This is a genomic window from Actinomadura violacea (genome assembly GCF_017573465.1).
GTDB classification, from domain to species: Bacteria; Actinomycetota; Actinomycetes; order Streptosporangiales; family Streptosporangiaceae; genus Spirillospora; species Spirillospora violacea.
Window position 1 is genome coordinate 1 of the sequence record NZ_JAGEPF010000042.1, and the last position, 57,671, is coordinate 57,671.

Genomic DNA, 57,671 nt, shown 5'->3' on the forward strand with positions numbered 1-57,671 from the left:
CAGGGGGCGGGGTGGTCAGGGCACTTTGGGAACTCGTTCGGTTCTGCTGGTGGGGGTCGCGTGGGCGGGGTGGGGTCGGGGGGTGCTGTGGCTGGTCGGGTGCGGGGGGTGGGACGTGTAGGGCGTAGTCCACGGCGTCGTCGGGGGGCATCGCGCGACCCTCGCCCCAGAACTGGGCGACGAGGGGCTCGCCGAGGCGGCGGCGGATCGGTTCCAGCATGCGTTCGCGGCGGGCGCCGGCGCCCGGGTTGCGGCCGGTGGCCTCGCGGAGCGCGGACGCCGCGCCGGCGAGCGTCACGGCGCCGCGCGCGTCGCCTTCGACGGCCGTCAGTTCGGCGAAGGCCTCCAGGGCGCGGGCGATGTCCAGGCGGATGCCGGACGAGCGGCTCAGCGACAGGCTCTGCGCCAGCGCCTCCCGCGCGGACGCGGTGTCCCGCTGCTCCAATGCGACGCGGCCGATCCCGGCGAGCGCCCGTGCCATCTCCGGGCGCGCCCCGATCTCCTCCAGGATCGGCAGCACTTCGGCGTAGTGGGCGCGGGCGGCACCGGGGTCGCCGCGGAGCTCGGCCAGCCGGCCGAGGCCGATGATGGCGTGCGCAGCGCCCCACAACTGCCCGATCTCCCGCATGACGGTCGCGCCGGCGTCCAGGTGTTCGCGGGCCTCGCGGAGGCGTCCGCGGCGGATCAGCAGGTATCCGCGGGCTATCCGGGCGTAGGCGCGCACCCATTCGCGGCCGGGAGGGTCGGCGATCGCGTCGGCCTCGTCCAGCCGCTGCGCCGCGTCCTCGAACCGGCCCGCGCGGGCCAGCGACTCGGCCAGCGCGACCAGGGTGGACGCGGTGGTGAGCGGGTCCTCGGCGGCGCGGCACGGGCCGAGCGCCTCCTCGGCGTAGCGGGCGGCCTGGGCGAAGTCGCGGCCGCCGCCGGCCAGCTGCGCTCGGCCCGCCAGCGCCGCGCCGAGCGTGCGCGGGCCGACGCCGTGCGAGCGGGCCAGGAACCGGTCCGTCCAGTCGGCCCATTCGGCGACGCGCCCCCGGACGATCCAGAAGGTGCGCAGTGCGGTGCACAGCCGCAGGCCCTTGTCGATGTCACCGCGGTCCAGCGACCAGGTGAGCGCGGCCTGGACGTTGCCCAGTTCGGCGTCGTATCTGGGAAACAGCGCAACCCGGTCGGCCCATGCCCCGGGGACCTCCGCGACGGCGAGCCTTCCGTCGTGCTCGGCCGCCTCCAGCACCGTGTCGCGGTGCCGCATCCGGAATTCGGCGTCCTCGCCCGCCTCCGCAAGGCGTTCCGCGGCGTACTCCCGGATGCTGTCGAGCTGGTGGAACCGGACGTGCCCGGCCATCTCCCCGGTGACGGCCACCAGACTCTTGTCGACCAGCGCGGTCAGCAGGTCCAGGACCTCCTCGGCGGGGAGCGCGGCGTCCGCGCAGACGTGCTCGGCCTGCTCGAGGGTCCAGCCCGCGAACACCGACAGCCGGCGCAGCAGCGTCCGCTCCCGGTCGTCGAGCAGCTCGTGGCTCCAGTCGATCGCCGCGCGCAGCGTGCGCTGCCGGGGCGGCGCGGTCCGGTCGCCGGCGCTGAGCAGCCGGAACCGGTCGGCGAGGCGGCCGGCGATCTGCTCGACCGACAGCACCCGGACGCGGGCCGCCGCCAGTTCCAGGGCCAGCGGCATCCCGTCCAGCGCGCGGGTGACCTCCTCGACGCCGCCGGTGACGTCGAAGCCGGGGCGGGCCGCGCGGGCCCGGTCGGCGAACAGCCGCACCGCCTCGTGCGGCTCCAGCGGCGGGACCCGCCAGATGTTCTCGCCCGCCATCCGCAGCGGCTCGCGGCTGGTCGCGAGCACCCGCATCCGGGGGCAGCGGGCCAGCAGCAGGCCGGTCAGCTCCGCGCACTCCTCGATGACGTGCTCGCAGTTGTCCAGGACGATCAGCACCGACGGCCCGCGCAGCGCGTCGGCGAGGGTGTCGGCCGTCCGGCGGCCCTCCTCCTCCGCTACGTCCAGCACCGCGGCGACGCGCCGCGCGACGGGTTCCGGGGTGCCGTCGGGGCGGACGCCGGCCAGTTCCACGAACCACACGCCGTCGGGGTGCGCGTCGAGCATCGTCCGCGCGACGTGCAGGGCCAGCCGGGTCTTGCCGATGCCGCCCGCGCCGCACAGCGTGACCGCCCGCATTCCCTCCAGGAGGCGGCGCAGGTCGGCGACGTCGCGTTCGCGGCCGACGAAGGCGTTGGGTTCGGCGGGGAGGTTCGTCCTCATGGGTGAGCTCGGCTCGGTCATGCCCCTCCTGCCGTGTCCGAAGCGTCCGGCGCCTTGCGTTCCGTGCCCTGGTGCGGCGCGCGGCCCGCGAAGTCCGGATCGCTCTGTGAGTGTGTCATCGCTGTACGTGCTCCGTCTGCGCTTTCGGAGTCCCTGTTCTGCGGGCCTTCCCGCCGCCGATTCCACCTTGGGCGTCGCGGGGCCGTACCGTAGTGCGCCGTGTCCATCACCTCGGAGAACGCGGTCGCCAGCCTCGACGACGTGCTGGTCGGCGAGGCCGTGCTGGGCGTGTACCGGCAGATGTTCGCGGCCTTGGCCCGCGACAGCGGCGCCGTGGTGGACGACCCCGAGCTGGTCGACGTCGCCGAGACGCTGCTCGCCGCGTTCGCCGACGCGGGCGAGGACGGGCTGAGCCGCGAGCAGATGCGGTACGTGTGCCGCCGGTACCCGTCCGAGGTGTTCGACAACCGGCTGCGGGTGCTGAAGGGGCTCGGCGCCGTCCGCGAGGTGTTCCCCAAGCCGAACCAGCTGCGTTACCGGGCCTCGTTCACCAGCGTGGTCGGGCTGATGTTCGTGCGCCGGATGATGCTGGACGGCGGGCAGAGCGAGATGCACCGCCTCCTCGCGCTCGAGCAGCTCAACGTCGCCGACCCGCGGATGACGCCGGAGCAGGCGCGGGACGGCGCGGAGGGCCTGGCCCGCGCGTTCCGGCTGTGGAGCGTCGAACTCGTCACCCTCACCAACGGGACGATCGAGGAGCTGCGCGAGCAGGCCCCGAAGCTGTGGGGGACGGAGGAGATCCTGCTGCGCGCCGAGCGGCTGCACGGGGCGATCCTGCGGCGGTGGCCGCAGCTCGACCGCACCTGCACGGACCTGCGCGCCGCCATCTACGCCTACGGTGACGCGTCGCGCCGCGCGGCCGCGCGGCTGACGGACTCCGCGGGCACGACCCGCAACCTCACCCTCCTTCCGCCCGAGACGTGGCGCACCTTCGCGCGCACCGCCGGCCGCGAGGATCTCGCGGCCGTCCTGGACGGTTTCGTGTTCGACGCCGCCGCGCCCTGGCACGAGCCGTCCGCGGTGGTGACCGCCGTGGAGGACGGGCCGCGCGCGACCCCGCCGCGGCCGGCCCCGCCGCGGCCGTCCGTCCCCGACACGGGGCTGTCGTCGGAGACCGGGTCGGACGCGACGGTGATGGAGCGGCTGCGCGTCATGGCCGAGGAGGTGCTCCGCGGCCGCGACCGGGTGGCCGTGCAGGACGTCCTCGCGGAGGACTGGGTGACCGCGCGCCGCACTCTCGCCGACCTGTCGTCGGCGCACCTGCACCCCGAACTGCCCTACCGGCTCGTCTGGTCGGACGGGATGGACGTCCGCGCGGACGGCGCGCCCACCTGGGTGACGCCAGGATGGTTCGAGAGGACGTGACCGTGGACCCGCAGGTTCTCGCGCGGGCCCGCGCCCGCGTGCTCGGCGTTCCGTCGGTCGCGGCGGCCGATCCGGTTCCGGCGGGGACGGCCGCCGCGACCGACGGCGACAGGGTGTGGCTGCTGCCGGTCTGGCCGGACGGGGCCACGCCCGCGCTCCTCGATGAGTACCAGACCGCGCCGATGCCACTGGACCGCGCAGGTCAGGCGCGCCGCGTCCTCGCGGCGGCGCTCCGCTGCTGCTGGACCCGGCTGGACGACGCCCCGTGGCCGGGAACGAGGGCGACGGTCGCCGCCGTCCTGGACGTCTACGCGGGCATGTCCCGAGGGGACGCGGACCTCGCGCGCCGCTGGGCCACCGGCGAACTGCGCCGCCTGGCCGACACCGGGTGGCTGCTGCTGGACGAGAAGGCGGGCGGCGTCCGCCTGGGTCCGCGGGTCTCCCTCTGGGCCGAGCACACGCTGTCGTCCCTGCGAGCCCTTCTGCACCGGCTCCCCGAGCCGCCGCCCTCCGCGCCGGAGTCGCATACGCAGGATCCGCTCGACGCGTCCCCGGCCGTCCCGTCCCCTCGTCCCGCCGAACCAGCGGTTCCGGCTCAGCCCGGCCCGGCCCGCGCCGGCTCGTCCACGGACGACGTAGACGAATCGGCTCGGTCTGAGCCCGTTCTCTCGCGGCCGGCCGGGGGCGAGGCGGCCGCAGAGGTGTCTTCTGAGGCGGGTGACGACGAGTCGGAGCGGCCCGCGGCGGACGCGGATCGGGCCGGAGCCGGGGCTTCGGGGGTGGGGGAAGAACGTGCGGCATCCGCGCCTCCTGTGGTGTTCAGATCACCTTCCGTGATCGAGCCTGCCGCAGCCCCGCCCCCGGTGGCGGAAAGATCTTCATCTGTGGATAACTCACCGCGCGATGGGGGCGCAGCCGGTGAGTGAGCTGTTCGAGGGGCTGCTGCGGGGTTATGACGAGCGGCGGCGGGCGGAGCTCGTCGCGGCGTACATGGCGGTGGAGCATGCGGCGGCGCCGGTGCCGGAGGTGCGGTTCCCCGCGCTGCGGGAGCCGGCGCTGCGGCGGACCGTCGAGGGGATGCTGGCGCTGAGCGGCCGGACGCTGGTCCGGTCGGAGCAGACGTCGTGGATCTCGGGGTACCGCGACGACGTCGCGGCGGAGCTGGCGCAGGACGAGGAGTGCGTGCCGCTCCCGCAGGAGCGGGCGGTGCTGACGCTTGTGCTGATCCATTCGGTGGCGATCCCGCGGGCGGCGGGGCTGCTGGAGGACGACTCGTGGCTGTCGCCGTATCCGACGCCGGTGGAGGAGCTGAGGCGGCGGACGCAGTTGCCCGTCGGGGAGCTGGACGCGGCGCTGCGGCGGCTGCGGCTGGCGGGGCTGGTGGCGCAGGTGAAGGCGGCCGCCGACCCGGCCGACCCAGCGCAGGCGGGCGGGTTCGTGCCGGGGCCGCAGTTCCACCGGCTGACGCCGGGGGCGCGGCGGCGGCTGCAGGAGGAGCTGATCCTGGCCGCGGGCCCGGACTCGCCGCTGGCGGCGGCGATCCGGGCGCGGCGGCGGGGTCGGGAACGAGATCAGGGGGAGAGCGAATGACGGCCGTGCTGGAGCCGCTGGTGCCGGGGCCCGTCCGGGACGCGGAGAACCTCGTCGGCGACCGGACGCTGGTGGCGGTGCAGGCGGTGAACATCTCGCGGCTGTCGACGCATCCGGTGCCGACGGTGCCGGGGACGCTGATCGTGGTGGCGGGGCAGGGCCCGAAGGACTCCAACGGCGCGGGCAAATCGTCGTTCATCGCGGCGATCACGGCGCTGCTCGGCGACGAGCAGTGGCGGTTCGCGTCGGGTGCGCGGGCGGTGGCGGAGCTGCTGTTCAACGCGGAGCTGGCGGCGCAGGGCGACAGCCAGTGGGCGAGCGCCGACCACGGGTACATCATCGGCGTCTTCGACTACGCCGATGCCGGCGGTGAAGAAGAGGACGAGGACGCCGAGACCGCGCTGACCGTGTGGCTGCGGGTGAACGTGGACGCGCCGCATCTGGAGATCCGCTGGCAGGAGGGCGTGTACCTGGCGTCCGCGCCGTCGGAGGCGGGGCGGGTGGCGCTGGCGGACCGGCTGTGGGCGAGCCTGCCGCGCAGCGCGGGCCGCCGCGACCTGGTGGCGAAGGACCTGAGCCGCGTCCTGTACGGCGGGCAGGTGCGGTGCGTGTCGTTCCTGTCGACGTCGGTGCGGTCGAAGGTCGCGACGAACCTGCTGTCGCAGCCGCTGAACGAGATCGGCCCGGAGCGGATCTTCAGCGCGATCGCGGCGCTGACGGGGCTGGACCGGGAGCTGGAGGCCGAGCGCAAGTCGCGGGCCGAGGAGCATCGCGAGCGGGCGAAGGCGGCGGAGGCGGCGGACCGGCTGGCGGAGTGGGAGCGGGAGGCGGCGGCGCTGCTGAAGACGTTCGACCGGCGCGACCGGGCCCGCGAGGAGGTGGCGGCGGCGCTGCGCCACTGGCGGACGCGGCAGGCGCGGCTGCTCGGGGACGCGGCGGAGGCGGACGCGGCGCACGCCGCCGAGCAGGAGGCGCTGCGCGCCGAGGCGGTGGAGCTGGGCGCCGCGGCGAAGGCGGCGGAGCGGGAGATCGAGCAGCTCACCGGGGGTGCGCTGGACGCGCGGCTCGCCGAGGCGGGCGCGGCGCTCGCGGAGCTGAAGGGGCAGGCCGACAAGCTCGGCGCGGACAAGGCGGTCGCGCGCAACCGGCTGGACGAGCTGCGCCGGCAGGTGTCGGCGCTGGAGGAGCGGCGGCGGGAGGCCGACGGCCGGGACGGCGCCGCGGCAAGGGCGGAGCTGGCCGAGGCGGAGGCGCGCCGCGACGAGGCGCAGCAGGAGTTCGGGATGGCGCGCGGCGCGGTCGCGCGGGCGGAGCGCTCCCTGGCGGAGGCGGAGGCGGGCGAGAGCAGCGCGCCCGCACAGATCAGGGCGCTGGCGGGGGCGGAAGTCGCGGCGGTCGGGCTGCTGGACGCGGTGGAGCTGGCGGAGGACGTCCGGGACCGGTGGGAGGCCGCGCTGTGGCCGTACCGGGAGGCCGTGGTGGTCGGAACGTCCGATCTCGGGGCGGCGGCGGACGCGCTGAAGGGGCTGCCCGGTTCGATGATCGTCCCGGCGGACGGGGAGCTGAACCCGGGCGGCGAGCCGGTGGCCGGCCATCCCGAGGGCGTGCGCTGCGCGCTGCCGCTGGCGCGTTTCTTCGGTTCTTTCGACGGCGACGAGCGCGGAGTCGTCATCGTCGGCGGATTCCCGGAACCGGTGACGGGACGGGTGGCGCGCGTACAGGCGGCGCACGCCGCGCTAGAGGCGGCGAAGGATGCGCTAGAGCGTGCGCGGCAGGCCACGTCCGACGCGGCCGCCGATGTGGCGCGGGCAGGGCGGCGCCTTGCGGGCGCGCAGGCGGCGGACGAGCTGGACGCCGTGCACGAGCGGATGGCGGAGCTTCGCGCGCAGCTGGAGGAGCTGGCGAGCAGCGAGTCGAAGCTGGGTCCGCGGCTGGGGTCGGCGGAGCAGGCCGTCCGGCGGCTCCAGGCGAAGGCCGACACGCGCGCGCTGGAGGTGGACCGGCTGCGCGGCCGCAAGGAGGCGCGCGACCAGGAGCGCGACCAGGTGCGGCGCAAGGCGTCGGAGCTGGCGGACAAGCGCGCGGCGCTCGGCCTGGAGGAGCTGGAGAAGGGGTGGGGCGGGTCCCGGGAGGGCGCCGCCGAGTGGCTGTCCGGCCTCGACGACGACGAGGCGACGTGGACGCCGGCGGAGTGGTGGCACACGGCGGAGAAGCACCTGTCGGAGGCGCTGCGGCGCGTGTTCCCGGACGGGCCGTCCGATGAGGACATGCCGGAGGAGACGCGGTTCCTGCTGCGGGAGCGCGCCGAGGGCGAGGGCCGCCGCACCGACCGGGAGCAGGCGACGTTCCTGCGCCTGGCGAAGTCGCTGGAGGGCTATCTGCGCCGCCAGGAGGACTACGAGAAGCACCAGCGCCGGCAGATCGAGGTGCAGCTGTCGGGGCGGCACGCCGATCTGGAGAAGGCGCGCAAGGGCGCGACGGAGGCGGCGGGTGCCGCGGAGGCGCACCGGACCGCGCTGACGGCGGCGATCCGGGCGCGGCTCCAGCGGGTGTCGGAGGAGTTCGAGAAGCTGGACGTGACGTACGGCGGGTACGGCGCGACGCTGGAGTTCCCGACGCCGGAGCAGCCGGGCGATCCGGAGCAGGAGTGGCGCTGGCGGGTGACGCCGAAGTGGCGGCGTTCGGACGGGCAGCGGTACGTCCCCTACAACCGGCGTGCGAACACGGCGCTGATGGACGAGAAGGCGGTCAAGCTGGTGTGCGCGGCGGCGCTGGCCAGTTCCGGCGGCGGGCGGCTGTGCCTGGTGCTGGACGAGCTGGGCCGCAACCTCGGCAAGGAGCACCGCAAGGAGGCCGTCGCGCTGTTCCGCAAGATCGGTGAGACGCACGGCATCACGGTGATCGGCGCGCTGCAGGACGACATGGAGCCCTATGCGATCGACGCGTGCGGGCAGTACGTGAAGCTGCGCCGGTCGTCGGACACGATGCCGTACAACGAGCCGCCGGTCGTCGTCGGCTACGACGAGCATGAGCCGCGCGTCCGCAAGCTGGCGGAGGCGATGAGCCGGTCGAGGCCCGCGCAAGCGGGGTAAATCATGTGAAGGCGGGCGGCGGATCCGGCAGGATGCCCGGCATGCGCGCTGACGAGTTGCTGGCCGAGGTCGAACCGCTGCCGTTCGGGGAGCGCTGCCGCCGGCTGGCGGACCTGCGCCGCGACGCGGGCACGCCGGAGCTCGCGGAGCTGCTCGGCGAGCTGGCGGACGGCGGCCACTACGAGCGGTCGCTGGCGCTGTTCGTCGCGTCGGCCGTGCGGGACGAGGCGTCGCTCGCGCACATCGCCCGGGCCATGGGCGACGCCGACGCGGAGCTGGCGTGCTCGGCGATCCGGCTGGCCGTGCGGTACGCGGAGGACCCGGAGCCGTTCCGCACCGTCCTCACCGACGCGCCCGCCGCGATCAGGGCGGCGGTGTACGACGCGGTCCGCAGGTGGCGGCGCACGGACCTGGCGGACGCGATCGTGGGTCCGGTCGCCGACCGCTGGGGCGCCGAGGAGGCCGCCGCATTGCTGCCCGCCTGCAGCACCGGCGTCGCGGCGGACCGGATCGAGGGGTTCGCGCGCACCGTCCCGAACTGGACGTCCCTCGGCCGCGCGCATCCCGGCGTCGTGCTGGACGAGCTGGAGCGGCGGCTCGCGGAGGCGTCCGACCGGCTGCGCGTCGGCTTGTGGGCCCGGTACGGGCCCGGCGTGGCCGCGGCCGTGGACCACGACCCGGGGCGGGTCGTCGGGCTGCTGGAGCGGTACCGGTCCGACCGGGAGCTGCCGATCGCGCTGGAGCCGAAGACCGGCGTGCTGCTGGACGCCGAGCCGGCCGGGATGATCCGACTGCTGACCTCTGAGCCTTACGAACGCTCGCTGGGGCGGGTGCTGCAGCGCAGGTCCGTCCGGGACCGGCTGGCGGCCCTCGACGAGGGCGACGTTGCGCGGGTCGCGCACGCCGTCCGTGAGAACGGCCATACGCTCCGACTGCTGCTGAAGGCGTTCCCACCGTCCCGCCGCGCGCGCGTGTTCGACGTGGCTATGGCGGGAGTGGACCTGTCGACCGCCGAACTCGACGAGTCGCTTCTCGACGTTCTCCCGCGCGCGCTTCGGGTCACGGAGGCGCGCCGTATGCTGCGGCTGCGCCGGGTCGCCGAGACCCCGGCGCGGTACTGGGGCGTCACCGCGTTCCTGCCGTACGAGGAGGCGCTGCCGGTCCTGGAGGCGTTGACCCGCCGTCCCGACGCCGACGAACGCGCGACCGGATACGCGCTGCTCATCGCGTGCGCGGGCCGCAGCCGCGAGCCGGACACGCTCACCGCGATGCTGGAGTCGCTCGTCCGGCTGCGCAACGAGCAGGATCCCGTCCGGTACGCGGCGCTGGACGCGTTCGCGAAGGTCCCGGAGGGCCTGCTGCGCGGCGAGCACGCGGCGGCGGTGGAGCGGTTCGCCGACGACGCGCTCGCCGCCCGCGACTGCTCCCTCATGACCCGGCAGGCGCTCGGGCGGATCGCCGCCGCGTTCTGCCGGCAGGGCGCGATCCGCGACGACGCCGAGCTGGTCGTGTTCGGCCTGGACCTGGTCGAGCGGCTCGTCGGCCAGGCCGGCGCGGTCTTCCTCGGCCGCCTCGACCACGTGCTGCGGCACGGCCAGGAGTTCCGGCTCGCCGGCACGCTCGCGCCGCACCTCGACGCGGCCGCGCGCCGCGACGACCACCGGCTCGCGCTCCTGCTCGTGCGGGCGCTGGGCCGCCGCGCGCACCACGTCCCGCGGCTCCAGGACGCGCTGGAGGCGGCCCTCGACGCGCGCGGCGACGGCGTCCTCAAGGAGGCGATCCGGCTGTGGCTCGCTCCCCCGCGCACGCGCGCGGAACGCGTCGGACGGGTCGTCGCGAAGGACGCGTCGGCCATCGCGGTCCCGGCCGTCCTCGCCGCGATCGCCCGCGAGCGCACCGACCTGCTGCACCTCGTCCTCGGCGGGCCGACGCCGGCCGGACGGTTCCAGCGCGCGGACGTCGCCTACGTCCCGCACATGGCCACGGCGTGGATGCGGCGGTGGACGGGCCGGCAGCGCGCGGCCTACCTCGACCTGCTCGCGCGCGTGGCCGGCGGCGAGGACCAGCCGGACGACGCGCGGGCGAGCGCGATCCGGGACATCGGCAGGGTCCCCGGCGTGGACGCGGCGCGGCTGCGCCCCTACCTCGACTCCGGCGACGACCGCGTCCGCCGCACCGCGCTGACGGCGGCGTCGTGGACGGCGTCGCCGCAGGCCGTCCTGCCGGATCTGCTCGCGCACACCGCCACGGACCACGCGCACGTCGCCATGTACGCGATGACCCGCGCGGCCCGTTTCGTCCGCCCGTCGGAGCTGGCGGCGATCCTCGGCCCGGCGCTCCGCGAAGGCAAGATCACCGCGCGCAAGGAGGCGCTGCGGATCCTGCTGCACAACCGGGTGCCGGGCGCCCTGGACCTGGTCGCGGCGGCGTGGGACGACCCGGGCCAGCACCGGGACGTCCGCGTCGCGATCGCCTCGGCGGTCCGCCCGTACCTGGCGGAGCCGGTCGCGCGGCGCATCCTGGGCGAGGCGGCGGAGGGCCCGCGCGACCTGGCGCGGCAGGTGCTCGGCACGCCGCCGGTGTCGGTCGACGAGCGGTTCCGCGAGTTCTACGCCTCGCTGGTGCTGCGGGTGGCGGGCTCCGCCGACGTCGAGGCGCGCAATGCCGCGTTGCCGTACGTGCCGCTGTGGGCGCAGTGGGCGCCGGACGCCCCGGCGCTGCTGGCCGCCCTCGCCACCGATCTCGGCGCGACCCGGGGCTGGCGTCCGGCCATGGACGCGCTGGTCGGCTGCGTCGTGGCGGGTTACGGCGCCGCGGAGCTCGGCGAAGCCGCGGCCGGCCTGGCCGCCGCCCCGGACGAGCCGAGCGCCGGTACCGAACGGGATCTGCCCGCGTTCCAGCGGCTGTCGGCGCTGGTCGACGCGGTGCGCGCCGCCGCGCAGCGCAACCGCGGCACGGCGCAGCGCGCCATCGCCGCGCTGGACGGCCGCCTCCCGGCCGGCCTCGCCTGCGAGCTGGCCGCCGCGACGCTCCGCTGGGCCGGGCCCGATGTGGGCGGTGCCCTCGACGCGCTGGCGGACAGGTGCGGCGGCGGGGCCCTCGCGACCCGGCAGGTCGCCGAAGCGCTCGTGCCCTGGGCGGACGACACGTGGGCCGAGTACCGGGAGTACATCAGGGTGCCCGCAGGGACGCCTGACCCCGGAGCGGCCCTCCCCCATGCCGAACGGCTGGCCGGACGCGGCGACCTCGCGGGCGGCCTGTTCGCCGCCGCGCTCACCGGCGGCCACGCCCCCCGCGCGGGCTGGCCCGCCCCTTGGCGCTCCCTCCTGCGGACGCTGCGCACCCACCCGGACCCGGACGTGGCGTACACCGCGAAGGGCATCCTCACCGCGCTGGAGTGACCGGCCCTCCGGTGGTCCATCGCGTCGCATTCGTGGATGATCGGGACGAACCGAGAGGTGGCCGATGGCGCAGTGGCGGGTCCCGGAGTTCGACGAGGTGCGCGAGCTGGGGAGCGGCGCGCAGGGCCGCGTCGTGCTGGCGCGGCACGCGGTCCACGGCGCACCGGTCGCGATCAAGTACCTCACGGCGGACGCCGACTCGCAGGCGCGCGCGCGGTTCCGGGACGAGGCGCGGATGCTCGGCCGCGTCGACGACCCCCACGTCGCCCGGCTGTACCGGCTCGTCGAGCACGGCGACGACCTCGCCATCGTGATGGAGGCGGTGGACGGCGTCCCGTTCAAGGAGATCCTGCACAGGTACGGGGCGCTCGAACCGGAGGCGGCGCTCACCGTGCTGAAGGGGTCGCTGCTCGGGCTCGCCGCCGCGCACGCCGCCGGGGTCGTCCACCGCGACTACAAGCCCGCGAACGTCATCGTCCCGGCCGACGGCCGCAGCAGGCTCATCGACTTCGGCATCGCCGTCGTGGCGGGCGAGTCGTCCGCCGCCGGAACGCCCCTCTACATGGCGCCGGAGCAGTGGCGCGGGGAGCCCGCCACGCCCGCGACCGACGTGTACGCGGCGACGTGCGTGTTCTATGAGGCCCTCACCGGCCGCCGCCCGTACGGGAACGGGGACCGCGCGTCGATCAGGGCGGGGCACCTCGACGGCGACGTGCCCGCCGCGCACGTCCCGGAGCCGCTGCGGCCGCTCGTCGCGCGCGGCATGGCCAAGGCCCCGGCGGACCGCCCGGCCAGTGCGTCGGCGTTCGTCGGCTACCTCGACGAGGTGGCGGGCGGCGCCTACGGGCCTGACTGGGAGTCGCGGGGCGTCCGGGTCCTGGCGGGCGCCGCCGTCGCGCTCGCCGCACTGTTCCCGCTGGCCGCCGCCGGTCTCGCCCCCGCCGGTGCCGCGGGCGCGGCGGCGGGCGCGGCGGGTGGAGCGGCGGGCGCGGCGGGGTCGGGCGGGGTGCTCGCCGCCGTCGGCACGAAGGCGGCGGTGGCCGTCGCCGCGACCGCCGTCGCGGGCACCGCCGTCGGCGGAGCCGCCGCCTACCGCGCCGCGGAGCCCGACCGCTCGTCCCGCCCCGTCACCGCCGCGACCACGGCCCGCCCGACGCCGTCCGGAGTGCCGCTGTCGATCGGCCGGCTGACACTCAGGGTGCCGGCAAGCTGGCGCTCCAGGCGGCTGGGCCTCGAGAAGCCGGAGGAGAACTACAACCTCACCCCACCTGGCGCCTGCCGGACTCCGAAAGCCGGACTGCGGGGAGACCCCCTCTGGAGGTACTGCCCCACGGTCCTCGCCATCACCACACCGTGGTCGAACGACGGGAGGACCGGCTGGCAGACCTTCCAGCGTGACCAGCCCTGGGCCCCCGAAACGGACGTGTCGCACATCTGCCCGCCCGACACCGACCTGTACTACGGCGGCGGCGACTTCACGCTCGTCCGCAAAGGGCTGCGGCCCATCGGCGGCCGGAACGCCGAGTACCGCGAATGGCGCCTGAGCTGCATCCGCCTGACCTCCGGCCCCGAGATGGTCGCGAAGACCGGCGTGTCGTTCGTCCAGCGGTGGTGGTACCTGCCGCAGTCGAAGGTCCTCATCGTCGACGAGTGGAACACCCCGAACCTGGACGAGATCCTCGCGAACGCGACCTGGACGTAGCGGCGCGACGATCGTGTCAGCGGCGGCCCGCGTGGCGGCGGACGACGCCGGCGGCGAGTTCGGCGCCCGCGAACGCGCCCGAGCGGACGCGTTCGCCGAACGTGCGGGCGACGATCCGGTCGGTCAGTGCGGGCAGGTGCCGGGCGAGGAAGAACTCGACGGCGCCGCGCCGGGTCGTCGTCACGTCGCGGCGGGGACGGCGAGACAGGGCGGCGTACAGCACCGCGTCCACCACGCCGTCCAGCGGCTCGTACTGGCTCACGCCCTCCAGGGAGAGCCCCGCGGCGGCGGTCGAGTCGTGGATCGGGCTCCGCACCGCGGACGGGTACACGCACGTCACGCCGACGTGGGTGCCGATCTCCAGGCGGAGCGCGTCCGCGTACGCGACGAGCGCCCGCTTGGACGCGCCATAGGCGGCGGCCAGGGGAAGCTGCATGACGGCCATACGGGACGACAGCATGACGACCCGTCCCCGCGACGCGACCAGGGTGTCCACGCACGCCGACGTGACCCGCCAGGCGCCGAGCAGGTTGACGTCGAGCTGGCGGCGCACCTCGTCGCCGGGCGGGAGCTCGGCCGGGGCGGGGCCGCCGATGCCGGCGTTGTTGATCAGCAGGTCGAGGCCGCCGAGCCGTTCGATCGCCGCGGCGACGGCGGCGGGGACGGCGTCGTCGTCGGTGAGGTCGCAGGCGAGGACGTCGATCGGGTCGTCCGGCCGGGGCGCCGCGTCGAGGCCGACGACGCGGGCGCCGAGGGCGGTCAGCCGGGCGCCGAACGCGCGGCCGAACGTGCCGGACGCGCCGGTGACGATGACCCGCAGGCCGCGCGGGTCGCGGCCGCCGGCCGGGCGGGATGTGCTCATGCGGGGGTCTCCTCGCGGTGCGTCGGGGTGAACGGCGGGGCGGCGCCCCGCGCGAGCCGGGCGCGGCCCGCCTTGGACTCGCGGGGCAGGTCCGCCACGTACTGGTCGAAGTCGACGCGCATCATCGGGCGGCGGTCGCCCCACCGCGCGGTGGCGGCGCGCAGGGCGCGGGCGACGGCGCGCCGCCGCTGCGCCGGGGACGGCAGCGCGTAGGCGCCGGAGAAGTAGGCCGCCGCCAGCTTGGCCTGGGCCTCCACGACCGGCAGCGCGGCGCCGGTGGACTGCATCAGGCCGGCGAACGCCAGGCTCGGGTCGTCCAGGTGGAAGACGCGCTTGAACAGCGGGAGCCGCTCGGGGTCGTCGCCGATCAGGTCGCGGGGCAGGAACGGGATGCCGACCCGGTAGCCGGTCGCCCACACGATGACGTCGACGGGGTCGGCGGCGCCGCCGATGAAGACGACGCCGTCCCCGTCGAGGCGGTCGATGCCGGGCCGCGCCTCGACCTCGCCGTGGGTGAGCCGGTGCAGGATGGTGTCGCTGATCGTCGGGTGGTTCTGGAACAGGCCGCCGGACGGCGCGGGCAGGCCGTAGTCCTGCGGGCGGCCGACGGCGAGGCGCAGCATCGTCTCGGCGACGCGCTGCCTGGTCCGCCACGGCAGCGCGGCGAGGGCGCCGCCGGTCGCGTCCGCCGGCCGTCCGAACAGGTATTTCGGGACGATGTGGACGCCGCGCCGCGCCGAGAGCAGCACCGGGCCCCGGGCGACGTGCGAGGCGTCCACGGCGATGTCCATGGCGGAGTTCCCCATGCCGACGACGAGGACGCGCCGGTCGCGGAACACCTCGGCGTCGCGGTAGGAGTGGGCGTGCATCTGGACGCCGGTGAAGTCGCCGGGCGGGGCCGGGTCGGGCCATCGCGGGTCCCGGTTGTGCCCGTTGGCGACCACGACGGCGTCGTACCGTTCGGTGTCGCCGGACTCGGTGGTGACCGTCCAGGGGCCGCCGGTCCCGTCGCGCCGGACGGACGCGACGGGGCTGTTGAAGCGGATGTGCGGCAGGACGCCGAAACGCTCCGCGTAGTCGGCCAGGTAGGCGCCGACCATGTCGGCGGACGGATAGTCGGGCCAGTGCCGGGGCATCGGGAAGTCGGCGAACTCGGTGCGCCCCTTGCTGGTGTTGAGGTGCAGGGACGCGTAGGCGGGCGACAGGTCGCCGCGCGCCCACAGCCCGCCGGGCCGGTCGCCCCGCTCGTAGAGGACGGCCTCCACGCCCGCGTCGCGCAGGGCCTTGCCGGCGGCGAGGCCGGCCGGCCCGGCGCCGATCACGGCGACACGACGGGCAGCGGACATGAGAGCACTCCCAAGAGTCTTGTGGTGGTCTCCAACCCTAGGGAGCGAGGCAGCCCGAGAACATGGGCTACGACACCCGGTTGGCGGCCATGCTTGTGGAGCACCACAATCAGGCTCATGAACCAGAGCGAGGCCGACTGGACGCCGGTGATCGACCTCATCGAGCGGATCTCCGGCGAGGAGGACCTGCTGCCGTCCGTGGTCGCGGGCGTCACGTCCGTCGTGCGGGACGTGTCCGTGCTGCCGCCCGCCGACATCGCCGGGCACACCCGCGCGCTGCTCGCCGCCGCGACCCGCGCGATCGCGGCGCGGCGCGGGCCGACCGAGGGGGAGCTGGCGTTCGTCGCGGAACTGGGCGTCGCGCGCGCCCGGCAGGGCGTGCCGGTCGAGGCGGTGCTGACCGCGGTCCACGTCGCCGAGCGCGCGATCTGGTCGCGGGCCCGGGAGATCGCCGCCGCCGAGGGCATCGCGGACGGGCTGCTGCTGGACGCGCGGGAGCTGTACGACGACTGGGCGGAGGCGGTCCGGTCCCGGCTGATCAAGGCGCACCGGGAGGCGCAGCGCGAGGCGCGGGCCGCCGGCGGGCGGGGACCGGACGAGCGGGACGCGGCGCTGCTGCGGCGGCTGCTCGACGGCGGCTCGGCCGCCGCGCTCGTCGCCGCCGAGGCCGGCCTGCCGTCCGGCGGAGCGCTGTGGGTGCTGGCCGCGCGCCCGCCCGGCGGCGCGGACAGGGCGCCGATCGTCCGGCCGCCGGCACTGTCCGCGGTGCTGGACGGCCTGCTGTTCGCGGTGGCGGCCGGGCCACCGTTGGCGTCCGGCATCGAGGTGGCGGGCCTCGCCGGACCGGCCGACGCGGAGAACCTCGCCGCCGCGCGCCGCCTCGCCGTCTCCGCGCTCGGCGCCGCCGAGGCGACCGGCCGGACCGGCGTCGTGCACGTCGCCGACGTGGCCGTCCTGGTGGCGGCGGCGGACCGCACCGACCTCGCCTCGATCCTGCTCGACCGGCACCGGGCGGCCCGCGCCCTGCTCGGCGCGAACGCCGGGCCGGTCGCCCGCGCGGTGTGCGCCTGGCTGGAGACGGGACGCGACGTCACCGCCGCCGCCGGACGCCTGTTCGTGCACCCCAACACGGTGCGGAACAGGGTCCAGCGGTTCGGCGAGGCCACCGGCATCGACGCGGCCGACGCCTTCGGCGGCGTGAACGCGTGGTGGCTGTGCCGCGCCTGGCTCGACCCCGCCTGACGCGGCACGCCCCGTCGGCTAGGTGTCGGCGCCTTCGGCGAGTTCCTTCGCGGCCGCCTTCCCGGACGCCGCGGCGCCCAGCTCGTGGGCGAGCTCCTCCAGTTCCGCGCCGCCCGCCATGAGCGCGGTCAGCTCCTCGCGGGTGATCTCGGCCTTGGCGCGGTAGCCGATCGGGCGGCCGCGGTTGAGGATGAGGAAGCGGTCGCCGACCGGGTAGGCGTGGTGCGGGTTGTGGGTGATGAAGATGACCGCGAGGCCGCGTTCGCGCGCCTGCACGATGTAGCGCAGGACGGTCCCGGCCTGCTTCACGCCGAGCGCGGCCGTCGGCTCGTCCAGGACGAGGGCCTTCGCGCCGAAGTACACGGCGCGGGCGATCGCCACGCACTGCCGCTCGCCGCCGGACAGGGTGCCGATGGGCTGGTCGACGTCGCGCAGGTCGATGCCCATCGCCGCCAGCTCGCGCTTGGCGGTACGGCGCATGAACCCGATGTCCATGCGGCCGAACCCCTTGCGCTTCTCCGAGCCGAGGAAGAAGTTCCGCCACACCGGCATCAGCGGGACGACGGCGAGGTCCTGGTAGACGGTCGCGATGCCGCGGTCGAGCGCGTCGCGCGGCGAGGAGAACGACACCGGCTCGCCCTGCACCGCGTAGGTGCCGAGGTCGTGCCGGTGCAGCCCGGCGACGATCTTGATGAGGGTGGACTTGCCGGCGCCGTTGTCGCCGAGCACGCAGGTCACCTCGCCGGCGGACGCCTCCAGGTCCACGTCACGCAGCGCGATGACGTTGCCGTAGTTCTTGCCGACTCCCTCCAGCCGGACGAGCGGCGCGTCCTTGGGGTCCGTCATGTCGACCGCTCCACTCTGCGCCGCACGATCAGGTTGACGACGGTGGCGATGAGCAGCATCGCGCCGAGGAAGAACCGGAACCAGTCGGGGTTCCACTCGGCGTAGACGATGCCCTTGTTCACCATGCCGAAGATGAACGCGCCGATCGCCGCGCCGATCGCCGACCCGTAGCCGCCGGTCAGCAGGCAGCCGCCGATGACCGCGCAGATGATGTAGTTGAACTCGTTGCCGACGCCCTCGCCCGACTGGACGGTCGCGAACGCGAACACCAGGTGCATCCCGGAGAACCAGCCGCAGAACGCCACGCCCATGAACAGGCCGATCTTCGTGCGGGCGACGGGGACGCCGACCGCGCGGGCGCTGCCCGCCGCGCCGCCCACCGCGAAGATCCAGTTTCCGGCGCGGGTGCGCAGCAGGATCCAGGTGGCGACGGCGACGAACAGCAGCCACCAGAACACGGTGATCTTGACGTTGACGCCGGCGATGTCGACGTCGGACGCGAACACCTTGCGCGCGCTCTCGAAGCCGTCCATGTCCCGCACGGAGTCGGACGCGACGTTCCCGGTGACCGCCTTCGTCACGCCGAGGTTCGCCCCGGCCAGCATGAAGAACGTCGCGAGCGTGACGATGAAGCTCGGCAGGCCCGTCCTGATGTAGAGCAGGCCGTTCAGCGCGCCGATCGCCAGCGTCACGACGAGCGAGATCGCGACGCCGACCCAGAGGTTCAGTGTGAGCTGGTAGGAGACCAGCGTCGCGATCAGCGCGGACGTCGTCACCATGACGCCGGCGGACAGGTCGAACTCGCCGCCGATCATCAGCAGCGACACCCCGACCGCCATGATCCCGAACGTGGAACTGGCGTACAGCACCGTCGAGAACGAGTCGGCCTGCAGGAACGCGTCGGCGACCAGCGAGAAGAACACGAACACCGCGACCGCGCCGAGCAGCGCGCCGAACTCGGGCCGGCGCAGCAGCCGCCGCAGCGGCGACTCGCGGCCCAGCCGCTCGTCCGGCACGGCCGCGGGCGGCCCGGCGACCGCCTGCGTCACCGCGTCCCCCGTGCGGCGAAGCCCTCCAGCGATGCCGCGTTGTCCTTGGTGACGATCGCCGGTCCGGTCAGCACGGGGCGCCCGCCGCCGAGCACGTTGCCGTTGGTCTTGTAGAGCCACAGCTCGTCCACGGCCTCGTAGCCCTGCAGGTAGGGCTGCTGGTCGACGGCGAACTGGATGTCACCGGACTTGATCGAGGCGATCAGGTCCTTGTTCAGGTCGAACGTGGCGACCTTGGCCTTGCTGCTCGTCTCCTTGACCGAGTCGACGGCGGTCGCGGCGAAGGGCGCGCCGAGGGTCAGGATCCCGTCGATGCTCTTGTCCGACTGCAGCTTCGCGGTGATCGACGACTTCACCTGCGGCATGTCGCTGCCCTGCACGTACAGGTTCTGCAGCTGCCCGGAGAAGGTCTTCTTCGCGCCGGCGCAGCGGCTCTCCAGACCGACGTTGCCCTGCTCGTGCACCACGCACAGCGCCTTCTTCACGCCGATCTTCGCCAGCTGCTCGCCGGCCGCCTCGCCCGCGATCGACTCGTCCTGGCCGAAGTGCGCGAGCGCGCCGAGCTTCGCCGAGTCCTCCGCGCCGGAGTTGATGGACACGACGGGGATCTTCGCGGCGGCGGCGCGGGCCAGCGCGTCCTTCATCGCGTCGGGCTTGGCGAGGGTGACGATGATGCCGTCGACCTTCTGGTCGATCGCGGTCTGGACGAGCTGCGCCTGCTTGCCGCCGTCGGGGTCGGCCGAGTACAGGAACTGCACGTTGTCCTTGGCGGCGGCGGCCTTGGCGCCCTTCTGGACGATGTCCCAGAAGGTGTCGCCGGGCGCCGAGTGGGTGACCATCGCGATCTTCAGCCGGGGGCCGCTCCCGCCGGTCGCCTTCTCCTCGCCCTTCTTGCCTCCGGAGCTGCTGCACGCACCGAGCGTCAGCATCCCCGCGACGGCCAGCGCCGCCAGGCTCTTGAACGACGTTCGCGCGAACACGCCTTTCATACGGAAGCTCTCCGTTTCTCCCCCGAGAAAGTGAGCCGGGACAGAGAGTCGATCACAGATGGCGGCGGCGCGACCAGACCTCTTTCTCGTAGCGGGCGCGCGCCTCGCGGGTGGAGTCGAGCGCGGACACCTCGGCGACGGGGACGTCCCACCACGCCTCGCTGTCCGGGGCGTCCGCGTACGGGTCGGTCTCGACGTGCACGACGGTGGTCCGGTCGCTCTCGCGGGCCCGGCGCAGCGCGTCGCGCAGCTCCGCGACGCTCGACGCGCGGAGCACGTCGGCGCCGAGGCTGGCGGCGTTGGCGGCGAGGTCGACGGGGAGCCGCTCGCCGTCGAGCCCCGTGCCGGTGCGGGCGCGGTAGCGGGTGCCGAACCGCTGCGCGCCGACCGACTCCGACAGGTTCCCGATCGAGGCGTAGCCGTGGTTCTGGACGAGGACGACGACGAGCTTGATCCCTTCGGCGACGGCCGTGGTGAGCTCCTGCGCCATCATCAGGTACGAGCCGTCGCCGACCATGACGAACACCTCGCGCGACGGGTCGGCCATCCGGACGCCGAGCCCGCCGGCGATCTCGTAGCCCATGCACGAGTAGCCGTACTCGACGTGGTAGCCCTTGGGGTCGCTCGCCCGCCACAGCTTGTGCAGATCCCCCGGCATCGACCCGGCGGCGCAGACGACGACGTCGCGCGGGCCGCTCATCTCGTTGACCGCGCCGATGACCTCCGACTGGGCGGGCAGGGGACGGTCCTGCGGCGCGTACGCCGCGTCCACTGCGGCGTTCCAGCGGGCCATGAGCGCGGTCGCCTCGTGCTTGTACGCGTTCGGTACGGCATAGCCGTCGAGTGCGGCGTTCAGGCCCCGGACGCCTTCGCGGGCGTCCGCCACGACCATGGTGCCCGCGAGCTTGGCCGCGTCGAACCGCGCCACGTTCACATTGACGAACCGTACGCGCGGGTTGGCGAACAGGCTGTGCGAGGCGGTGGTGAAGTCGCTGTAGCGGGTGCCTATGCCGAGGATGACGTCGGCTTCGCGCGCCAACGCGTTCGCGGCCGTCGTACCGGTCGCGCCTATGGCGCCTACAGAGCACGCGTGGTCCCAGGGCAGTGCGCCCTTGCCCGCCTGCGTCTCCGCCACGGGGATGCCGGTGCGTTCGGCGAACGCGCGCAGGTCGTCGGTGGCGCCTGAGTAGATGACGCCGCCGCCCGCGACGATGAGCGGACGCTCGGCCGCCTGGAGGATCGCGCATGCTTCATCCAGCGCGGCCGGTTCCGGGAGCGCGCGCGGGATGCGCCACACGCGCCGCGCGAACAGCTCCTCAGGCCAGTCGTACGCCTCCGCCTGAACGTCCTGCGGCAACGACAACGTCACCGCGCCCGTCTCCACAGGATCTGTGAGCACCCGCATCGCCGCCATCAACGCACTGGGCAGCTGCTCAGGCCGGTTGATGCGGTCCCAGTACTTCGACACCGGCTTGAAGCAGTCATTGACCGACGCGTCATACGACCGCGCGTCCTCCAACTCCTGCAACACCGGATTGGCCGGACGCGTCGCGAACACATCCCCCGGCAACAGCAGCACCGGCAACCGGTTGATCGTCGCCAGCGCCGCACCCGTCACCATGTTCGTCGCACCCGGCCCGATCGACGTGGTGCACGCCAACGTCGACAACCGGTCGCTCATCCGCGCGAACCCCGACGCCGCATGCACCATCGCCTGCTCGTTACGGGCCATGTAATACGGCAACTCCTCGCCGTACTCCAGCAGCGCCTGCCCGACCCCCGCCACGTTCCCGTGCCCGAAGATCCCGAAGCAGCCAGGGAAGAACCGCCGCTCCTCGCCGTCGCGCTCCGACCACTGCGCCGCCAGGAAGCGCACCAGCGCCTGCCCGACCGTCAACCTCATGACCGTCCCTTCGCCGAGGTGAGCGGCAGCCGCGGATCGACGGGCTGCTCAGGCCAAGTGTCGCGGACCCACGCGTGCGCGGGGTCGTCGCAGATCCGCCACGCGCGCTCCGGCGACGGCCCGGCCATCACGTTCAGGTAGTACAGGTCATGGCCGGGCACCGGCATCGACGGGCCGTGCCAGCCGTGCGGGATCAGCACGACGTCGCCGCCGCGCACCTCCGCCAGCACGTCGATCGGCCGCTCGGGCGTCCCGTAGACGCGCTGGTAGGCCATGCCGCCGTCGCCGGACACCTCGAAGTAGTAGATCTCCTCCAAGACCGCCTCGTCCGGGCCCTCCTCGTCGTGCTTGTGCGGCGGGAACGACGACCAGCAGCCGCCCGGCGTCAGCACCTCGCACGCGATCAGCTTCTCCGCGAACGGAAAGCCCTCGGGCGTGCCGAAGTTGTTGACCTGGCGGCTCGCCGTGCCGGCGCCGCGCAGCTCGACCGGGACGTCCTCGGCCCGCCCGTAGCGGGGTTCGAGGCGCGCGTGGCAGCGGGCTGCGGCCAGCGCGAACCGGCCCCGGCCGCGGACCGTCACCCGCGCGTCGCGCGGCACGTAGGCGAAGTCGCTGACGCGGCTGAAGACGTCGGCGCGGCCGTCCAGCTCGAACCGCTCGCCGTCGGACTCCACCGCGCACGACCCGGCGAGCGGCAGGACGATCACCTCGAAGTCGCCGGTGCCGAACGTGTGCTCGCCGCCGCCGGACAGGTCGAGCACGCGCAGCGCGGTGTGCGCCCAGCCGGCCGACTCCGGCGTCACGACCACCCCGTAGGGGGCCTCCGCGGTACTGCCCGCCGGCAGGTGATGCTTCATCCGACCGCCCTTTCCGCAAGCAGCGCTTCCACTTCGGCCTCGGTCGGCATCGCCGCGGAGCAGGCGATGCGGGACGCGACGATCGCCCCGGCCGCGCCCGCGAACGCGATGATCCGTTCGAGCTCCCATCCGGCGAGCAGGCCGTGGCAGACGGCGCCGCCGAACGCGTCGCCCGCGCCGAGGCCGTTCGCCACGTCCACCTTGACCGGCGGGACGCGCACCGTCCGCTCGCGCGTGGCGGCGAGTACGCCGTCCGGTCCCATCTTCACGATGGCGAGCCCGGGGCCGCGGTCGAGGATCGCGCGGGCGGCCGCCTCCGGCTCCCGCTCCCCCACCGCGACCTCGCACTCCTCCAGGTTGCCGACCGCGACCGTCGCCCGTTCCAGGGCCCGGCCCGCCCACTGCGGCGCCTCGGACGGGTCGTCCCACAGCATCGGCCGGTAGTCGAGGTCGATGACGGCATGGCCCGTGTGCGCGCCGAGCGCGAGGAGCGTCGCCGCGCGGCTGGGCTCCTGCGACAGGCCCGTCACCGTCGCCCACACGATGCGGGCCGACGCGATCGCGTCCAGGTCCAGCTCGTGCGGGTGTATCTCCAGGTCAGGGGCCTTGGGGTAGCGGTAGAAGTAGAGCGGGAAGTCGTCCGGGGGGAAGATCTCGCAGAACGCCAGCGGCGTCGGCAGGCCCGGGACGGACGTGACGAACCGGTCGTCCACCCCGTACTCCTTGAGCGCCTTGTGGACGTACCGGCCGAACGGGTCGTCCCCGGTGCGGGTGATCACGGCGGCGCCGCGCCCGTACCTGGCCGCCGCGACGGCGACGTTCGTGGGGCTGCCGCCGAGGTACTTCCCGAACGACTCCACGTCCTCCAGCGGCCTGCCCACCTGGTCCGGGTAGATGTCGACGCTCACCCGCCCCATCGTGATCAGGTCATGGCTCATCGGGCCGCCTTCGCGAGGAAGTCGAGGCTGCGCCGGACGTCGTCGTAGGGGCCCGCGCCCGCCACCGGCTCCTCGGCCAGGACGGCGTCCTGCTCCATCACGTACCAGCCCGCGTAGCCGGCGCCCTCCAGGGTCGCGATGATCCCGGAGACGTCGACGTCCCCCTCGCCGAGCGGCCGGTAGAGGCCGTCGCGCACCGCGTCGGAGTAGGCGGTCTCGCCGTCGAGCACCCGGGCGGCGAGCGCCGCGTCGACGTCCTTGAGGTGGACGTGCGCGATCCGCGCGGCGGCGAACCGGGTCAGCCACGCCGGGTCGGTGCCGCCGACGAGCAGGTGCCCGGTGTCCAGGCACAGCGGCACGCCGGAGCCGGACAGCACCCGCTCGACGTCCGCGCGGGTCTCCACGACCGTCCCGACGTGCGGGTGCAGCGCCGCCAGCCGGCCGCGCCGCGCCGCCCGCGCGGTGATCGCGTCGAGGTTGGACAGCAGCGTCGACCAGGCCCGGGTGTCGAGGGCCGGCCGCCCGTCGTAGCCGGCCAGGCCGGTCGCGGCGGCCAGCACGAGCACGCCGCCCATGCCGTCGAGCGCCCGCTCGACCTCCGGCATCGGATCGTGGTCCGGGTCGTGCAGGACGACCGGGACGAACGCCCCGACGAGCCCGAGCCCGTAGGACGACAGCAGCGCCTCCCGGTCGTCCCGCCCGGCCGGCAGGAACCCGTCCGGGCCGAGCTCGGTCGCGGCGAGGCCGAGGTCGCGCATCTCCGCCAGCACCCGCGCGGGCGCCATCTGGTGGCCCCAGCCGGGCACCTCGCACACGCCCCACGAGATCGGCGCGCCGGCGACCCTCATCGCCGCACCTCCTCGGCGCCGACGATGCGGCCCTCCCGCATGGACAGCTCGCACGCCTCGGCGAGGTAGAACGCCTCCAGGGCGTCCTCGGGCGGGCACGGGTTGGCGCGGCGCCCGGCGACGACGTCGACGAAGGCGCGCAGCTCGGCGTCGTAGGCGTCGGAGAAGCGTTCGAGGAACCCGGCGTAGGGATCCTTGTGCCCCTCGTCGTGCTCGGGCAGGGCGGTGACGGGCGTCCGGTCGTCCAGGCCCGCGACGATGCTGTCCTTGGACCCGAACAGCTCGAGCCGCGCGTCGTAGCCGGCGGCGTTGTAGCGGGTGGCCGACACCTGCGCGAGCGTCCCGTCGTCGAGGACGAGCATCGCCGACCCGGTGTCGACGTCGCCGCTCTCTCGGAAGAAGTCCTCGCCGCGGTTGGCGCCGGACGCCATCACCCGCACGACGTCGCGGCCGGTGACGAACCGGATCAGGTCGAGGTCGTGGATGACGCAGTCGCGGAACAGCCCGCCGGACGTCGGCACGTACTCGGCGGGCGGCGGCGCGGGGTCGAAGCTGCACGAGCGGACGGTGTGCAGCCACCCGAGCCGCCCGGACGCGAGCGCCTCGCGGGCCGCGGCGTTCCCGGCGTCGAAGCGGCGCTGGAACCCGACCTGCACCGGGACTCCCGCCTTCTTCGCGGACGCCACGATTTGGAACGTTCCATCAATATCGGACGCGAGAGGCTTCTCGCAGAACACGGGCAATCCGGCCGCGAGCGCCCGCTCCACCAGATCGGCGTGCGCGTCCGTCGCCGCGGCCACGACGAGACCGTCCAGCCCGGCGGAGAACAACTCCCCGACCTCCTCGACCGCCCGGACGTCCACGGACCCCGGAGCCGGCTCCCCTGCGGAAGAAGGACCCCCCACAAGCACCGCCCCACGCTCCGCCGGCGCTCCGCTCTGTACTCCGGTGGGGGGACGCCCCCCCACACCCCCGGCAGGAGCCGGCCTGACCGCCGCCTTCCGCTCCGCCGGCGCTCCGCTCCAGGCGTCGGTCAGGCGGGCCGCGAGAGCGCGGGCGCGGGCGGCGTCCGCGTCGGCGATGACCAGCGCCTCCACCTCGGGCAACTCGCACAGGGCCGCGGCGTGGCGCGCACCGATGCGCCCCGCGCCGGCCAGTCCGATCCTCATGGAACCCCTCCCCGGTCGGCGGTCAGGTGAGTCCCGAGTGTGCTGGAGCGTTCCAGAGGCGTCAACGGCCGGGCATGCGCCCCGCCGGTAAATGAAGTGTCCGAAACCCGGCCGACTACCCTGGACGGCGCGGCCCCCGGCCTGTCGGACGGCTCACACCAAGCGCTAGTTTGATGTCCATGCGGGTCCTCGTCACCGGCGCCTCCGGGTTCGTCGGCTCCCACACCGTCCGCGCGCTGCTCGACGCCGGGCACCGTCCGCGCGCGCTCGTCCGCGACCCGGGCAAGGCCGGCAGGGTGCTCCAGCGGATCGGCGTCCGGGCGGAGGACGTCGAGCTGGTCCCGGGCGACATGCTGGACGCCGCCGCCGTGGCCGACGCGCTCGACGGCTGCGACGCCGCGATCCACGCCGCCGCCTCGATCGGCGTCACCGGCCCGCAGGGCGACCTGGTCGAGGTCAACGTCACCGGTACCCGCAACGTCGTCGGCGGCGCGGTCGCCCATGGCCTGAAGTCCATCGTGCACGTGTCCACGATCGGGATCTTCGTGCCGCCGTCCGGGCCCGTCATCACGGCCGGCTCGCCGCTCGCGAGCCCCCGCACCGGGTACGGCAGGTCCAAGCTGGCCGCCGAGCAGTACGTCCGCGGCCTCCAGGACGACGGCGCGCCCGTGACGATCGTGTACCCGGGCGGCGTCTGCGGGCCCGACCAGCCCCATCTCGACGCGCTGAACGAGGGGCTCGCCGCCGCGCTCGGCAAGCTGTGGCCGCTGCCCGGCGGCGGGGTGTCGGTCGTCGACGTCCGCGACCTCGCCACCGCCCTGGCCCGCACCGTGGAGTCGCGCCAGGGCGCGAGCCGCTGGGTGCTCGGCGGCCGCTACCTCACCTGGCCGCAGTACGCCGACCTCTGCGACGCGCTGACCGGCGTGAAGTGCCGCCGCGTCCGGGTGCCGAGCGGCGCGATGCTCGCGCTCGGGTCCGCCCTCGACGCCGCCAAGCGCGTCCGCCCGTTCGACTACCCGCTCACCCGCGACGCCGCCGAGTTCATGGTCACGCTCGTCCCGACCGACGACCGCCCGATCCTGGACGCGCTGGACCTCACCCTGCGGCCCGTCGAGGAGACGGTCGCGGACGGCCTGCGCTGGCTGGCCGAGAGCGGACACCTCAACCCCCGCCGGGCCGGCCGGCTCGTCACCGAGGAGCGCAAGATGGCCCAGCCGACCCTGATCCAGCGCACCCTGGGCCCGGTGTTCCAGCGGATCTCCGGCGCAGGCTGGTTCGCCAAGGTCGGCCCGAAGATCGTCCCGCGCGTCGACCGCGCCCTGCACAAGCTCACCGGCGGACGGGCGATGCTGGGCCAGCTCCTCGTCCCGAGCCTCGTGCTCACCACCACCGGCGCCGTCAGCGGCCTGCGCCGCCAGACGCCGCTGGCGTGCCTGCCGGACGGCGACGGCTGGCTCGTCGTCGGCTCCAACTTCGGCCGCGAGAAGCACCCGGCGTGGACGGGCAACCTCATCAAGAATCCGGACGCCGAGGTCAGCTTCCGAGGGGCGGCCACCGCGGTGACCGCCCACCTCCTGGACGACGCCGAGCGCGCGGAGGCGTGGCCGCGCCTCACCGCCGTCTGGCCCGTCTATGACCGCTATGTCGAGCGCGCCGACCGCCAGCTCCGCGTTTTCCGCCTGACGCCCCGCTGAATCCGGACGCGCCGCCGCACACTTTCGAGAACGGCTCGGAATCACGCGTCGAAATGGACCTTAGGCGTGGATTCTCTGCCCTCCTCAGGAGCCGCGGACCTTTTTAGAGAGGCGGCGGCCGAGGAGGAAATAGGCGATCAGAACACCGGCGACGTTGAGGATGACGTCATCGATGTCGAAAGCGCGGCCCATCACGACGGCGCCCTGGACGGTCTCGATCGCGAGCGAGAAAGCGCCGGTCAGGAGGGCGAGGCGCAGGGGGCCGCGCAGTGACGTCCACACGATCGGCAGCAGCACGCCGAGGGGCGCGAGAAGCGCGAGGTTCCCGCCGATCTGAAGGAACGCCTCCTTCGTCGGCTGGTCCATGTAGAAGCGGAGCGAACGCCCGGGGCGGAGGTTGCCGCCGGCCTGGCCGTGGTCGTTGACGGGCGTCAGCGTGAGCCTGAACGCGAAATAGAAGAAGACGCCGAGAACGGCGAGCGCGATCGTCACGGCGAACGCGCGGAGGACGAGCACGTACCAGGGGGCCTTTTCGCCCGGGGGCGCCGGCTGCCACATTTCCACCAACATCTCGCGCTGGTCCCCGCTCTGCCGCCCGGTATGCGCGCGACGAGATTTCGGGCCCGGTTCCGGCGTCCCAGTGGGGGGTTAACGTGCGTCCGAATCCCGGTGGGACCCGGCCGTTGACAGGACGAACCAAGCAAGCGCATGATTCGCCGTGATCGGAGTCACATCCGATCGCGGGTGGCCGGCGCGAGGCCCCCTCACGGAACGTCATCAGTGAGAGAGGTTGCGTCATGGCCGGTCACGGGCGGCAGCATGCCGTCAATTCGGGGATCACTCGGCGCCGGTTCCTCGCCGGAGCCGGCGTCACGGCGGGGGCGCTGCTCGTGCCGTCGTGGCGGACGGCCGCCGCGGCCGCGCCCGGCAAGGCGCTCGCGGACGGCGACCGGGTCCCGGCGCTGGTCATCGGCAGCGGGTACGGCGGCGCGGTCGCGGCGCTGCGGCTGACCCAGGCGGGCATCGCCACCCACATCGTCGAGATGGGGCAGAGCTGGACGACCCCCGGCTCGGACGGGAAGGTCTTCAGCTCGCTGCTCAAGCCGGACGGGCGGTCCTACTGGTTCCGCGACCGGACCGACCAGCCCGTCGGCTACTTCCTCGGCGTCGACGCCAACAAGAACATCAGCCGGTACGCGGGCGTCCTCGACTCCGAGGCGTTCGCCCACACGCGCGTCTACCAGGGGCGCGGCGTCGGCGGCGGCTCGCTGGTGAACGGCGGCATGGCCGTGACGCCGAGGCGCGCGTACTTCGAGGAGATCCTGCCGTCGGTCGACTCGAACGAGATGTACGGCACGTACTTCCCGCGCGCGAACGCGGCGCTCGGCGTCAACAGCATCGACACGTCCTGGTTCGAGTCGACGAAGTGGTACAAGTTCGCGCGGGTCGGGAGGGACAGCGCCCAGGCGGCCGGATTCGGCACGACGTTCGTCCCCAACGTCTACGACTTCGGCTACATGAAGCAGGAGGACGCCGGCACCAAGCCCAAGTCGGCGCTCGCGCAGGAGGTCATCTACGGCAACAACTACGGCAAGAAGTCGCTGGACAAGACCTACCTGGCCGCGGCGGCGGCCACCGGGCGGCTGACCATCAGCCCGCTGCACACCGTCACCGGCGTGGCGCCCGCCCAGGGCGGCGGCTACACGGTGGAGATGACGCAGATCGACACGGCGGGCAACACCGTCGCGCGCAAGACCGTCACCGCGGACCGGGTGTTCTTCGCGGCGGGCAGCGTCGGCACGCCGAAGCTGCTGGTCGCCATGAAGGCGCAGGGGCGCCTGCCGAACCTGCCCGACGCGGTGGGCGCGGGCTGGGGCAACAACGGGAACGTGATGGTCGCCCGCGCCAACCACATCTGGGACACCACCGGCGCGGACCAGGCCACGATCCCGGCGATGGGCATCGACAACTGGAGCGACCCGAACGGCCCGGTCTTCGCCGAGATCGCCCCCTTCCCGGCCGGCACGGAGCTGTGGGTCAGCCTCTACCTGGCGATCACGAAGAACCCGAACCGGGCGAGGTTCACCTTCAACTCCGGGACCGGCAAGGTCGACCTGTCGTGGCAGTCGTCCTGGACGCAGCCGTCCATCGACGCCGCCAAGCGCGTCTTCGACAAGATCAACAGCAAGGCGGTCACCGTCTACCGGTCGGACATGTTCGGCTCGAGCAAGGTGTGGGGCGACGACTTCGTCTACCACCCGCTCGGCGGCTGCGTCCTCGGCCAGGCGACCGACGCCTACGGGCGGCTGCCCGGCCACCCCGGCCTCTACGTGATCGACGGCTCGCTCGTGCCCGGCAGCACCGGCGTCAACCCGTTCGTCACCATCACCGCGCTGGCCGAGCGGAACATCGAGAAGATCATCAAGACCGACCTGGCCTGACCGCGCGGAAACGCCCGCACCGGGGAGACCCGGTGCGGGCGCTCCCGCGTTCTCCGTCAGACCGCCACGGGCGTGGTGGCCGGCTCCAGCGCCAGGTCCAGCACCTCGCGGACGTCGCTGACGGCGTGGACCGTCATGCTCGCCAGCACCTCGGCCGGGACCTCCTCGAGGTCCGGCTCGTTGCGCTTCGGCACGATCGCGGTGGTGATGCCGAGCCGGGACGCGGCCAGCAGCTTCTGCTTCAGGCCGCCGATCGGCAGCACCCGCCCCGTCAGCGACACCTCACCGGTCATCGCCACGTCCGAGCGGACCGGCCGCCCCGACAGCAGCGACGCCAGCGCCGTCGTCATCGTGATGCCGGCGCTCGGGCCGTCCTTCGGGATCGCGCCGGCGGGCACGTGGACGTGCACGCCGCGGTCCTTCAGGTCGCCGACCGGCAGCTCCAGCTCCGCGCCGCGCGAGCGCAGGTAGCTGAGCGCGATCCGCGCCGACTCCTTCATGACGTCGCCGAGCTGCCCCGTCAGCGTCACGCCGGTGTCGCCGGTCTCCTTGTCGGCCAGCGACGCCTCGATGTACAGCACGTCGCCGCCCGCGCCGGTGACCGCCAGGCCCGTCGCGACGCCCGGCACGCCCGTCCGCCGCTCGGACCTGCTGAGCTCGACCTCCGGGGTGAACCGGGGCCGCCCCAGGTAGTCCTTCAGGTCGCCCGCGCCGATCGCGACCGGCAGCGCCGCCTTCTCCAGCGCGACGTTCGCGGCGACCTTCCGCAGCACCCGCGCGATCGACCGGTCCAGCGACCGGACGCCCGCCTCCCGCGTGTACTCGGCGGCCAGCAGCCGCAGCGCGTCGTCGCCGAACGTCACCTCCGACGGCTCCAGCCCCGCCTTGTCGAGCTGGCGCGGCAGCAGGTGGTCGCGGGCGATCGTGACCTTCTCGTGCTCGGTGTAGCCGTCCAGCCGGAGGAGCTCCATCCGGTCGAGCAGCGGCTCGGGGATCGCCTCCACCACGTTCGCGGTCGCGAGGAACAGCACGTCGCTGAGGTCGAGCTCGACCTCCAGGTAGTGGTCGCGGAACGTGTGGTTCTGCTCGGGGTCGAGGACCTCCAGCAGCGCCGCGGTCGGGTCGCCCCGGTAGTCCGCGCCGACCTTGTCGACCTCGTCCAGCAGCACGACCGGGTTCATCGAACCGGCCTCGCGGATCGCCCGGACGATCCGTCCCGGCAGCGCCCCCACGTAGGTGCGCCGGTGGCCGCGGATCTCCGCCTCGTCCCGCACGCCGCCGAGCGCGACGCGCACGAACTCGCGTCCCATGGCCCGCGCGACCGACTCGCCCAGCGAGGTCTTGCCGACTCCGGGAGGACCGGCGAGCGCCAGGACGGCGCCGCTCCGGCGCCCGCCGACGACGCCCAGGCCGCGGTCCTCGCGGCGCTTGCGCACCGCCAGGTACTCGATGATGCGCTCCTTCACGTCATCGAGGCCGGCGTGGTCGGCGTCCAGGATCTCCCGCGCGCCCGCGATGTCGTAGGCGTCCTCGGTCCGCTCGTTCCACGGGATGTCGAGGACGGTGTCCAGCCACGTGCGGATCCAGCCGCCCTCCGGCGAGGCGTCGGACGACCGCTCCAGCTTGTCGACCTCCTTCAGCGCCGCCTCGCGCACCTTCTCCGGCAGGTTCGCGGCCTCGATCCGGGCCCGGTAGTCGTCCTCCTCGTCCGCCGGGTCGCCGTTCAGCTCGGCCAGCTCCTTGCGGATGGCCTCCTGCTGCTGCCGCAGCAGGAACTCGCGCTGCGTCTTCTCCATCCCCTCCTGGACGTCCTTGCGGATCGTCTCCGCGACGTCCAGCTCGGCGAGGTGGTCGCGCGTCCAGCCGATGACCAGCTCGAGCCGCTCGACGACGTCGACCGTCTCCAGCACCTCGACCTTCTGCTCGGTCGTCAGGTACGGCGCGTACCCGGCGTTGTCGGCCAGCGTCGAGGGGTCGTCGATCTGCTGCACCACGTCCACGACCTGCCACGCGCCGCGCTTCTGCAGGATCGCGCTGACCAGGCCCTTGTACTCCTTGGCCAGCTCCTGCGCCTTCCCGGTCGCGGGCGGCGTCTCGATCGCGGTGCCCTCGACCCACAGCGCCGCGCCGGGCCCGGTCGTCCCGGTCCCGATCCGCACCCGCTGGACGCCGCGGACGACCACGCCGGGCTCGCCGTCCGGCAGCCGCCCCTCCTGCTCGATGACGCCGAGCGTGCCGACGCCCGCGTACTGCCCGTTCACCCGCGGCACCAGCAGCACCCGCGGCTTGCCCGCCGACCGGATGCCGGGCCCCTTGGGCTGCGCCACCGACTTCGCCGCCTCGACGGCCGCCCGCACCTCACCGCTCTCCGACAGGTCGAGGGGCACCACCATGCCCGGCAGAACAACCCCGTCGTCCAGGGGCAGCACCGGCAGCGTCAGGGTCTCGCTCATGCTCAGCTCCAAGTCCTTCGTCGCGGCCCCCCTCGGGAGGGACCGTCCCGGTCTCCCGGGAACCCAACACCAAGTTGAGTCATACACACTCAAGAAAACGGAGCAGCTTTTTGTTTCCTCAGCAACGTTCGCTCTCAGCGATCACCATCCGCCTACCCTCTTGCCATGGCGGGCCCGGACTACCGGGAGCCGGCCACAGGCTGCCGCTTGTAGAAGGACTCCTGCAGGTAGGCGGCCTCGTGCGGCTGGTAGGGCTCCTCCAGGTAGGCGGCCTCGTCGTCGTCGAGTTCGACGTCCACCGCGGCGACCGCGTCGGCCAGCTGGGCCGGCTTGGTGACCCCGACGACGGGCGAGGTCACCACCGGGTTGCGCATGACCCAGGCCAGGGCGACCTGCGCCGGGGACAGACCCCGCTTGCCCGCGATCTCGTGGACGCGCTCGGCCACCGCCTGGTCCTCGTCGCGGTAGAGGATCTTGCCGCCCGGGTCGGTCTCGGTACGCGCCGTGGCGGTGTCCCGGACCCGCGTCAGCCTGCCCCGCGCCAGCGGGCTCCACGGGATCACGCCAATGCCCTGGTCGGCGCAGAGCGGGAACATCTCCCGCTCTGCTTCTCGGTGGATGAGGTTGTAGTGGTCCTGCATCGACACGAACCGGGTCCAGCCGTTCAGGTCAGCCAGGTACAGGGCCTTGGCGAACTGCCAGGCGTACATGGAAGAGGCTCCGATGTAGCGGACCTTCCCGGACTTGACCGCGTCGTGCAGCGCCTCAAGGGTCTCCTCGATCGGGGTGTCGTAGTCCCAGCGGTGGATCTGGTACAGGTCGATGTAGTCGGTCCCCAGTCGCTTCAGGGAGGCGTCGAGCTCGGCGAAGATCGCCTTGCGGGACAGCCCGGCACCGTTCGGGCCGGGGCGCATCCGCATCCAGACCTTGGTGGCGAGAACGACCTCCTCGCGCCGGGCGAAGTCCTTGACCGCCTGGCCGACGATCTCCTCGCTGCTTCCGGCGCTGTACCCATTGGCCGTGTCGAGGAAGTTGACGCCGCTCTCGAGAGCCTGCTTGATGATGTCCCGGCTGGCGTCCGCGCCCAGCGACCAGGGCTCGCCGCCCCGGTCCGGCTCACCGAAGCTCATGCAGCCGAGGGTGATGGCGGAGACTTCCAGTCCGGTCTTTCCGAGTTTGATGTACCGCATGCGTCCGAAACCTAGGAGCTGGAGTGCACTCCAACACAAATCCGGAGGCGTGGCGCAGGCTCACCGGCTCCGATACTGAGGATCATGGAATTGAGCACACCACGGCTATGGCTACGCGAGTTCGGCGCCAGTGACCACGCGGCCGTCCATGCCTTTGCCGGCGACCCCGAGGTGACCCGCTACACCGACTGGGGGCCCAACAGCCCGTCCGACACCACCACATTCCTCGCCGAGGTGACCCAGGACGCCACCAGCACCCCTCGGCACCGGTTCGCGCTCGCCGTGGTCGACCGCCGGCACAACGCGCTCATCGGGTCGATCGAACTTCGGGTCACCAGCACCTTCCACCGACGCGCCGAGATCGGCTACGTCCTGCACCGCGCCTGGTGGGGAAACGGCTATGGCAGCGAAGCCGCCACCGCCCTGCTCCGCTTCGGCTTCGACGAACTCGGCCTGCACAAGATCTCGGCCACCTGCGACCCCGGCAACGCCGCATCGGCCCGGGTCCTCACCAAGATCGGCATGCAACGCGAAGGCCGCCTCCGCGATCACCTTCACATCCGGGGCCGCTGGCAAGACCGCCTGCTCTTCGCGGCACTGTCGCCCTCGCTATCCACCGAAACCGCAAAGTAGAACGGACAATCCGGACGGTCAGTCGGCGTGCAGGACGAGGTACAGGATGGCGAGGAAGCCGGCGGCCGACACCGCCCCCATCAGGGCGAAGCGCGCGCACGCACGGCGCCGCCGCCCGATCGACGCCACCACGAGGCCGGCGACCGGAGCGAGCACGACGCCGCCCAGCCCGATCCACCCCAGCGCCCTGACGACCAGATCCCAGAAGGAATCATGAGCGATGTCGTGATCGGCCTCGCCCTGGACCAGGACCGCCCAGAACATGAGCGGGCTGGTGAGCCACCACCCGGTCAGCCACGCGATGAGCCGGGACGCGCCCCGTCCTCCGGCCGCCGCGGGCGGCCGTTCGGCGGACACGACGCTGGACGAAGCGGAGACATCGGACGCCATGCCGCGATCATAGGCATCCGCCGCCCCGTGACGCCCGACGGCGTCCATCTGACCGGCCATGGACCGAGCACCCTCGCCGCCGCCTGGGACTCGTCCACCGATCCTGACGAGGCGGTGGCGGCCTACACCCTCTACGCCCGCTCTACCGGGTCGGATCCGGAAACCAAGTCTTTGCGGTCCGGGGCGGGCGGGGGCGGTCAGTCGGTATGGTTCGCGGGTCTCCGTCCCCCCGACGAGGAGCCGTCTGATGGCCGGTCAGCGCCGCATGCGTTCCGTCCTTGCCGGCGCCGTCCTGATGGCCGCTTTGCTGAGCGGCTGTTCAGGACAGAAAGCACCCTTTCCGGACGCGGCGTCCAAACGTCCCGCGCCTGCGCCCTCGCCCTCTCCGACCTTCCGGGCCGGTGAAGTGCGGCGCGTCCCGGATCCCCGGACGCTGCTGTCCTCGGGGCTCCGCAAGGATCTGCGGTTCGCGGCCGCCAAGTACTCCGAGTGCAGGCAGGACAAGGCGAGCGGCTCCGTCGACCGCTGGACCTGCTACCTGTGGACGCCTCACCGGCGCACCTGGGACCAGGACATGACGGCGCTGGACGTCGAGCTCCACCATCCGGTGATGACGCAGAACGCGACCGCCTACGCAACCGAGATGTTCCGCGGCGAGAAGAAGTTCAGGGACACCGGCGACTGGGACCCGGTGCCGCTCGGCGACGAGGGCCTGCGCTCGCCCTTGGATCGCTCCTCCCCCGGTCAGAGCGACGTCCTGTTCCGCGTCCGCAACGTGACGGTGCTGGTCTCGACCGCCACCGGCGACAAGGACAGGGCCGACGCCGCCACATTGTCCGCCGAGCAGCGGCGCCGGGCCTTGCGGGTCGCCTCCGAACTCGCCCGTTCGATCGCCCGGCTCGCCGAGTAGCGGCGTCGGCCGGCCCGGCCGATCGGGAGATCGGTCTGCCCGCGGTGGCGGGGGTCCCGGTCCGGCCGGTGGCGCCGAGCGGGTTCCGGGTGCGCGCGGGTCAGGGGGCGAAGGCGGCGAGGAAGGTGGCGACGGCGGCGGTGACCACCGCGCGGACCTCGTCCTCGGGGACGTCGCGGGTGCCGAGCCGGGTGCGCTTGTCGAGGGGCGCGCTGAGCAGCGCGGAGAACTGCTCGGCCGCGGCCACCGGGTCGTTGGCGCGCAGCCGGCCGGCGAGGGTCAGCCGCGCCAGGCGGTCGGCGAGGGCGTCGAGGGCGCGGTCGTTCACCCGGCCCCAGATGACGTCGAGCAGGTCGGGGAACTGGGCGAACTCGGCGATCAGAAGGCGCCGCAGCGTCCAGGAGCGGTCGTCGCAGTAGCAGTGGGCGAGGCTGAGGCCGACGTCCTCCAGCAGCGCGCGCAGGTCGTCCCCCGGGGTGCCGAGGCGCTCGATCGCGGCCAGGTTCTGCTCGAGCGCCTGCTCCGCCAGGTCCGCGATCGTCCGGCGGAGCAGCGTCTCCTTGTCGCCGAAGTGGTTGTAGACGGTGGCCTTGGCGACGCCCGCCTCCGCGGCGATCACGTCCACGCCGGCCTGCGTGTACCCCTCGCGGGCGAAGACCGCGAAGGCGGCGTCGAGAATCGCGCGCCGCTTGTCGATGCGCCCCCGGGAACCGGCCGGATCCACCGCTGTGCCCATGAGCGCCACCCTACCCGAACTGGACTCGCGAGTCTCGTTGAGTGGACCGACTCGATCAAGTCTGATAGGTCTTCTAATCCAGACTCGTGAGTCTAATTCGGGAGATGATGCGATGAACACCGTCCACACCGGCCGGTTCGACGCCGCCCTGCGGCGGCTGATCGCGGCGGTCCTCATCGGCGGGATCATGGGAATCCTGGACGGGACGATGGTCGCCGTCGCCGCCGACATCCTCGCCGGCCGGTTCGGCGCCTCGCTGGGCACGGTCGGCTGGGTGTCCACCGCCTACCTGCTCGCCCTGGTCACGGCGATCCCGGTGACGTCCTGGGCGGTGGGCCGCGCGGGCGGCAGGCGGCTGTGGCTCGGCGGGCTCGCGCTGTTCCTCGCCGGGTCGCTCGCCTCCGCGCTGGCCTGGGACATCGGCAGCCTGATCGTCTTCCGGGTCGTGCAGGGCCTCGGCGCGGGGATCATCGATCCGCTCGTGCTGGTGCTGCTGGCACGCGCCGCGGGCCTGGCCCGCGCGGGGCGCGTGATGGGCCTGATGGGGCTCATCCTGTCCCTCGGGCCGGTCGCGGGCCCGATCGTCGGCGGGATCGTGCTGGACACGCTCGGCTGGCGGTGGATGTTCCTCATCAACCTGCCGGTCGGCCTGGTCGCGCTGCTGCTCGCGCGGCGCGCGCTGCCCGGCGACTCCCCTGGCGAGGACGCGCCGCGGGTCCGCCTGGACGTCGCCGGGCTGGCGCTGCTGGCCCCCGCGTTCGCGGCCGGCATCGTCGGCCTGTCGCGCGCCACCGGGCACGCCGCCTGGCAGGCGCTCGTCCCGCTCGCGGCGGGGGCCGTCCTGATCGCCGGCTACGCCGTGCGCGCCCTGCGGGTCCGGCGGACGGCGCCGATCATCGACGTGCGGATGTTCCGCAGCGCGCCCTTCACCGCCAGCGTCACCGTCATGCTGCTGACCGGCCTCGGCACGTTCGCGGCCATCTTCATGCTGCCGCTCTACTACCAGCAGGCCCTCGGTCACAGCGCGCTCGTCGCCGGGCTGCTGGTCACGCCCGTCGGCCTCGGCGGCGCGGCCGCCATGCCGCTGGCGGGGCGCCTGTCCGACCGCGTCGGGTCCAGGACGCTCGCGCAGGGGGGCGCGGTGCTGGCGCTCGCCGGCATGCTCGGGTTCACGCGGACGACGGCGGGCTCCGGCGAGGCGTGGACGTGCCTCGCCGCGCTGGCCGTCGGGATCGGCCTCGGCTGCGTCGGAGCTCCGACGATGGGTGCGCTGTACCGGACGCTGCCGCCCGAAATGGTCCCGCAGGGCAGCTCGGCCCTCTACATGCTCAACCAGCTCGGCGCCTCGATCGGCATCGCGGTCGTCGCGCTCATCATGCAGGGCGCGGACGGCCCGATGGACGGGTTCCGCGGCGTCGCCTGGTTCGGCGCCGGCACCGTCGCGCTGCTGCTGGCCGGAACCGTCCTGCTGCCCGGACGGCTCCGGCCGGCGCCCGTCGAGGTGCCCGTCGCCGCTAGGCGATGAGGTTGCCGAGGGTGCTCGGCGTGCCGTCCCTGCCGGTGGCGCGGCGGGATTCGTCGGCGGCCCACTTGAAGACGCCGGTGGCCATGAGGGACGGCTCGGACGCGGCGCGGGCGGCGTAGACGTCGGCGCGCGCCTCGTGCAGGGACGCGTCGTCCGGGTCGGCCTGGACGGCCATCTCGGCGAGGTGGGCGGCCAGGCGCAGGTCGCCGTCGCCCGCGGCGCGGCGGGCGGCGTCGGCGATCTTGGCGGCGCCGCCCGCGAGGGACGCGACGGCGCGGGCGATGTCGGCGTCGCGGGCGGGCTTGAGGTGGGCGGGGTTGCCGTCGTACCAGCCGCCGTACATGCGCCACAGGTTGCGGACGATGAACTCGGGCTCGTCGTACTTGGCCTGCAGGTAGACGCGGTCGGCCAGGTGCGCGGGCGGCGTGACGGCGTGCACGATGTCGTCGAGGCGGCGGCCGTCGTTCAGCATGGCGAGGGTCTGGTCGATGATGCTCTCGAGCCATTCGGCGGTCTCGGTGAGGGCCTGCTCGATGCGGTCGGCGCCGAAGAGCGGGGCGCCGTGCGACGGCATCATCACCTCGGCGCCGAGGGCGGCCATGCGGCGCAGGGCGTGCGCCCATTCGCGGGGGTAGCGCTGCACCTTCTGCGGGTTGCCGCAGTTGGGGGTGAGCCAGATGAACAGGTCGCCGGGCAGGAGGAGCTTGTACTCGGGGACGTAGGCGACGGTGGCGTCGTCGGTCTCGCCCTTGGCGTGGAAGAGGTCGAAGGTGAGGCCGGCGCGGGTGACGGTGAGGCCGTCGCGGTAGGTGACGTCGGGGTGCCGGTACTCGGTGGGCCAGCGCAGGCCGGGGGCCTGGAACTGGCGCTGGTTGATGACGGAGTTGTAGCCGGCGGTGAGGACGTACCGGTCGAAGCGGTCGCGGACGAGTTCGTGCGCGACGACCTGGGTGCGCGGCCCGTCCTCGGCGTCGAACGGGCCCATGCCCATGACGTGGTCGATGTGGCCGTGCGAGTAGAACGCGAGGGTGAGCGGGTCGGGCGTCCAGGCGCGGATGCGGTCGTGCAGGCTCTCGGCGGTCATCTGGTTGCCGGTGTCGAACAGCATCAGCTCGCCCTGGCTCCGGAACGCGATGACGTTGCCGAAGCCGGGCTGCCAGCCGAGTCCGTCGGCGATCTCGACGACGCCGGAGCCGCCCATGCCGGTGTGGACGATGCTGTCGTCGGCGGTGCCGCGCCAGACCCTGTCCGCGTAGTCCTTGATGTCCATGGTTGTTCCTCTCAGTGGGCGAGCAGGGCGGGGGCCGGCGCCGCGTCGAGCGAGGCGCGGTCGCGGGCGGGGCGGATCAGCGCGGCGGCGAGCAGCCCGCCGCAGATCATCAGGACGGCGCCGAGGTCGAAGGCGTGCTGGAAGCCGGCGGCGCGGGTGGCCGCGGCGTCGACGACGGCGCCGGTGAGCAGGGGGCCGAACGCGCCGGCGGTGGAGGCGATCGCGGTGACGATGCCGAGCAGCGCGCCGCGCCGGGACGCCGGGACGAGCTCCGACAGGGCGGCCTGCATCAGGCCGAAGAACGCGTTCCCGACGGTGAAGGCGATCATCATGACGAGGATCAGCGCCGCTCCGCCGCCGACGCGGGTGACGAGCAGGGTCGCGAGTCCGGAGGTCACGAGGGCCGCGCCGCCGAGGACGCCGCGCGCGGCCCGGCTGGTCCGTCCGGCGCGCATCATGCGGGTGGAGGCGTAGCCGATGGCGAGCATGAAGCCGATGCCGACGACCTGCGTCCCGGCGGCGATGAGGCTGGCCTTCTCCAGCGCGATGCCGTGCACGCGCTGGAGGTACTGCGGGAGCCAGGTGACGGCGACGGCCATCGTCCAGAACCCGGCGAATCCGGCGGCGAGGCCGCCGAGCACGGTGCCGCGGGTGAGGAGCCGCCGGTAGGGGACGCGCGGCTCGTCCGGCGCGGGTTCGGCGCGGGACGCATAGGGGCCTTCGCCGCCGAGGCCGAGCCAGGCGAGCGTCCACAGGACGCCGAGGACGCCGGTGAGGGCGAAGGCGGCGCGCCAGCCGAACCGGGTGACGACGACCGCGAGCAGCGGCGCGCCGATCGCGACGCCGGCGGCGCCGCCGACGGTGAGCAGGCTGCTCGGCAGCGCGCGCTCGCGGTCGGGGAACCAGCCGAACGCGGTGTGGTTGGCGGTCGCGAACGCGGGGCCCTCGGCCATGCCGAGCGTGACGCGGGTGGCCAGCAGGGCGCCGAGGCCGGCCGCGGGCAGCCCGATGACCAGCTGGGACGCGCTCCACACCACGACGAGGACGGCGAGCAGCCGGCGCGCGGGCACCCGGTCGGCGAGGAACCCGACGACGATGCCGGACACGCTGAACAGCAGGTAGAACGCGCTGCCGATGGAGCCGAACGCGGTGTCGGAAAGCCCGAGGTCGTCGCGGATGTGCTTGCCGGCCAGCCCGAGGACGGTCTTGTCCATGAAGTTGATCATCATGAAGAGGACGAGCAGCACCAGGATCGTGCGGGCGCGGCGGGACGGCTCGGGCGGGTCGGCCATGCGGCGGGGCTCCGTTCGGGCGGCGGGGTGGTACGGATCACTCTCCTGCCGGGCTCCGCACTGCGACAACCGGCGTTTCTCCCGCGTTCACCCGGTTCGGCTGTGACATGTCACAATCGGCGGCAGGGAGGTCGTCATCGAGAAGGACCGGGTGCGGCGGGTCGCGGCGGATCTGGCGGCGCGCTGCGAGGGCCAGGTGAACCGGCTCGCACGGGAGCTGACGCAGCGCCGGCTGGCCGCGCTCCCCGACTACGCGGACCTCCCGGCGGACATGCGGGACGTGGAGATCGCGGCGACCGCCCGGTACGCGATCAGGCAGTTCCTGCGGATGGCCGAGGGTGCGCCGGTGGACGAGGACGACCTGCGGCTGTTCCGCGAGCGGGCCGCGCAGCGCGCCGAGGAGGGCCTTCCGCTGGCGAACCTGCTGGCCTCGTACTACATCGGCGCCGAGGTGATCTGGGACGCGCTGGTCGCCGAGGCCCGCCCGGACGAGCTGGGCGCGCTGCCGATGCTGGCGCGCCTGCAGCTGCGCGGCACCAACCGGGTCGTGGTCGCGGTGACGGAGGCGTACCAGGCGGAGCGGGCGGCGATCCTGGACGAGCGGCGCGAGGCCGTCCGCGAGGTGGCGCGGGCGCTGCTCGCCGGGGAGCCGGCGCGGGCGACGGCGGACCGGTTCGGGATCCCGCTCGCGGACGCCTACCTGGTGCTCCACCTGCGCTTCGCCGGCGCCGCCGCGAGCCCGGGCATCGCCGAGCGCCGCGTGCTGCGGCGGGTCCGCGCGGGGCTGGAGGGGTTCGGCGAGGGGGCGCCGCTGATGCTCCAGGACGAGCGCGGGGTGCACGTCCTGCTGCCGGTGCACGCGGCGGAGCGGCTTCCCGAGCTGGGACGGCTCCTCGCCGGCGCGGGCGCCGCGGCCGGGCCGGTGGTCGCCGGCGCGGCTCGTTCGGCGGGCACGGCGGACGTCCCCGAGGCGTCCGAGCGGGCGGCCCGGATCGCCGGGATCGCGCAGTCCGCCGGACGGCCCGCGGGCGTGTACGAGCTGGACGACGTGCTGCTCGACTACCACCTGGCCGGCGCGGGCGACAGCGGTCCCGCCGTCGCCGCCGCGCTCGACCCGCTCGACGGCCGCCCCGAGCTGCTGGACACGCTCCGCGCGTTCCTCGACGCGGACATGGACCGCCGCCGGGCCGCCGCCGCGCTCGCCGTGCACCCCAACACGGTCGACAACCGGCTCGCCCGCATCGGCCGCCTCACCGGCGCCGACCCGCGCACCACCCGCGGCGTGCTGCTGTGCGCCGCGGCGCTCACTCTCCGTGGCCGGGACGGCCGGGCGTAACGGATCATCCACCTGTCACCGGGCAATGCGCTGGCAAAGTCCGCTTCGCGATCACGATTCTTTGCACACCCCCGGTTTGCGCCCTCATGACGTGCGGGTACTTAACGCAACGTGTTCGTGACACAGGGTGAACGCCAAGCTCCTGGGACGGCAAAGTCCCAGGTCGGATCGAGGAGGCGGGCGATGACAGGCACGCAGCGTGAGCACCGCCCCACCGGTCCCGCGCACCGTTCGCCGCACGGCCCGGCCGGCGCGGCCGAGGGCGTTCCCGTCACCGGCCGGCAGGGCACGCGGCGTCCCCCGACGCGCGCCCTGCCGGCGGGCGACGGCGACACACCTCGGGTCCTCGGCCGCCCCGGACCGGACCGGGCCTCCCGTCGCGACCGCCACCGGGCGCCGGTGCCGTACGCCCCCGCGGCGCCGGCGCCCCTCACCGCCGGGCCGGCGGCCCCGCCGACCTGTGCCGCCGGCCCGGCCCCAACGCCCCCGTTCGTCCGGGCGCCCCTGCGGTGCCCGCCCCCCGAAGCCGGACGGGCCGTCACGCCCTCGTCCGGCCGGGTCCGGAAGGGAGGTGGGAATCAGCCCCGATCCATGCCGGCGCCATGCCGGTGCACCAGGCGGCCGGAACTCCGTCCGACCCCCGTCCCGGCCGCCCCCACGCAGTAAGGGATCGCTGCGGAGCCGAGCCCGTGAAGGCGAGAGCGCCTTCACGGGCCTCGGTTCGTTCGCACGCCCGCCGCGCGGGGGTCAGAGCTTCTTGCGCCAGACCTGGCCGTGCACCACGTCGCCGAACCGCGCGACCGGCGGCTCCTCCTCTTCCAGGACGAACCCGGCGCGCTCGTAGATCCGGTGCGCGGGCCGCTGCAGCGCCGTCGTCCACAGCATGATCTCGCGGTACCCGGCTTCGGTGGCGAACCGGACGCACTCGCCGACCAGCGCCGCGCCGACCCCGAGGCCCCGCGCGCCGGGCTCGACGTGCAGGAGGCGCAGCTGGGCGACGTCGTCCTCGCGCCGGACGCAGAACACCGCGCCGGCCCGCTCGCCGCCGGCCTCGGCGATCCACGCGCTCTCCCGCTCGGGGTCGTGGTCCTCGACGTAGCCGGCGACGACGCGGGCGACGAGCGCCTCGTAGGTGCGGTCCCAGCCGCACTCGTCGGCGTAGAGGGCGCCGTTGCGCTCGACCACCCAGCCGAGGTCGCCTGGGGCCAGTGGCCGCAGGAGGGCGCCGTCCGCGCGGGGGCGGTCGCCGAGGACGCCCTGGACGGTGCGCATCGCGCCGAGCAGCCGGCGGCGGTCGTCGGCGGCGAGCCCGTCCAGCAGCGCGCGGATCTCCGCGCTGGACCGCTCGTCGAGCATCGCGTGGACCTCGCGGCCCCGGTCGGTGAGCCGGGCGACCTGCCGGCGGGCGTCGCCGGGCGCGCGTTCGCGGACGACGAGGCCGTCGTTCTCGAAGCGGGTCAGCATCCGGCTGAGGTAGCCGGGGTCGAGGTCGAGGGCGCGGCGCAGGGCGAGCACCTCGGCGTCGTCCCGCTGCGCCAGCTCGAAGATCACCCTGGCCTCGGTTAGGGAGTAGGGCGAGCGCACCAGGCCCTCGCCGAGCACCCCGATCACGCCGGTGTAGAACCGGTTGAACGCGCGCACCGTGCCGACGTCCGCCGCGGTCGCCTCCATGCCCCGCCTCCTACGTTTGACTCAGTCAAACGTTACTCCGGAAGGGGCCCGCGGATCCAGTCCCAGGAAGAGATCAGGCGCCAAGGGATCCGGCGCGGGAAGGGATCAGGCGCGGGAGGAGTCGGCGCCGGACGGCTCGGGCTCGGCGGCCGCGGCGGGAGGCACCTGGCGCGCCTCGGCGACGACCTTGCGCTCGACCCAGAACGTCATCAGCGGCACGACGCCGCCGAGGACGATCACGACCATCTTGCTCAACGGCCAGTCCGCCCGCCGCCACACGTCGTAGGCGGCGACGAGGTAAACCATGTAGAACAGCCCGTGGACGGGCGCCACGATGCCCGCCATCGCGGGCATGTCGGTCGGACCGTACTTCAGGACCATGCCGACCACCAGCAGCACCAGCAGGCTGCCGACGAGCAGCGCCAGGATCCGGTACCGGGTCACCGCGCCTTCCACAGTTCACACCTTTCCTCGGCCGGCCGCGTCCGGCGGCCCGCACACATCGGACGGCCCGCGGCGGCCGGGGCGCGCGCCCGCAGGGGCGCGGGTCAGCCGCGCCGGTCGGTCTGGGAGTTGAGCCGCGCGAGGTAGCGGTTGTAGGCCGCGAGCGCGGGGTCCTCCTCCTCCTGCTGCCGGATGATCTCGCGCTTGACGGCGGCCTCCGCCGGCTCCTCGATCACCTTGGGCGCCGGGGTGACGCCGGCCTTCTCGTCGCGGATCATCTTGACCCACATCACGATCACGAAGAGCGCGAAGATCGGCCATTCGAAGGTGTACGCCCAGCTGCGGTCGTTGCCGTCCTGGGCGCGGTCGTACTGCCACCAGCCGAAGCCGATGAACGCGCCGCAGAGCACGACCGCGATCGCATGCAGGCCGAGCCAGGCCGGGGTGAGGAACCGTCGCACGTCACCGAGCGTACCCCCGGTCCCGCGCCGTCCGTGCACAACCCCCGGATGGCCGCGGGCACGGCCGCGGTCAGCGCGAACGCCCCGGCCGGCGCGGCGCGGAGGCGGCGTCCGGGAGCGGCGGGCCGGTGTAGACGGCGCGGGGCCGCAGCGGGTGCGCGCCGCCGTACTCCTCGATCGCGTGCGCGAGCCATCCGGCGGTGCGCGCGACCGCGAACACCGCCTCCCCCGCGCCCGGGACGAACCCCGCGACCGCGCCGAGCGCCGCCAAGGCGACGTCGATGTTCGGCGCCGGGAGCCGGCGCCGCTCCGCCTCGTCCAGGACGGCCTCGGCGGCGGCGAGCCGCGGGTGCCCGGGAGCCGCCGCGCGGACGAGGTCGAGCAGCAGCGTCGCGCGCCCGTCGCCCGACTTGTAGACCACATGCCCGAAGCCGGGGATGCGCTCGCCGCCGCGCAGCCGCCCGCCGACGACCCGGGCGGCCGACGCCGGGTCGGCGACCTCCGCGATCAGCCGCTCCGCCCCGTAGGACGCGCCGCCGTGCAGCGGCCCGCTGGCCACGCCGAGCCCGGCCGCGACGACCGCGTACGGGTCGGCCCGCACGGACGCGGCGACCCGCGCGGCCAGCGTCGATGCCGCCAGCTCATGGTCGGCCAGCAGGATCAGCGCCGCCTCCAGCGCGCGCAGCATCCCCGCCTCCGCCGGGTGCGGGCACACCCTCTCCCACAGTCGCTCCGCCACCCCGGCCTCGCCGGCCTGCGGCGAGCCGTCGTCATGAGAGCGGGCGTTCCCTGCTGGCGGGAGGGCCTCGACGAGGCCGGCGATGAGGGAGCGGGCGGTGCCGGTGACGCCGTCGGGGTCCAGGTGGTGGCGGAGCGGGTCGGCGGCGGCGAGCGCGGTCACGATCACTTGGAGGCGGTCGAGCGGCAGCAGCTCCTCGGGCAGTCCCGACTGCGCGGCGACCGCCGCGGCGACGCCCTCGTCCCGCGGCCGCCACGGCGCCTCCCCTTCAGCGTCGCGGCCCGTCCACAGCCAGCCGGCGACGTCCTCGAACCTTCCGTCCTCCGCCAGGCCGAGGACGTCGCGGCCCCGGTAGTACGGGCGGTCGGCGCCGAGCGCGGTGATCGCCGACTCGATCGCCAGCTCGCCCGGCCCGGGCCCGCGGCGGGGTTTGCCGCGCCGGGCCAGCTCCTCCACCTGCGCGGCGTCGAACAGGCTGCGGCGGCCGTCCGGCGCGTGCCGGCGGCGCAGCACGCCGCGGCTGACGTAGGCGTACAACGTGGCGGGCTTCACACCGAGCCGCTCGGCGGCCGCCGCCGCGTCGATCCACCCGCCCACCTGGTCGTCCGTACCCATGCACGCTCCATCAACATTGATTTTGATCAATATTGATACATATGGATCCGGCTGTCAATCTGAGGGCATGCCACAGATTCACTTCCTCGACGTCACCAACCGCGACGGCGTCCAGACCGCCCGGACCGGGCTGTCGAAGTTCGGCAAGACGATGGTGAACTTCTACCTGGGACGGCTCGGCGTCGCGCAGTCCGAGATCGGCTTCCCGTTCCTGTTCCACGAGGTCCCCTACGTCCGGGCGCAGATCGCGCTCGCGGAGGCGGGCGCGTTCGGCGGCCTGCGGCTGTCCGGCTGGTGCCGCGGCGTCGCGCAGGACGTGGAGAAGGCCGTCCAGGTCAGGGCCGGCGGCAAGGGGCTCGCGCACTACAACCTGTCCATCTCCACGTCCGACTACATGCTCGCGAACAAGTTCCGCGGCAAGCTCGACCGCGGCGCCGTCATCCGCGAGATGGCCGCGGCCGTCCGCGCCGCCAAGGTCGGCGGCGCCGAGACCGTCGGCGTCAACGCCGAGGACGGCTCCCGCACCGACGACGGCTTCCTCACCGAGTTCGCGCTCGCCGCCAAGGAGGCCGGCGCCGACCGCGTCCGCTACTGCGACACCATCGGCGGCGACAGCCCCGACCGCATCCGCGAGCGCTTCGCCAGGCTCGCCTCCGCGATCGGCATCCCCGTCGAGACGCACTGCCACAACGACCTCGGCCTCGCCGTCGCCAACTCCATCCACGGCGCGCTCGGCGACCTGCAGGCCGGGCAGGACGCGTGGATCAACACCTGCGTCAACGGGATCGGCGAACGCTCCGGCAACGCCGACCTGCTGTCCACCATCCTCGCCTTCCGGCACGCCTTCGACCCGCAGCTGACCGGCGCCGAGATCGGCGACCCGATCGACCTGTCCTGGGCGCGCCGCTTCTCGCTGTGGGCGAGCTACGCCTTCGGCCAGCCGCTCCCCTACAACCAGGTCGGCGTCGGCCGGAACGCCTTCGCGCACGAGTCCGGCATCCACGCCGACGGCGCCCTGAAGGACCACGGCAACTACGAGCTGTACGACGAGGAGACCCTCGGCCCCTTCCCCGACGACCGGCACGCGCGGCCGGGACGCGTCGTCCTCACCGGCGAGTACGGCGGCAAGGCAGGGTTCCGGCACGTCATGGACGGCCTCGGCGTCGAGCCCGCCGACGAGGAGCTGTCGTTCAAGCTCGTCCAGCTCTGCAACGCCCAGACGGGCCGCCCCCTCACCGACGACGAACTCCGCCTCATCGCCCAGTACCCCCGCGAACTCGCGCTGCTGTTCCCCGGGGCTATCGAGTGATTCGCCTGTTCCAGCGCTTTTGTCGCTGGTGATCTCTACCTTGTGGAGGCATGGCGAGCACCGCGACGGCACAGGCCTACTCCTACACGCGTCCCTCCGGGCTGGACGGCGGCCTCCTCGGGCTGTCGACGTCCGGAGGGACGACGAGCACCGGCCCGCGGGCGCACCCGCACTTCTTCAGCGGGGTGCTCACCCAGGCGGCGCCGGCCGCCGCGGCGCTGATCGGGCTGGCCGACGTCGCGCAGACCCGGTACTTCCAGCCGCGCCCGACCGGCTTCCGCGACCCGGTGGTCACCTGCAACGGCGACCGGCTGCGGATGGAGTCGTTCTCCGCGTGCGGCGGCGTGTACGCGCGGCTGGACGTGCTGGAACCGGCGCTGGACGGGGAGGTGCTCGAGCGCGGCACCACGAACGTCGACGTCAACGGTCCGCTGCGGGAGGCGCTCGCCCGCGTCGGCGGGACGGACCCGCTGCACCTGGCGGTGGGCGCCGACGAGATGGCGGTCACCACGGCGGACGGCGCGGTGGTGGAGAAGAAGGTGCCGCTGCCCGAGCGATGGCTGCGCGGGTTCGCCGAGGTGCAGGTCATCACCGCCGGATTCGATCCGCGGGCCGAGCTGAAGGGCCCGGACGCGGTGCGGTTCCTGCGGTCCCTGCCGGGCCGCTCGCGCGGCGCGCTGTGGGCGGTGCCGGCCGGCCGGACGCTGCGGATCTCGTCGCGTCCGGCGCCCGGAGCGGTCTGCCTGTCCGGGCCCGACCGGCTGCGGACGATGCTGCCGCTGCTCCGGTTCGCCCGCGCGCTGCGCGCGTACGGGCCGCCCGTCACCGCGTCGAGCGGGCCGGTGTCGAGCGTCTGGGAACTGGAGCTTCCCGGCATGCGGTACTTCCTGACACTGTCGCCCGAGGTGTCGCGGGGCTTCTCCGGTGAAGGCGCCGTCCTCGACGCCCTCGCGACGGACGAGGCCGCCGGCGACGCCGACCTGATCGGCGCGCTGCTGTCGTTCGAACCCCGCGTGGATCCCGGCCTGCTCGCCGAACGCTCCGGCCTGCCGCCCGACCGGACGAAGGCGGCGCTGACGCAGCTCGGCACGTCCGGACGCGTCGGCTTCGACACCGCGGAGGCCGCGTTCTTCCATCGCGAACTGCCCTACGACGCGGCGCGCGTGGCGGCGCTGAACCCGCGCCTGCGGTCGGCGCGCGCGCTGGTCGAGAACGGTGCCGTCCGCTTCACCGGCGACGACACCGCGGTCGTGACCACCGACGGCGGCGAGCGCGACGTCCGCTTCGACGGCGACCGCGTCACCTGCACCTGCCCGTGGTGGTTCGACCACCGGGGTGAGCGCGGGCCGTGCAAGCACGTCCTCGCGGCCACGATCGTCCGGCGCGACGGCGCGCTGGTCGCCGGGCTGGAAGCGGAGGCGGCGCGATGAGCTGGGACGCGATCCGCGACGCGATCGACGCCAAGGACCAGGGCCGCGTCATCGGCCTCGTCCGCGGGCTCGACGGGCCGGGACGCAAGGAGGTCGCCGACCGGCTCCCCGGCAAGCTGAAGGAGATGCGCGACGCCACCCGGTTCGGGGACCTGGAGAGGGGCTACCACCGGCCGCTGATGATGGCGGGCGCCGGCACGATCGGCGGCGCCGCCGCCGTCGCGGCCTGGCTGTGCCGCCGCGAGTTCGACACCTGGTGGCTCCGCTCCCAGGGCCGGGAGCTGCGCCGGGACCTGGACGCCGTCACCGCCGACCGCCCGGCCGAATGGCGCGCCGACGTCGCCCGCCGCATCGCCGACCGCCTCCGGATCACCGACTTCGCGGAGTCCGTGCTGCCGCGCTGGCACATGGCGGCGGGGCTCACGCTGTCGGCGGGAGCGGAGCCCCCGGCTGCGGACGGCTTCGTCGTGCTGTGGGCGAGCGGCGGCGCCGACCCGAGCGCCCTCGCCGACGACCCGTTCCTGGACGCCCTCGTCCCGCGCCTGTTCGAGGCCGACGGCGTTGGCACGGCCCTCGCCTTCGACGAGAACACCCTGCAGTACAAGCCGGACGGCGAGAAGTCCTGGGTCGGGGCGCTCGCCGGGCTCTCCGCGTCGGGACGGCTCGACCGCGGGATGCTGCTGGACGGCTGCGTCAGCCGCTTCCTGCGCGGCGGCACGCCCCATGAGCTGCGATGGTTCGTCCGGCTGCACGAAGTCCTCGACCCGACCGCGGAGGAGCTCGCGGCGCGTGCGCGCGACTACGTCCGGCTGCTGCCGGCCGCGCCGCCGAAGGTCGCGGACGTGGCGCTGCAGGCCGTCCGCCAGGCCGACGACCGCGAGCCGATCGAGGAGCCGCTGTTCGAGGAGGCCGCGGGCGCGGTGCTGTTCCGGCCCGAGAAGAAGCTCGTCCGGGCCGGGCTGACCTGGGCGGACCGGACGGCGCGTAAGCACGACCGGGTGGACGCCGCGCTCCGCGCCGTCCTCGCGGTGTTCTCTTCGGACGCCCTCGACCTGCGGGAGCGCGCCGTCAAGGTCGCCGTGAAGCATGCCGGGAAGGCGTCCGCCGAGGCCCGCGAGGGCGTCCGGATCGCCGCCGCCGAACTCCCGGACACCCTGCGCGCCATGATCGCCGAGGCGTTCGGCGAAGTCGGCGCCGCCGCCCCCGAACCCTGGGCGCCGCCCGGTCCGCCGCCGTTCGTCCCGCGCGAGATGCCCGCGCCGATCGGCTCGCCCGCCGAACTCGCCGAGGAGTTCGCCGTCCTCCTGCGCACCGAGCACCCGGACTGGCTCGCGGTCGAACGCTTCGTCGCCGCGCTCGTGGCGTTCGCCTACCAGGACATCGACGGCACGAGGAACGCCCTGCGTCCCGTCGTGGACAAGCGGGCGCCCTGGCTGGCGGACCCCGACCAGCAGATAGGCCACCACGAGAAGGACTGGACGCTGTTCTCCGTCCGCTGCCTGCTCGTCCCCAAGACCCCCGGCCGCCTGGTCGAGGCCCTCGCCTCGCTCGTCAAGGGATGGTCGCGCAAGGGCGAAACGGTCTTCGATCCGCAGCTGGACCGGTTCCTGGCCCTGCGCGGGCGCGAGATCGCCGCCGCCGTCGGACGGGTCCCGGTCCTGCTGGCCACCCCCACCACGGCCGCCGGGCACGTCGATCCCGACGTGCTCGTCGAGCGGCTCGAGAGGCTCGAAGCGGCGGGGGCCGAGCCGGGACGCGCGGAACTGGCGCAGGCGATGCTCCGCGTCCCGCGCGAGATCGACCCGGCCGCCGTCACCCGCGCCAAGGGCCTGGCCTCGCCGGCCGGGCAGGCGATGGCGGCCTGGCTGGCCGCGGGCCCGCAGCCCGACCCGGACGTCCGGTGCGAGGTCCTGGAGGAGCCGACCGCGACGGTCGGCGACCGCACGCTCCGCCTCCCGTCCCGGATCTTCTCCGCCGTCTCCTTCCCCGGCGACTCCGACATCGCGCGTCTGTGCTCCTTCCCGGAGGAGGGCTGGCGGGACTTCGGACGGCCGAAGTTCTCCCACACGTTCGCCTGGTGGCCGGGAATCACGCCGTCCCACCGGGAGATCGCCGCCGCGCAACTCGTCCCCTACCAGGCCGGCCTGACCGACGAGGCCTGGCTGCAGGGCACGACGATGCTGGCCCTCGCGGAGGCGGACGGGCCGTCCGGGGCCGCCACCGGGACGCTGCTCGCCTGCACGCTGGCCAACGCGCACGAACGCCACCGCGCCGACGCCGTCGACGCGCTGCTCACGCTGAGCGCGCGCGGCGTCCTGCCCGCCGCCGAGACCGGCGCCGCGATCGGCCGGCTCGCCGCGTTCGGCCGCATCAAGCTCGGCCGGATCGGGAAGGCCCTGGGCTCCGCCGCCGACGCGGGCGCGCACGCCGACGTCTGGACGATCATCGCCGCCGCGCTGCCCGAGGTCCTCGCCGAGCCGGACGGGCACGCGGTCCGCGGCCTGCCCGACCTGCTCGCCCTCGGCACCCGCACCGCCGAGACGACCCGGGCGCGCGGCGCGATCCCCGCGCTGGAGGCCGTGGCGGGCCGCGGCGGGTCCAGCCGGCCGGTGAAGGAGGCCGCCCGGCTGCACCGGACCCTCACCGCAACCTGACCGGGCCTCGCGGTGTTGAAGCGAGTGACGGACCCGCATGGCAGGCTGGACGGACCGGAAGGGAGCATCCGACGATGACCGACACACTCGCGTTCGGCACGGTCGACACCGTGCTGGGCCGGCTGCTCGTGAGCGAGACCGAGACGGGGATCGTGTCGCTGGACTTCCGCGACACCCCCGCCGCCCGCGAGCGCGCCGCCCGCAAGACGGGGCTGCCCGTCGTGGACGCGCCCGGACGGCTCGACCCGGCGTTGGCGGCGCTGCGCGACTACTTCGCCGGCGACCTGAAGACGTTCGAGCTGCCGATCGACTGGCGGCTGGTGGGCGACGTCCAGCGGCAGGTCCTGGCGACGCTGTACGAGACCGTCCCCTACGGGCGGACGATCACCTACGGCGACCTCGGCGACCGCAGCGGCACCGAGGTCCACGCTCAGGTCATCGGCCAGGTGATGGGGAGCAACCCGATCCCGCTGATCGTCCCGTGCCACCGGGTGGTCGCCTCGAACGGCCTCGGCGGCTACAGCGGCGGCTCGGGCGTCGAGGTCAAGCGCTGGCTGCTCACCCTCGAGGGAGCCCTCCCCGCCACCCTCGACTGGGACATCACCCGGGCCCCCTGATCACCGCCGCCGCGGCCCGACGAGCACGGCCGGGTCGAACGACACCTCGAACGGCTCCGCGATCCGCAGCGTCCGCCCCGCGCAGACGCGGTCGGCCTGCACGTACTCGCCGTCCTTGAGGGCGAGCACCTCCACGCAGGGCGCCCCCTCGCCGATCAGCTCGACGCGCAGGAACACCGGGATGCCCGCCGCCGCGTACATCCGGGGCTTGTCGGTGAAGTCGCGCCGGCGGTTGCTTCGCCCCGGGCTGACCACTTCGGCGACGAGGTGGATGTACTGCGGGTCGAGCGCCACGGTGCCGGCGAGCATGGCCTCGGCGTCACCGACCACGACGTCGGGAATCGCGCCTTCACCTGCGCAGGGAACGTTGGCTCCCTCGGTCACCTCCATGTCGTCCGGCGCGGCGGCAAGGAGCACGTCGCGCAGCCGTCCTGTGCAGATCTGATGATTGGTCGCGGCGAGGGGGCTCACGACGTAACTCCCGTCGATCAGTTCGACGCGCTGCCCGCTCTCCGGCAGCGCCAGCCAGTCCTCGACGGTGAACCCATCACGATCAGGCATCGGTTCGGCGGGCATTGCGAGTGCCACGCCTCATCACCTCCATAGGCCCAGTGTGTCATGGGGGACATCGACGTTCGATCACACTGGGCGTTCACTTGATTACGCCGAGAGGTCGGAAGTTAGCAGCCCGAGGATCGGCGTGTCAGGCGAACGGTGGATGCCGGCTCGCCGGGTGGCGCGGGGCGGGTCAGGCGGGGGCGGGGGCGTAGGTGACGCCGGTGAGGGACTCGGAGATCTGCCACAGGCGCTCGGCCAGGCCGGGCTTGGCGGCCTGCGGCGGGGTGACGACCTTGGCGGGGGCGCCGCGGTACTGCAGGAGGCGGGGGCCGTAGCAGGCGCCGCCCTCGACGTCCGGCGCGGTGGCGGCGTAGAGGGACGGGAGCGCACCGGCGGCGGCGGGCTGCGCCACGACGGTGTTGGCGAGCACCATGGCCTTCTGCATGACCGTGTTGCCGGCCATCTTCGGGCCGGCCTCCTGCAGGTTGGTGGCGGCGTAGCCGGGGTGGGCGGCGACGCTGGTGACCTCGGGGACGCGGCGGTCCAGCTCGCGGGCGAAGACGAGGTTGGCGAGCTTGGCCTGCCCGTAGGCGCCCCACTTGCTGTAGCGGCGCTCGCTCTGCAGGTCGGCGAAGCGGAACCGGCCGCCCCAGGCGGCCCCGGACGTCACCGTGACGACGCGGGCGGACGCGGCGGCGCGCAGCGCGGGCAGCAGCAGGCCGGTGAGCGCGAAGTGGCCGAGGTGGTTGGTGCCGAACTGCATCTCGAAGCCGTCGGCGGTCGTGCGGTGCGGGATCGCCATGACGCCGGCGTTGTTGACCAGGACGTCGAGGGGCGCGTCGCCGTACCGGGACGCGAACGCGCGGACCGACGCCAGGTCGGCGAGGTCGAGCGCGCCGAGGGTGACGTCGGCGCCGGGCGCGGCGGCCCTGATCCGGTCGAAGGCGGCCTGGCCGCGTTCGGCGCTGCGGCAGGCCAGCACGACGGACGCGCCGTGCCGGGCGAGCTGCAGGGCCGTGTGGTAGCCGATGCCGCTGTTGGCCCCGGTGACGATCGCCCGCCTGCCCTGCAGGCCGGGGATGTCGGCCGCCGTCCACCCGCTCATGCGCACCTCCACGTCATAGCGCGACCTCAAAAGTTAGACGTGTCATGCAATAGCGACAACCCGTGTGGCACGATTCACAGACCCGGCCGGGCGATCCGAGGGCGCCCGGCCGGTCTCCCGCCGCTCGGGTCAGGCGGGAAGGTTCTTCTCGATGGCGGCGACGACGTCCGCGGACTCCGGCTCGGACTGCGGCGCGAACCGGGCGGCGACCGCGCCGTCCGGGGCGATCAGGAACTTCTCGAAGTTCCACCGGATGTCGCCGGTGTGGCCCTCGGCGTCGGGAGTGCCGACGAGGCCCCCGTACAGCGCGTGCCGGCCGTCGCCGTTGACCTCGATCTTCTCGGTCATGGGGAAGGTGACCCCGTAGGTCGCCGAGCAGAACTCGGCGATCTCCTCGGCACTGCCGGGCTCCTGGCCCATGAACTGGTTGCAGGGCACGCCGAGAACGGTGAAGCCGCGCTCGGCGAACCGCTCCTGCAGTCGCTCCAGTCCGGAGTACTGCGGGGTCAGGCCGCACTTGGAGGCGACGTTGACGACGAGCACGGCCTTGCCCCGATACTGCCCGAGGTCCGCGGAACCGCCCCGCAGACCCTCGATCTCCACGTCATAGAAGGACATGTGGCCGATCCTAGGCGATCACCTCCGGCCCGCACCGCCGGGACGGCACCACCCGGACGGGCCGGGTCACGGCGACAGGTCCAGGCTGCTCACGAACGAGGCGACCTGATCACCCGCCCTCCCCAGCTGCGTGAACGCGTTGTTGACGAAGCCGGCCGCGTCCCGGGGTGAGCTCAGCAGGTAGAAGATGACGAAGGCGATGGCCACATAGCGGAGGTTCTTCTTCATCCGTACGCCGTCCCTGTTGTAGCGCAGCGACACATTGACCCGATCCAATGATGCCCAGCCGCGTCTGCTCGCAAAGCGGGATTTTACTGTGACGCGGGGGAGAGCGCTTGCTTGCCGCGCGCGAAAAAGCCCCGCACCCACCGCGGGTACGGGGCCTCGGAGCGGCGCCTAGTTGGGAATCGCGCTCATGAACTGCGACAACGACTCGGCCGCGGTCCCCAGCCCGCTCAGGGCGTTGTTGACCAGATTCGCCGCTCCCTCGGGCCTGCTGATGACATACCACGCCACAAAGGCGATAGAGGCCAGCTTCAACTGCTTCTTGTTCACTACAACCACCCTCTGCGGTCGGATGCCTACGGAGTGTAGTTCCCAAGGGTGGCGGCATGGAGAGCAAGGCAGGGCAAAGTCAGGGTCTTGTCCGCTTGGAGCGGACGCGGCTCAGCGGGCGTGCCCGGTGAGGTACTCGATGTAGAAGGGCCGCAGGGCGTCGGCGACCTCGCCCTCCCCCGCGTGCGTGAACTCGCGCAGCAGCGACAGGCCGTGGAAGAGGTCGAACTCGGCGCGGTCGACCTCGCCGGTGGCCGCGGCGGCGGCCGGGATGGCGCGCAGCAGGTCCCACAGGAAGCCCACGTCGTGGCGCTGTTTGGCCAGGTCCATCGCGCGGTCGTGCAGTTCCTTGGACGACAGGTTCGAAAGGTCGTCCTGCTTCGCGCCCTCAGGCGTCACATCCGCCATGCCCCGACTCTATGCCAAGCCCGGCCCGGCCCCACAGGGCCGGGCCGGGCTCGTGCGTCACTTCTGGCCGAGGTCGGACGGGATCGGCTGCCCCTGCTTGAGCGCGCCGAACAGCTCCGACGCCTTCGTCCTGTCCCAGGTGATGTAGGAGCCGGCGCTCGCCGACGACCCGGTGCCGCCGACCGGGACGGTCGTCGTCACGCCCCCGTTGGAGACGCCGCGCATCGCCCACATCATCCGCATCAGGTCGTACAGGTGGTCGCCGTCGTCCACGAGGAAGTTGCTGGTGGAGTTCAGGGCGAGCGGGACGCTGCGGAACGGGTTGAGGAGCGTCGCGGGGCTGGAGGCCTTCTTCATCAGCGCGCCGAAGAACTGCCGCTGGTGCTCGACGCGCTCCAGGTCGGCGCGGGCGTAGTGGCGGCTGCGGACGTAGCCGAGCGCGTCGCTGCCCTTGAGGTTCTGGCAGCCGGCCTTCAGGTCGATGCCGGCCTTCGGGTCCTTGAGGTTCTCCTTGACGCAGATGTTCACGCCGCCGACGGCGTCGACCACGCCCACGAACCCGTTGAACCCGATCTCGGCGTAGTGGTCGATGTGCACGCCGGTCGCCTTCTCGACGGTCTGCGCGAGCAGCTTCGGCCCGCCGAACGCGAAGGCCGCGTTCAGCTTGTTGGAGCCGTGCCCCGGGATCGGGACGTAGGAGTCGCGCGGGAGGCTGACGAGGGACGTGCCGCCGGCGCCGTAGTGCAGCAGCATCATCGAGTCGGTGCGCCGCCCCGCGGCGTAGCCGGTGTGGAGCTTCTTCTGCGCCGCCTTGTCCAGGCCCTTGCGGCTGTCGGAGCCGACGATCAGCCAGTTGGTGCCGGGCGTGTCGGCGACCCGCCCCGGGTAGTCGACCAGGACCGACTCCCGTTCCAGCCGCGAGTCGAGGTAGAAGTAGCCGCCGACGATCAGCAGCACGATGACGACGGCCAGCACACCGAGGACCCGGGGCCAGCGGCGCCGCCTGCGCCGCCGCGGCGGCGGGCCGCCCGCCGGGCCGTCGGGGTAGGAGCGGCCTCCGGCGAGCTGGTCGCCGGAGTACGGGTCCTCGTACGGGTCGCCGTACGCCTCGCGCCCGTAGGCGGCCTGATGGTGCTCCGCGCGTACGGAGTTCTGCCTCTCGCGGACCACGCCGTCGTCCTTCCTGCGTGTCCTGCCCTCGGGCCAGCCGTCGGTCATGCCGTAGACCCTAGACACTCGCACGGCGTGCCGCGTCCATCCGGCGCATGATTGTCCACAACTCCAAATCACTACGTTATGTGACATGTGAAGCGGACAGCGTCCCCCTAAAGGCGCAGACTGCCCTTCGGTGGCACAGACGTGCGGAGGGCGGTCCATGGGCACGAGGCTGCGTATCACCAGAAGGTTCCCGCTGCTCGCGCTCCTGCGGCGCCGCCCGGATCCCGCCGGCGGCGAGCCGGGCGACCCGTTCGAGGCGGAGCTGCCGGAACTGTCGGCGCACGTGTGGCACGCCCGGGACGGCGAGCTCGCCGAGACGGGGATGGGCACCATGGCCCGGCGGCTCCCCGCGGTGATCGCGCAGGCGGCCGGGCTGGCCTGGCGGGCGAACCGCGCCGACACCACCGCGACGATCTCCCTCAACCTCGCGGCCGGGCTGTTCACCGCGTTCGGGCTGCTGGCCACGACCGGCGTGCTCACCGCGCTGTTCAGCGCCGGGCCGACGCCCGGCCGGGTCCGCGACGCGCTGCCGTCGCTGGCGCTCGTCGCCGGGTCGGTGGCGCTGCGGTCCGGGCTGCAGGCCGCCGCCGGCTGGACGCAGGCGCGCCTCGAACCGCAGGTCCAGCGGCTCGTCGAGTTGCGGCTCTACGAGGCGACCACCGCAGCGGACCTGACCGCCCTCGACGACTCCTCGTTCCTGGACGACCTGCAGCGCGCCGAGACCCGCGGGATGAACGCGGCGCCCCAGGTCGTCCAGCACGCCGTGGACGTGCTGACCGGCGCCGTCGGCATGGCCGCCGCCGCCGGGACCCTCGGCGTGCTGCACCCGCTGCTGCTCCCGCTGCTCCTGCTGACCGCCGTCCCGGAGGGATGGGCGTCCGTGCGCAGCGCCCGGCTGCGGTACGCGACGATGCTCGCCCTGGTCGGCGTCGCCCGCCGCAAGTGGATCCTGTCCAGCCTGATGACCGAGCGGCGGCACGCCGCCGAGGTCCGCGCGTTCACCATGCGGCCGTTCCTGCTCGGCGAGTACGACCGCTTCGCCGCCCACCAGCGCCGCGTCGAGCTCGGGCTCGCCCGCCGGCAGACCACCACGAAAATCACCGGGGACGTGCTGAAGGGCCTCGCGACCGCCGGCGTCTACATCGCGCTCGGGCTGCTGCTGTGGCGCGGCTGGGTGCCGCTCGCCGTCGCCGGCACCGCCGTCCTGGCGATCAGGAGCGGGCAGACGTCCCTGGCCAACCTCGTGTTCGCCGTGAACCAGTGCTACGAGGAGGGCCTCTACTTCGGCGACTACCTGGCCTTCTGCGACGCCGCCGAGGCCCGCATCCCGCACCGCGCCCTGCCCGCCCGGCCGACGCTGCCCGACCCGTTCGGCCGGATCCAGGTCCGCGACGTCACCTTCACCTACCCCGGCTCCGACGCGCCCTCCCTCCGCGGCGTCTCGCTGGAACTGCGCCGCGGCGAGGTCGTCGCGCTCGTCGGGGAGAACGGATCCGGCAAGACCACCCTCTCCCGGATCATGGCGGGCCTCTATGACCCCGACGGCGGCGAGGTCCGCTGGGACGAGGTGTCCCTCGCCGACGTCCCGCAGGACGAGGTGTGGAGCCGCGTCGCCGTCATCGCGCAGGAGTACACCCACTGGCCGATGACCGCCCGGCAGAACATCACCATGGGACGCGGGCCCGCGCACCGCGCCGGCGGACCGGAGGACCCCGGCGTGCTCGCCGCCGCCCGCGCGTCCGGCGCCGAGGAGGTCGTCGCCGACCTGGCCCGCGGCTACGACACCCTCCTGGACCGCCGATTCCAGGGCGGCGCCGAACTGTCCGGCGGGCAGTGGCAGCGGCTCGCCGTGGCCCGCGGCTTCTACCGGGACGCGCCGC

At 73.8% G+C, this 57,671-nt stretch carries 47 protein-coding genes (1 of these 47 running past the window's edge); 18 read left to right on the forward strand and 29 right to left on the reverse strand.

Annotated elements, in window-relative coordinates; genetic code table 11:
* A partial coding sequence (locus J4709_RS46795) for an ATP-binding protein (protein ID WP_232385113.1) occupies nt 1–2,260 on the reverse strand: 2,260 nt, incomplete at its 3' end.
* Nucleotides 2,261–2,479: 219 nt separating this feature from the next.
* Between J4709_RS46795 and J4709_RS46800 the strand changes: the two genes are divergently transcribed.
* From J4709_RS46800 to J4709_RS55245, 6 genes are all read left to right on the forward strand, one after another.
* Entirely contained in the window at nt 2,480–3,685 is a 1,206-nt protein-coding gene (locus J4709_RS46800; protein WP_307802106.1) for a hypothetical protein, read from the forward strand.
* A 2-nt stretch (nt 3,686–3,687) separates the two neighbouring features.
* Nucleotides 3,688–4,611 carry a hypothetical protein gene (locus J4709_RS54270; protein ID WP_232385114.1) on the forward strand — a complete coding sequence of 308 codons (924 nt, stop codon included), beginning with the start codon at nt 3,688–3,690 and terminating at the stop codon, nt 4,609–4,611.
* Entirely contained in the window at nt 4,604–5,275 is a 672-nt protein-coding gene (locus J4709_RS46810; RefSeq protein ID WP_208251963.1) for a DprA-like winged helix domain-containing protein, read from the forward strand. The genes J4709_RS54270 and J4709_RS46810 overlap by 8 nt, the downstream gene beginning before the upstream one ends.
* Nucleotides 5,272–8,367 carry a coiled-coil domain-containing protein gene (locus J4709_RS46815; protein ID WP_208251964.1) on the forward strand — a complete coding sequence of 1,032 codons (3,096 nt, stop codon included), beginning with the start codon at nt 5,272–5,274 and terminating at the stop codon, nt 8,365–8,367. The genes J4709_RS46810 and J4709_RS46815 overlap by 4 nt, the downstream gene beginning before the upstream one ends.
* Nucleotides 8,368–8,408: 41 nt before the next feature.
* Entirely contained in the window at nt 8,409–11,768 is a 3,360-nt protein-coding gene (locus J4709_RS46820; protein ID WP_208251965.1) for a hypothetical protein, read from the forward strand.
* Between the two features lie 64 nt (nt 11,769–11,832).
* Complete coding sequence (locus tag J4709_RS55245) at nt 11,833–13,470, forward strand: serine/threonine-protein kinase (RefSeq protein ID WP_208251966.1); 1,638 nt, start codon at nt 11,833–11,835, stop codon at nt 13,468–13,470.
* 16 nt (nt 13,471–13,486) lie between these two features.
* On the opposite strand, the gene J4709_RS46830 is transcribed toward J4709_RS55245, so the two are convergent.
* Together J4709_RS46830 and J4709_RS46835 are read right to left on the reverse strand one after the other, a co-directional pair.
* The gene (locus J4709_RS46830; protein WP_208251967.1) at nt 13,487–14,332 is read right to left on the reverse strand and encodes an SDR family NAD(P)-dependent oxidoreductase; all 846 of its coding nucleotides are present in this window, start codon (nt 14,330–14,332) and stop codon (nt 13,487–13,489) included.
* Nucleotides 14,329–15,678, reverse strand: a complete 1,350-nt coding sequence (locus tag J4709_RS46835) for a flavin-containing monooxygenase (RefSeq protein WP_208251968.1) — start codon at nt 15,676–15,678, stop codon at nt 14,329–14,331. The genes J4709_RS46830 and J4709_RS46835 overlap by 4 nt, the downstream gene beginning before the upstream one ends.
* 117 nt (nt 15,679–15,795) lie before the next feature.
* On the opposite strand from J4709_RS46835, the gene J4709_RS46840 reads away from it, so the two are divergent.
* Entirely contained in the window at nt 15,796–16,920 is a 1,125-nt protein-coding gene (locus tag J4709_RS46840) for a PucR family transcriptional regulator (RefSeq protein ID WP_208251969.1), read from the forward strand.
* A gap of 18 nt (nt 16,921–16,938) precedes the next feature.
* On the opposite strand, the gene J4709_RS46845 is transcribed toward J4709_RS46840, so the two are convergent.
* Genes J4709_RS46845 through J4709_RS46880 form a run of 8 tightly spaced genes read right to left on the reverse strand, consistent with a single transcriptional unit; the run spans nt 16,939 to nt 25,519 of the window.
* The gene (locus J4709_RS46845; protein WP_208251970.1) at nt 16,939–17,766 is read right to left on the reverse strand and encodes an ATP-binding cassette domain-containing protein; all 828 of its coding nucleotides are present in this window, start codon (nt 17,764–17,766) and stop codon (nt 16,939–16,941) included.
* Nucleotides 17,763–18,815 carry an ABC transporter permease gene (locus J4709_RS46850; protein ID WP_208251971.1) on the reverse strand — a complete coding sequence of 351 codons (1,053 nt, stop codon included), beginning with the start codon at nt 18,813–18,815 and terminating at the stop codon, nt 17,763–17,765. Before J4709_RS46850 ends, J4709_RS46845 begins: the two co-directional genes overlap by 4 nt.
* Nucleotides 18,812–19,804: a sugar ABC transporter substrate-binding protein gene (locus J4709_RS46855; protein ID WP_208251972.1), complete on the reverse strand. Its 993-nt coding sequence runs from the start codon at nt 19,802–19,804 to the stop codon at nt 18,812–18,814. The genes J4709_RS46850 and J4709_RS46855 overlap by 4 nt, the downstream gene beginning before the upstream one ends.
* A gap of 52 nt (nt 19,805–19,856) precedes the next feature.
* Nucleotides 19,857–21,707, reverse strand: coding sequence for a 3D-(3,5/4)-trihydroxycyclohexane-1,2-dione acylhydrolase (decyclizing) (gene iolD, locus J4709_RS46860; protein WP_208251973.1), 1,851 nt, complete (start codon nt 21,705–21,707; stop codon nt 19,857–19,859).
* Complete coding sequence (gene iolB / locus J4709_RS46865; RefSeq protein ID WP_208251974.1) at nt 21,704–22,564, reverse strand: 5-deoxy-glucuronate isomerase; 861 nt, start codon at nt 22,562–22,564, stop codon at nt 21,704–21,706. Before iolB ends, iolD begins: the two co-directional genes overlap by 4 nt.
* Nucleotides 22,561–23,502 (reverse strand): 5-dehydro-2-deoxygluconokinase, encoded by a 942-nt coding sequence (gene iolC, locus J4709_RS46870; protein ID WP_208251975.1) that lies wholly within the window; start codon nt 23,500–23,502, stop codon nt 22,561–22,563. The genes iolB and iolC overlap by 4 nt, the downstream gene beginning before the upstream one ends.
* Nucleotides 23,499–24,350 (reverse strand): TIM barrel protein, encoded by an 852-nt coding sequence (locus J4709_RS46875; RefSeq protein WP_208251976.1) that lies wholly within the window; start codon nt 24,348–24,350, stop codon nt 23,499–23,501. Before J4709_RS46875 ends, iolC begins: the two co-directional genes overlap by 4 nt.
* Nucleotides 24,347–25,519, reverse strand: a complete 1,173-nt coding sequence (locus J4709_RS46880; RefSeq protein WP_232385115.1) for a Gfo/Idh/MocA family protein — start codon at nt 25,517–25,519, stop codon at nt 24,347–24,349. Before J4709_RS46880 ends, J4709_RS46875 begins: the two co-directional genes overlap by 4 nt.
* Nucleotides 25,520–25,698: 179 nt before the next feature.
* On the opposite strand from J4709_RS46880, the gene J4709_RS46885 reads away from it, so the two are divergent.
* Nucleotides 25,699–27,213 carry a nitroreductase/quinone reductase family protein gene (locus J4709_RS46885; protein ID WP_232385116.1) on the forward strand — a complete coding sequence of 505 codons (1,515 nt, stop codon included), beginning with the start codon at nt 25,699–25,701 and terminating at the stop codon, nt 27,211–27,213.
* An 84-nt stretch (nt 27,214–27,297) separates the two neighbouring features.
* Here J4709_RS46885 and J4709_RS46895 read toward each other — a convergent pair whose 3' ends face one another.
* Nucleotides 27,298–27,705: a VanZ family protein gene (locus J4709_RS46895; protein WP_307802107.1), complete on the reverse strand. Its 408-nt coding sequence runs from the start codon at nt 27,703–27,705 to the stop codon at nt 27,298–27,300.
* Nucleotides 27,706–28,010: 305 nt separating this feature from the next.
* Between J4709_RS46895 and J4709_RS46900 the strand changes: the two genes are divergently transcribed.
* Nucleotides 28,011–29,654 (forward strand): GMC oxidoreductase, encoded by a 1,644-nt coding sequence (locus tag J4709_RS46900; RefSeq protein ID WP_208251978.1) that lies wholly within the window; start codon nt 28,011–28,013, stop codon nt 29,652–29,654.
* Nucleotides 29,655–29,710: 56 nt separating this feature from the next.
* On the opposite strand, the gene lon is transcribed toward J4709_RS46900, so the two are convergent.
* Nucleotides 29,711–32,107 carry an endopeptidase La gene (gene lon, locus J4709_RS46905; protein ID WP_208251979.1) on the reverse strand — a complete coding sequence of 799 codons (2,397 nt, stop codon included), beginning with the start codon at nt 32,105–32,107 and terminating at the stop codon, nt 29,711–29,713.
* Nucleotides 32,108–32,286: 179 nt separating this feature from the next.
* Nucleotides 32,287–33,297, reverse strand: coding sequence for an aldo/keto reductase (locus tag J4709_RS46910; protein WP_208251980.1), 1,011 nt, complete (start codon nt 33,295–33,297; stop codon nt 32,287–32,289).
* A gap of 84 nt (nt 33,298–33,381) precedes the next feature.
* Between J4709_RS46910 and J4709_RS46915 the strand changes: the two genes are divergently transcribed.
* Nucleotides 33,382–33,930: a GNAT family N-acetyltransferase gene (locus tag J4709_RS46915; RefSeq protein WP_208251981.1), complete on the forward strand. Its 549-nt coding sequence runs from the start codon at nt 33,382–33,384 to the stop codon at nt 33,928–33,930.
* Between the two features lie 18 nt (nt 33,931–33,948).
* On the opposite strand, the gene J4709_RS46920 is transcribed toward J4709_RS46915, so the two are convergent.
* Entirely contained in the window at nt 33,949–34,320 is a 372-nt protein-coding gene (locus J4709_RS46920) for a hypothetical protein (protein ID WP_208251982.1), read from the reverse strand.
* Nucleotides 34,321–34,726: 406 nt separating this feature from the next.
* Here J4709_RS46920 and J4709_RS46925 point away from each other — a divergent pair, with 406 nt between their 5' ends.
* Nucleotides 34,727–35,230 (forward strand): hypothetical protein, encoded by a 504-nt coding sequence (locus J4709_RS46925; protein WP_208251983.1) that lies wholly within the window; start codon nt 34,727–34,729, stop codon nt 35,228–35,230.
* Nucleotides 35,231–35,330: 100 nt separating this feature from the next.
* Here J4709_RS46925 and J4709_RS46930 read toward each other — a convergent pair whose 3' ends face one another.
* The gene (locus tag J4709_RS46930) at nt 35,331–35,966 is read right to left on the reverse strand and encodes a TetR/AcrR family transcriptional regulator (RefSeq protein ID WP_208251984.1); all 636 of its coding nucleotides are present in this window, start codon (nt 35,964–35,966) and stop codon (nt 35,331–35,333) included.
* A gap of 112 nt (nt 35,967–36,078) precedes the next feature.
* Here J4709_RS46930 and J4709_RS46935 point away from each other — a divergent pair, with 112 nt between their 5' ends.
* Nucleotides 36,079–37,491, forward strand: a complete 1,413-nt coding sequence (locus tag J4709_RS46935) for a DHA2 family efflux MFS transporter permease subunit (protein ID WP_208251985.1) — start codon at nt 36,079–36,081, stop codon at nt 37,489–37,491.
* On the opposite strand, the gene J4709_RS46940 is transcribed toward J4709_RS46935, so the two are convergent.
* Nucleotides 37,481–38,761: an alkyl sulfatase dimerization domain-containing protein gene (locus J4709_RS46940; RefSeq protein ID WP_208251986.1), complete on the reverse strand. Its 1,281-nt coding sequence runs from the start codon at nt 38,759–38,761 to the stop codon at nt 37,481–37,483. The two genes, J4709_RS46935 and J4709_RS46940, sit on opposite strands and share 11 nt — an antisense overlap.
* A gap of 11 nt (nt 38,762–38,772) precedes the next feature.
* Entirely contained in the window at nt 38,773–40,053 is a 1,281-nt protein-coding gene (locus tag J4709_RS46945; RefSeq protein WP_208251987.1) for an MFS transporter, read from the reverse strand.
* Between the two features lie 151 nt (nt 40,054–40,204).
* On the opposite strand from J4709_RS46945, the gene J4709_RS56010 reads away from it, so the two are divergent.
* Entirely contained in the window at nt 40,205–41,389 is a 1,185-nt protein-coding gene (locus J4709_RS56010; protein WP_208251988.1) for a PucR family transcriptional regulator, read from the forward strand.
* Between the two features lie 747 nt (nt 41,390–42,136).
* Here the strand turns inward: J4709_RS56010 and J4709_RS46955 are convergent.
* The 4 genes from J4709_RS46955 to J4709_RS46970 form a co-directional block, all read right to left on the reverse strand.
* Entirely contained in the window at nt 42,137–43,060 is a 924-nt protein-coding gene (locus J4709_RS46955; protein ID WP_208251989.1) for a bifunctional helix-turn-helix transcriptional regulator/GNAT family N-acetyltransferase, read from the reverse strand.
* Between the two features lie 105 nt (nt 43,061–43,165).
* Complete coding sequence (locus tag J4709_RS46960) at nt 43,166–43,516, reverse strand: DUF3817 domain-containing protein (RefSeq protein ID WP_208251990.1); 351 nt, start codon at nt 43,514–43,516, stop codon at nt 43,166–43,168.
* A 92-nt stretch (nt 43,517–43,608) separates the two neighbouring features.
* Nucleotides 43,609–43,965, reverse strand: a complete 357-nt coding sequence (locus J4709_RS46965; RefSeq protein ID WP_208251991.1) for a hypothetical protein — start codon at nt 43,963–43,965, stop codon at nt 43,609–43,611.
* Nucleotides 43,966–44,035: 70 nt separating this feature from the next.
* Nucleotides 44,036–45,319, reverse strand: coding sequence for a citrate/2-methylcitrate synthase (locus tag J4709_RS46970; protein ID WP_208251992.1), 1,284 nt, complete (start codon nt 45,317–45,319; stop codon nt 44,036–44,038).
* 67 nt (nt 45,320–45,386) lie between these two features.
* Here J4709_RS46970 and J4709_RS46975 point away from each other — a divergent pair, with 67 nt between their 5' ends.
* The 4 genes from J4709_RS46975 (at nt 45,387) to J4709_RS46990 (ending at nt 51,329) form a co-directional block, all read left to right on the forward strand.
* On the forward strand, nt 45,387–46,628 hold the full coding sequence (locus J4709_RS46975) for a hydroxymethylglutaryl-CoA lyase-like TIM-barrel protein (protein WP_208251993.1): 1,242 nt from the start codon (nt 45,387–45,389) through the stop codon (nt 46,626–46,628).
* 50 nt (nt 46,629–46,678) lie between these two features.
* Nucleotides 46,679–48,058 (forward strand): SWIM zinc finger family protein, encoded by a 1,380-nt coding sequence (locus J4709_RS46980; protein WP_208251994.1) that lies wholly within the window; start codon nt 46,679–46,681, stop codon nt 48,056–48,058.
* Nucleotides 48,055–50,712 (forward strand): DUF6493 family protein, encoded by a 2,658-nt coding sequence (locus J4709_RS46985; protein WP_208251995.1) that lies wholly within the window; start codon nt 48,055–48,057, stop codon nt 50,710–50,712. The genes J4709_RS46980 and J4709_RS46985 overlap by 4 nt, the downstream gene beginning before the upstream one ends.
* Nucleotides 50,713–50,786: 74 nt before the next feature.
* The gene (locus tag J4709_RS46990; protein WP_208251996.1) at nt 50,787–51,329 is read left to right on the forward strand and encodes a methylated-DNA--[protein]-cysteine S-methyltransferase; all 543 of its coding nucleotides are present in this window, start codon (nt 50,787–50,789) and stop codon (nt 51,327–51,329) included.
* On the opposite strand, the gene J4709_RS46995 is transcribed toward J4709_RS46990, so the two are convergent.
* The 7 genes from J4709_RS46995 to J4709_RS47025 all read right to left on the reverse strand — a co-directional run bounded on the left by J4709_RS46995 (nt 51,330) and on the right by J4709_RS47025 (nt 55,791).
* The gene (locus J4709_RS46995; protein ID WP_208251997.1) at nt 51,330–51,917 is read right to left on the reverse strand and encodes a Uma2 family endonuclease; all 588 of its coding nucleotides are present in this window, start codon (nt 51,915–51,917) and stop codon (nt 51,330–51,332) included.
* A 160-nt stretch (nt 51,918–52,077) separates the two neighbouring features.
* The gene (locus J4709_RS47000; protein ID WP_208251998.1) at nt 52,078–52,992 is read right to left on the reverse strand and encodes an oxidoreductase; all 915 of its coding nucleotides are present in this window, start codon (nt 52,990–52,992) and stop codon (nt 52,078–52,080) included.
* 129 nt (nt 52,993–53,121) lie between these two features.
* Complete coding sequence (locus J4709_RS47005; protein ID WP_208251999.1) at nt 53,122–53,610, reverse strand: glutathione peroxidase; 489 nt, start codon at nt 53,608–53,610, stop codon at nt 53,122–53,124.
* A gap of 66 nt (nt 53,611–53,676) precedes the next feature.
* Nucleotides 53,677–53,838, reverse strand: a complete 162-nt coding sequence (locus tag J4709_RS47010) for a hypothetical protein (protein WP_173095098.1) — start codon at nt 53,836–53,838, stop codon at nt 53,677–53,679.
* Nucleotides 53,839–54,006: 168 nt separating this feature from the next.
* Nucleotides 54,007–54,165 carry a hypothetical protein gene (locus tag J4709_RS47015; RefSeq protein WP_173095099.1) on the reverse strand — a complete coding sequence of 53 codons (159 nt, stop codon included), beginning with the start codon at nt 54,163–54,165 and terminating at the stop codon, nt 54,007–54,009.
* A gap of 111 nt (nt 54,166–54,276) precedes the next feature.
* Nucleotides 54,277–54,573, reverse strand: coding sequence for a hypothetical protein (locus tag J4709_RS47020; RefSeq protein WP_208252000.1), 297 nt, complete (start codon nt 54,571–54,573; stop codon nt 54,277–54,279).
* Nucleotides 54,574–54,630: 57 nt separating this feature from the next.
* Nucleotides 54,631–55,791, reverse strand: coding sequence for an LCP family protein (locus J4709_RS47025; protein WP_208252001.1), 1,161 nt, complete (start codon nt 55,789–55,791; stop codon nt 54,631–54,633).
* Between the two features lie 157 nt (nt 55,792–55,948).
* On the opposite strand from J4709_RS47025, the gene J4709_RS47030 reads away from it, so the two are divergent.
* Nucleotides 55,949–57,671: the 5' portion of an ABC transporter ATP-binding protein gene (locus J4709_RS47030; RefSeq protein WP_208252002.1), read on the forward strand. The gene runs 254 nt beyond the window's last position; 1,723 of the gene's 1,977 nt are visible here — the first part of the coding sequence; its start codon is at nt 55,949–55,951; its stop codon lies beyond the right edge, outside the window.

Bases quoted from the DNA above. Each gene is read 5' to 3' on its own strand.
- J4709_RS46815 (WP_208251964.1), top strand. From the start codon at position 5,272: ATGACGGCCGTGCTGGAGCCGCTGGTGCCGGGGCCCGTCCGGGACGCG.
- J4709_RS46820 (WP_208251965.1), top strand. From the start codon at position 8,409: ATGCGCGCTGACGAGTTGCTGGCCGAGGTCGAACCGCTGCCGTTCGGG.
- J4709_RS55245 (WP_208251966.1), top strand. From the start codon at position 11,833: ATGGCGCAGTGGCGGGTCCCGGAGTTCGACGAGGTGCGCGAGCTGGGG.
- J4709_RS46830 (WP_208251967.1), bottom strand. From the start codon at position 14,332: ATGAGCACATCCCGCCCGGCCGGCGGCCGCGACCCGCGCGGCCTGCGG.
- J4709_RS46835 (WP_208251968.1), bottom strand. From the start codon at position 15,678: ATGTCCGCTGCCCGTCGTGTCGCCGTGATCGGCGCCGGGCCGGCCGGC.
- J4709_RS46840 (WP_208251969.1), top strand. From the start codon at position 15,796: ATGAACCAGAGCGAGGCCGACTGGACGCCGGTGATCGACCTCATCGAG.
- J4709_RS46845 (WP_208251970.1), bottom strand. From the start codon at position 17,766: ATGACGGACCCCAAGGACGCGCCGCTCGTCCGGCTGGAGGGAGTCGGC.
- J4709_RS46855 (WP_208251972.1), bottom strand. From the start codon at position 19,804: ATGAAAGGCGTGTTCGCGCGAACGTCGTTCAAGAGCCTGGCGGCGCTG.
- iolD (WP_208251973.1), bottom strand. From the start codon at position 21,707: ATGAGGTTGACGGTCGGGCAGGCGCTGGTGCGCTTCCTGGCGGCGCAG.
- iolB (WP_208251974.1), bottom strand. From the start codon at position 22,564: ATGAAGCATCACCTGCCGGCGGGCAGTACCGCGGAGGCCCCCTACGGG.
- iolC (WP_208251975.1), bottom strand. From the start codon at position 23,502: ATGAGCCATGACCTGATCACGATGGGGCGGGTGAGCGTCGACATCTAC.
- J4709_RS46875 (WP_208251976.1), bottom strand. From the start codon at position 24,350: ATGAGGGTCGCCGGCGCGCCGATCTCGTGGGGCGTGTGCGAGGTGCCC.
- J4709_RS46880 (WP_232385115.1), bottom strand. From the start codon at position 25,519: ATGAGGATCGGACTGGCCGGCGCGGGGCGCATCGGTGCGCGCCACGCC.
- J4709_RS46885 (WP_232385116.1), top strand. From the start codon at position 25,699: ATGCGGGTCCTCGTCACCGGCGCCTCCGGGTTCGTCGGCTCCCACACC.
- J4709_RS46900 (WP_208251978.1), top strand. From the start codon at position 28,011: ATGGCCGGTCACGGGCGGCAGCATGCCGTCAATTCGGGGATCACTCGG.
- lon (WP_208251979.1), bottom strand. From the start codon at position 32,107: ATGAGCGAGACCCTGACGCTGCCGGTGCTGCCCCTGGACGACGGGGTT.
- J4709_RS46910 (WP_208251980.1), bottom strand. From the start codon at position 33,297: ATGCGGTACATCAAACTCGGAAAGACCGGACTGGAAGTCTCCGCCATC.
- J4709_RS46915 (WP_208251981.1), top strand. From the start codon at position 33,382: ATGGAATTGAGCACACCACGGCTATGGCTACGCGAGTTCGGCGCCAGT.
- J4709_RS46920 (WP_208251982.1), bottom strand. From the start codon at position 34,320: ATGGCGTCCGATGTCTCCGCTTCGTCCAGCGTCGTGTCCGCCGAACGG.
- J4709_RS46930 (WP_208251984.1), bottom strand. From the start codon at position 35,966: ATGGGCACAGCGGTGGATCCGGCCGGTTCCCGGGGGCGCATCGACAAG.
- J4709_RS46935 (WP_208251985.1), top strand. From the start codon at position 36,079: ATGAACACCGTCCACACCGGCCGGTTCGACGCCGCCCTGCGGCGGCTG.
- J4709_RS46940 (WP_208251986.1), bottom strand. From the start codon at position 38,761: ATGGACATCAAGGACTACGCGGACAGGGTCTGGCGCGGCACCGCCGAC.
- J4709_RS46945 (WP_208251987.1), bottom strand. From the start codon at position 40,053: ATGGCCGACCCGCCCGAGCCGTCCCGCCGCGCCCGCACGATCCTGGTG.
- J4709_RS46955 (WP_208251989.1), bottom strand. From the start codon at position 43,060: ATGGAGGCGACCGCGGCGGACGTCGGCACGGTGCGCGCGTTCAACCGG.
- J4709_RS46970 (WP_208251992.1), bottom strand. From the start codon at position 45,319: ATGGGTACGGACGACCAGGTGGGCGGGTGGATCGACGCGGCGGCGGCC.
- J4709_RS46975 (WP_208251993.1), top strand. From the start codon at position 45,387: ATGCCACAGATTCACTTCCTCGACGTCACCAACCGCGACGGCGTCCAG.
- J4709_RS46980 (WP_208251994.1), top strand. From the start codon at position 46,679: ATGGCGAGCACCGCGACGGCACAGGCCTACTCCTACACGCGTCCCTCC.
- J4709_RS46985 (WP_208251995.1), top strand. From the start codon at position 48,055: ATGAGCTGGGACGCGATCCGCGACGCGATCGACGCCAAGGACCAGGGC.
- J4709_RS46990 (WP_208251996.1), top strand. From the start codon at position 50,787: ATGACCGACACACTCGCGTTCGGCACGGTCGACACCGTGCTGGGCCGG.
- J4709_RS47000 (WP_208251998.1), bottom strand. From the start codon at position 52,992: ATGAGCGGGTGGACGGCGGCCGACATCCCCGGCCTGCAGGGCAGGCGG.
- J4709_RS47005 (WP_208251999.1), bottom strand. From the start codon at position 53,610: ATGTCCTTCTATGACGTGGAGATCGAGGGTCTGCGGGGCGGTTCCGCG.
- J4709_RS47010 (WP_173095098.1), bottom strand. From the start codon at position 53,838: ATGAAGAAGAACCTCCGCTATGTGGCCATCGCCTTCGTCATCTTCTAC.
- J4709_RS47020 (WP_208252000.1), bottom strand. From the start codon at position 54,573: ATGGCGGATGTGACGCCTGAGGGCGCGAAGCAGGACGACCTTTCGAAC.
- J4709_RS47025 (WP_208252001.1), bottom strand. From the start codon at position 55,791: ATGACCGACGGCTGGCCCGAGGGCAGGACACGCAGGAAGGACGACGGC.